General features: G+C 62.7%; 55 protein-coding genes, 1 tRNA gene and 1 pseudogene (2 of these 57 running past the window's edge). 23 read left to right on the forward strand and 34 right to left on the reverse strand.

Translation table 11 applies throughout. The features are described from left to right. From NKH95_RS14575 to NKH95_RS14600, 6 genes and pseudogenes are all read left to right on the forward strand, one after another. Positions 1–1,164, forward strand: the 3' portion of a protein-coding gene (locus NKH95_RS14575) for an LVIVD repeat-containing protein (RefSeq protein WP_206638041.1). It extends 93 nt beyond the left edge of the window; only the last 1,164 of its 1,257 coding nucleotides appear in the window; its start codon lies off the left edge, out of view; it ends in the stop codon at positions 1,162–1,164. A 93-nt stretch (positions 1,165–1,257) separates the two neighbouring features. Beyond that, a pseudogene (locus NKH95_RS14580) lies at positions 1,258–2,765 on the forward strand (sugar ABC transporter ATP-binding protein). Further along, on the forward strand, positions 2,762–3,778 hold the full coding sequence (locus tag NKH95_RS14585; RefSeq protein ID WP_023812147.1) for an ABC transporter permease: 1,017 nt from the start codon (positions 2,762–2,764) through the stop codon (positions 3,776–3,778). The pseudogene NKH95_RS14580 and the gene NKH95_RS14585 overlap by 4 nt, the downstream one beginning before the upstream one ends. Positions 3,779–4,224: 446 nt before the next feature. Beyond that, a complete protein-coding gene (locus NKH95_RS14590; protein ID WP_023812148.1) occupies positions 4,225–4,857 on the forward strand; it encodes a PAS domain-containing protein in 633 nt (210 codons plus the stop codon). 176 nt (positions 4,858–5,033) lie between these two features. After that, a complete protein-coding gene (locus NKH95_RS14595; RefSeq protein WP_023812149.1) occupies positions 5,034–5,651 on the forward strand; it encodes a PilZ domain-containing protein in 618 nt (205 codons plus the stop codon). Positions 5,652–5,920: 269 nt separating this feature from the next. Beyond that, positions 5,921–6,529, forward strand: coding sequence for a transglutaminase-like cysteine peptidase (locus NKH95_RS14600; protein WP_352609642.1), 609 nt, complete (start codon positions 5,921–5,923; stop codon positions 6,527–6,529). Positions 6,530–6,674: 145 nt separating this feature from the next. On the opposite strand, the gene NKH95_RS14605 is transcribed toward NKH95_RS14600, so the two are convergent. Together NKH95_RS14605 and NKH95_RS14610 are read right to left on the reverse strand one after the other, a co-directional pair. After that, positions 6,675–7,202 (reverse strand): gamma carbonic anhydrase family protein, encoded by a 528-nt coding sequence (locus tag NKH95_RS14605; protein WP_352891852.1) that lies wholly within the window; start codon positions 7,200–7,202, stop codon positions 6,675–6,677. Between the two features lie 19 nt (positions 7,203–7,221). Then, the gene (locus NKH95_RS14610) at positions 7,222–7,563 is read right to left on the reverse strand and encodes a DUF6949 family protein (protein WP_352677332.1); all 342 of its coding nucleotides are present in this window, start codon (positions 7,561–7,563) and stop codon (positions 7,222–7,224) included. Positions 7,564–7,688: 125 nt separating this feature from the next. Here NKH95_RS14610 and NKH95_RS14615 point away from each other — a divergent pair, with 125 nt between their 5' ends. Further along, positions 7,689–8,414: a hypothetical protein gene (locus NKH95_RS14615; RefSeq protein ID WP_352439924.1), complete on the forward strand. Its 726-nt coding sequence runs from the start codon at positions 7,689–7,691 to the stop codon at positions 8,412–8,414. A gap of 62 nt (positions 8,415–8,476) precedes the next feature. Here NKH95_RS14615 and NKH95_RS14620 read toward each other — a convergent pair whose 3' ends face one another. Together NKH95_RS14620 and cysE are read right to left on the reverse strand one after the other, a co-directional pair. After that, positions 8,477–8,680: a DUF3126 family protein gene (locus NKH95_RS14620; RefSeq protein WP_013531334.1), complete on the reverse strand. Its 204-nt coding sequence runs from the start codon at positions 8,678–8,680 to the stop codon at positions 8,477–8,479. A gap of 150 nt (positions 8,681–8,830) precedes the next feature. Further along, entirely contained in the window at positions 8,831–9,679 is an 849-nt protein-coding gene (gene cysE / locus NKH95_RS14625; RefSeq protein WP_013531333.1) for a serine O-acetyltransferase, read from the reverse strand. A 147-nt stretch (positions 9,680–9,826) separates the two neighbouring features. Here cysE and NKH95_RS14630 point away from each other — a divergent pair, with 147 nt between their 5' ends. Further along, positions 9,827–10,429 (forward strand): HD domain-containing protein, encoded by a 603-nt coding sequence (locus NKH95_RS14630; RefSeq protein WP_352677334.1) that lies wholly within the window; start codon positions 9,827–9,829, stop codon positions 10,427–10,429. Positions 10,430–10,462: 33 nt separating this feature from the next. On the opposite strand, the gene NKH95_RS14635 is transcribed toward NKH95_RS14630, so the two are convergent. The 3 genes from NKH95_RS14635 to NKH95_RS14645 are packed head-to-tail and all read right to left on the reverse strand — an operon-like array spanning position 10,463 to position 12,411. Further along, on the reverse strand, positions 10,463–11,230 hold the full coding sequence (locus NKH95_RS14635) for an alpha/beta fold hydrolase (protein ID WP_352794441.1): 768 nt from the start codon (positions 11,228–11,230) through the stop codon (positions 10,463–10,465). A gap of 20 nt (positions 11,231–11,250) precedes the next feature. Continuing rightward, entirely contained in the window at positions 11,251–11,811 is a 561-nt protein-coding gene (locus NKH95_RS14640; protein ID WP_027160409.1) for a DUF192 domain-containing protein, read from the reverse strand. Between the two features lie 24 nt (positions 11,812–11,835). Continuing rightward, positions 11,836–12,411 carry a cold-shock protein gene (locus NKH95_RS14645; RefSeq protein ID WP_348625598.1) on the reverse strand — a complete coding sequence of 192 codons (576 nt, stop codon included), beginning with the start codon at positions 12,409–12,411 and terminating at the stop codon, positions 11,836–11,838. Between the two features lie 238 nt (positions 12,412–12,649). On the opposite strand from NKH95_RS14645, the gene gloA reads away from it, so the two are divergent. Further along, complete coding sequence (gene gloA, locus NKH95_RS14650; protein WP_127332092.1) at positions 12,650–13,090, forward strand: lactoylglutathione lyase; 441 nt, start codon at positions 12,650–12,652, stop codon at positions 13,088–13,090. A gap of 147 nt (positions 13,091–13,237) precedes the next feature. Then, positions 13,238–13,531, forward strand: coding sequence for a DUF2218 domain-containing protein (locus NKH95_RS14655; protein ID WP_127415469.1), 294 nt, complete (start codon positions 13,238–13,240; stop codon positions 13,529–13,531). A gap of 8 nt (positions 13,532–13,539) precedes the next feature. Here NKH95_RS14655 and NKH95_RS14660 read toward each other — a convergent pair whose 3' ends face one another. Continuing rightward, the gene (locus NKH95_RS14660; RefSeq protein ID WP_352891860.1) at positions 13,540–14,106 is read right to left on the reverse strand and encodes a DUF1697 domain-containing protein; all 567 of its coding nucleotides are present in this window, start codon (positions 14,104–14,106) and stop codon (positions 13,540–13,542) included. Next, positions 14,103–15,359: a threonine ammonia-lyase IlvA gene (ilvA, locus tag NKH95_RS14665; RefSeq protein WP_352719995.1), complete on the reverse strand. Its 1,257-nt coding sequence runs from the start codon at positions 15,357–15,359 to the stop codon at positions 14,103–14,105. The genes NKH95_RS14660 and ilvA overlap by 4 nt, the downstream gene beginning before the upstream one ends. Before the next feature lie 464 nt (positions 15,360–15,823). Here ilvA and NKH95_RS14670 point away from each other — a divergent pair, with 464 nt between their 5' ends. Both NKH95_RS14670 and NKH95_RS14675 read left to right on the forward strand, forming a co-directional pair. Then, positions 15,824–16,897 (forward strand): alpha/beta hydrolase, encoded by a 1,074-nt coding sequence (locus tag NKH95_RS14670; RefSeq protein WP_013531324.1) that lies wholly within the window; start codon positions 15,824–15,826, stop codon positions 16,895–16,897. Between the two features lie 143 nt (positions 16,898–17,040). Continuing rightward, the gene (locus NKH95_RS14675) at positions 17,041–18,204 is read left to right on the forward strand and encodes an alpha/beta hydrolase (RefSeq protein WP_352891862.1); all 1,164 of its coding nucleotides are present in this window, start codon (positions 17,041–17,043) and stop codon (positions 18,202–18,204) included. A 25-nt stretch (positions 18,205–18,229) separates the two neighbouring features. Here the strand turns inward: NKH95_RS14675 and ade are convergent, their stop codons facing one another. Then, positions 18,230–20,038, reverse strand: coding sequence for an adenine deaminase (gene ade / locus NKH95_RS14680; protein ID WP_352439915.1), 1,809 nt, complete (start codon positions 20,036–20,038; stop codon positions 18,230–18,232). Positions 20,039–20,186: 148 nt separating this feature from the next. Here ade and NKH95_RS14685 point away from each other — a divergent pair, with 148 nt between their 5' ends. The 3 genes from NKH95_RS14685 to NKH95_RS14695 all read left to right on the forward strand — a co-directional run bounded on the left by NKH95_RS14685 (position 20,187) and on the right by NKH95_RS14695 (position 22,167). Beyond that, on the forward strand, positions 20,187–21,038 hold the full coding sequence (locus tag NKH95_RS14685; RefSeq protein ID WP_352891864.1) for an alpha/beta fold hydrolase: 852 nt from the start codon (positions 20,187–20,189) through the stop codon (positions 21,036–21,038). Positions 21,039–21,131: 93 nt separating this feature from the next. Further along, positions 21,132–21,797 carry an outer membrane protein gene (locus NKH95_RS14690; RefSeq protein ID WP_352891865.1) on the forward strand — a complete coding sequence of 222 codons (666 nt, stop codon included), beginning with the start codon at positions 21,132–21,134 and terminating at the stop codon, positions 21,795–21,797. A 284-nt stretch (positions 21,798–22,081) separates the two neighbouring features. Beyond that, a tRNA-Leu gene (locus NKH95_RS14695) sits at positions 22,082–22,167 on the forward strand. Between the two features lie 240 nt (positions 22,168–22,407). Here NKH95_RS14695 and NKH95_RS14700 read toward each other — a convergent pair. Genes NKH95_RS14700 through NKH95_RS14710 form a run of 3 tightly spaced genes read right to left on the reverse strand, consistent with a single transcriptional unit; the run spans position 22,408 to position 25,582 of the window. Next, positions 22,408–23,856 carry an aromatic amino acid lyase gene (locus tag NKH95_RS14700; RefSeq protein WP_352891866.1) on the reverse strand — a complete coding sequence of 483 codons (1,449 nt, stop codon included), beginning with the start codon at positions 23,854–23,856 and terminating at the stop codon, positions 22,408–22,410. Positions 23,857–23,882: 26 nt separating this feature from the next. Then, positions 23,883–24,467, reverse strand: a complete 585-nt coding sequence (locus NKH95_RS14705) for a GDYXXLXY domain-containing protein (RefSeq protein ID WP_128304022.1) — start codon at positions 24,465–24,467, stop codon at positions 23,883–23,885. After that, positions 24,464–25,582 carry a DUF2157 domain-containing protein gene (locus NKH95_RS14710; protein ID WP_352891868.1) on the reverse strand — a complete coding sequence of 373 codons (1,119 nt, stop codon included), beginning with the start codon at positions 25,580–25,582 and terminating at the stop codon, positions 24,464–24,466. The genes NKH95_RS14705 and NKH95_RS14710 overlap by 4 nt, the downstream gene beginning before the upstream one ends. A gap of 233 nt (positions 25,583–25,815) precedes the next feature. On the opposite strand from NKH95_RS14710, the gene NKH95_RS14715 reads away from it, so the two are divergent. From NKH95_RS14715 to NKH95_RS14735, 5 genes are all read left to right on the forward strand, one after another. Further along, the gene (locus tag NKH95_RS14715) at positions 25,816–25,956 is read left to right on the forward strand and encodes a DUF1127 domain-containing protein (protein WP_013531315.1); all 141 of its coding nucleotides are present in this window, start codon (positions 25,816–25,818) and stop codon (positions 25,954–25,956) included. A gap of 49 nt (positions 25,957–26,005) precedes the next feature. Further along, positions 26,006–26,146 (forward strand): DUF1127 domain-containing protein, encoded by a 141-nt coding sequence (locus NKH95_RS14720; protein WP_013531314.1) that lies wholly within the window; start codon positions 26,006–26,008, stop codon positions 26,144–26,146. 555 nt (positions 26,147–26,701) lie between these two features. Then, complete coding sequence (gene trmFO / locus NKH95_RS14725; protein ID WP_352439910.1) at positions 26,702–28,120, forward strand: methylenetetrahydrofolate--tRNA-(uracil(54)-C(5))-methyltransferase (FADH(2)-oxidizing) TrmFO; 1,419 nt, start codon at positions 26,702–26,704, stop codon at positions 28,118–28,120. Between the two features lie 73 nt (positions 28,121–28,193). After that, entirely contained in the window at positions 28,194–28,484 is a 291-nt protein-coding gene (locus NKH95_RS14730) for a type II toxin-antitoxin system ParD family antitoxin (RefSeq protein WP_128304019.1), read from the forward strand. Next, positions 28,468–28,800 (forward strand): type II toxin-antitoxin system RelE/ParE family toxin, encoded by a 333-nt coding sequence (locus NKH95_RS14735; protein WP_128304048.1) that lies wholly within the window; start codon positions 28,468–28,470, stop codon positions 28,798–28,800. The genes NKH95_RS14730 and NKH95_RS14735 overlap by 17 nt, the downstream gene beginning before the upstream one ends. 8 nt (positions 28,801–28,808) lie before the next feature. Here NKH95_RS14735 and NKH95_RS14740 read toward each other — a convergent pair whose 3' ends face one another. The 7 genes from NKH95_RS14740 to yajC all read right to left on the reverse strand — a co-directional run bounded on the left by NKH95_RS14740 (position 28,809) and on the right by yajC (position 35,702). Further along, a complete protein-coding gene (locus NKH95_RS14740; protein ID WP_206638039.1) occupies positions 28,809–29,759 on the reverse strand; it encodes a sterol desaturase family protein in 951 nt (316 codons plus the stop codon). After that, entirely contained in the window at positions 29,759–30,133 is a 375-nt protein-coding gene (locus NKH95_RS14745; RefSeq protein WP_348629836.1) for a hypothetical protein, read from the reverse strand. The genes NKH95_RS14740 and NKH95_RS14745 overlap by 1 nt, the downstream gene beginning before the upstream one ends. A 136-nt stretch (positions 30,134–30,269) precedes the next feature. Further along, entirely contained in the window at positions 30,270–31,112 is an 843-nt protein-coding gene (locus NKH95_RS14750) for a phytoene/squalene synthase family protein (RefSeq protein ID WP_164892931.1), read from the reverse strand. Position 31,113: 1 nt separating this feature from the next. Beyond that, positions 31,114–31,506, reverse strand: coding sequence for an Mth938-like domain-containing protein (locus NKH95_RS14755; RefSeq protein ID WP_023812175.1), 393 nt, complete (start codon positions 31,504–31,506; stop codon positions 31,114–31,116). 28 nt (positions 31,507–31,534) lie between these two features. Continuing rightward, positions 31,535–34,084 (reverse strand): protein translocase subunit SecDF, encoded by a 2,550-nt coding sequence (gene secDF / locus NKH95_RS14760; protein WP_352891872.1) that lies wholly within the window; start codon positions 34,082–34,084, stop codon positions 31,535–31,537. A gap of 125 nt (positions 34,085–34,209) precedes the next feature. Beyond that, positions 34,210–35,334 carry a SecDF P1 head subdomain-containing protein gene (locus tag NKH95_RS14765; RefSeq protein ID WP_155930585.1) on the reverse strand — a complete coding sequence of 375 codons (1,125 nt, stop codon included), beginning with the start codon at positions 35,332–35,334 and terminating at the stop codon, positions 34,210–34,212. A 29-nt stretch (positions 35,335–35,363) separates the two neighbouring features. Continuing rightward, positions 35,364–35,702, reverse strand: a complete 339-nt coding sequence (gene yajC, locus NKH95_RS14770; protein WP_352891874.1) for a preprotein translocase subunit YajC — start codon at positions 35,700–35,702, stop codon at positions 35,364–35,366. Between the two features lie 275 nt (positions 35,703–35,977). On the opposite strand from yajC, the gene NKH95_RS14775 reads away from it, so the two are divergent. After that, positions 35,978–36,853, forward strand: coding sequence for an ATP-binding protein (locus tag NKH95_RS14775; RefSeq protein WP_352891877.1), 876 nt, complete (start codon positions 35,978–35,980; stop codon positions 36,851–36,853). A 39-nt stretch (positions 36,854–36,892) separates the two neighbouring features. Here the strand turns inward: NKH95_RS14775 and NKH95_RS14780 are convergent, their stop codons facing one another. Then, the gene (locus NKH95_RS14780) at positions 36,893–37,711 is read right to left on the reverse strand and encodes an AraC family transcriptional regulator (RefSeq protein WP_023812180.1); all 819 of its coding nucleotides are present in this window, start codon (positions 37,709–37,711) and stop codon (positions 36,893–36,895) included. Between the two features lie 111 nt (positions 37,712–37,822). On the opposite strand from NKH95_RS14780, the gene NKH95_RS14785 reads away from it, so the two are divergent. Beyond that, entirely contained in the window at positions 37,823–38,713 is an 891-nt protein-coding gene (locus tag NKH95_RS14785; RefSeq protein ID WP_023812181.1) for an NAD-dependent epimerase/dehydratase family protein, read from the forward strand. 133 nt (positions 38,714–38,846) lie between these two features. Here the strand turns inward: NKH95_RS14785 and NKH95_RS14790 are convergent, their stop codons facing one another. The 13 genes from NKH95_RS14790 to NKH95_RS14850 form a co-directional block, all read right to left on the reverse strand. Continuing rightward, complete coding sequence (locus NKH95_RS14790; RefSeq protein WP_128304014.1) at positions 38,847–40,358, reverse strand: LysM peptidoglycan-binding domain-containing M23 family metallopeptidase; 1,512 nt, start codon at positions 40,356–40,358, stop codon at positions 38,847–38,849. A gap of 203 nt (positions 40,359–40,561) precedes the next feature. After that, on the reverse strand, positions 40,562–41,221 hold the full coding sequence (locus tag NKH95_RS14795) for a protein-L-isoaspartate(D-aspartate) O-methyltransferase (RefSeq protein ID WP_352891883.1): 660 nt from the start codon (positions 41,219–41,221) through the stop codon (positions 40,562–40,564). Beyond that, positions 41,218–41,976: a 5'/3'-nucleotidase SurE gene (gene surE / locus NKH95_RS14800; protein ID WP_023812184.1), complete on the reverse strand. Its 759-nt coding sequence runs from the start codon at positions 41,974–41,976 to the stop codon at positions 41,218–41,220. Before surE ends, NKH95_RS14795 begins: the two co-directional genes overlap by 4 nt. Further along, a complete protein-coding gene (serS, locus tag NKH95_RS14805) occupies positions 41,976–43,280 on the reverse strand; it encodes a serine--tRNA ligase (RefSeq protein WP_352552365.1) in 1,305 nt (434 codons plus the stop codon). Before serS ends, surE begins: the two co-directional genes overlap by 1 nt. 193 nt (positions 43,281–43,473) lie before the next feature. After that, entirely contained in the window at positions 43,474–44,349 is an 876-nt protein-coding gene (gene tatC / locus NKH95_RS14810) for a twin-arginine translocase subunit TatC (protein ID WP_023812186.1), read from the reverse strand. Continuing rightward, positions 44,346–45,131, reverse strand: a complete 786-nt coding sequence (gene tatB, locus NKH95_RS14815; protein WP_352891884.1) for a Sec-independent protein translocase protein TatB — start codon at positions 45,129–45,131, stop codon at positions 44,346–44,348. Before tatB ends, tatC begins: the two co-directional genes overlap by 4 nt. 29 nt (positions 45,132–45,160) lie before the next feature. Then, on the reverse strand, positions 45,161–45,382 hold the full coding sequence (locus NKH95_RS14820; RefSeq protein WP_023812188.1) for a twin-arginine translocase TatA/TatE family subunit: 222 nt from the start codon (positions 45,380–45,382) through the stop codon (positions 45,161–45,163). Between the two features lie 169 nt (positions 45,383–45,551). After that, the gene (scpB, locus tag NKH95_RS14825; RefSeq protein WP_352891885.1) at positions 45,552–46,319 is read right to left on the reverse strand and encodes an SMC-Scp complex subunit ScpB; all 768 of its coding nucleotides are present in this window, start codon (positions 46,317–46,319) and stop codon (positions 45,552–45,554) included. Beyond that, on the reverse strand, positions 46,316–47,116 hold the full coding sequence (locus tag NKH95_RS14830; protein ID WP_023812190.1) for a segregation and condensation protein A: 801 nt from the start codon (positions 47,114–47,116) through the stop codon (positions 46,316–46,318). The genes scpB and NKH95_RS14830 overlap by 4 nt, the downstream gene beginning before the upstream one ends. Before the next feature lie 62 nt (positions 47,117–47,178). Further along, entirely contained in the window at positions 47,179–48,198 is a 1,020-nt protein-coding gene (gene nagZ / locus NKH95_RS14835; protein WP_352891890.1) for a beta-N-acetylhexosaminidase, read from the reverse strand. 131 nt (positions 48,199–48,329) lie between these two features. Beyond that, the gene (locus tag NKH95_RS14840; protein ID WP_352795835.1) at positions 48,330–51,686 is read right to left on the reverse strand and encodes an SPOR domain-containing protein; all 3,357 of its coding nucleotides are present in this window, start codon (positions 51,684–51,686) and stop codon (positions 48,330–48,332) included. A gap of 103 nt (positions 51,687–51,789) precedes the next feature. Beyond that, positions 51,790–53,547, reverse strand: a complete 1,758-nt coding sequence (gene argS, locus NKH95_RS14845; RefSeq protein WP_352609614.1) for an arginine--tRNA ligase — start codon at positions 53,545–53,547, stop codon at positions 51,790–51,792. 75 nt (positions 53,548–53,622) lie between these two features. Continuing rightward, positions 53,623–54,837: a deoxyguanosinetriphosphate triphosphohydrolase gene (locus NKH95_RS14850; RefSeq protein ID WP_352609613.1), complete on the reverse strand. Its 1,215-nt coding sequence runs from the start codon at positions 54,835–54,837 to the stop codon at positions 53,623–53,625. Between the two features lie 90 nt (positions 54,838–54,927). Here NKH95_RS14850 and erpA point away from each other — a divergent pair, with 90 nt between their 5' ends. Continuing rightward, a protein-coding gene (erpA, locus tag NKH95_RS14855; RefSeq protein ID WP_013531288.1) for an iron-sulfur cluster insertion protein ErpA crosses the window boundary here: on the forward strand, positions 54,928–55,159 show its 5' portion. Its footprint extends 116 nt past the window's final position; 232 of the gene's 348 nt are visible here — the first part of the coding sequence; its start codon is at positions 54,928–54,930; its stop codon lies beyond the right edge, outside the window.

Below are 55,159 nucleotides of genomic sequence, written 5' to 3' on the forward strand. Positions count from 1 at the left end.
GTGCATCGCGGCTTCGCCTATGTCGCGCATCCCTGGTCACAAGGCTTTTCCATCATCGATGTACGGGATCCCAAGAATCCGGGCGGGACGGTGTTCGTGCCCGCGCCGCCGAATACCTGGACCATCCATCTGCAGACGCATGAGGATCTGCTGTTGGTCGTCCATGCACGCGATCTGTTCGCCGACGCCGCTTTCGCGTTCGACGAGAAGGTCTACTACACCCAGTCGATCGGCGAGACGATCGGCACCGCGTCTGGTTCGGGCGCGGCGCGGACCTGGTCGGCCGGCATGGCCGTCTATGACATCTCGAAGCCGACGCAGCCTCGCCAGATCGGCTTCTTCCCGGTCGACGGCATCGGCATCCACCGCATCTGGTACGTCGGCGGGCGCTACGCCTACGTATCGGCGCTTCTCGACGGCTACAGCGACTACATCCTGCTGACGGTCGACCTTCAGGACCCGGCACGGCCAGTCGAGGCCGGTCGCTGGTGGATTCCAGGAATGCATCTTGCCGGCGGCGAGACACCCGGCTGGCCCGACGGCCGCCGCTATGCGTTGCATCATGCGGTCGTCGAGGGTGATACCGCCTATGCCTGCTGGCGCGACGGCGGGTTGACCGTCCTCGATGTCGCCGACCCTGCCCTGCCGAGGCTGATCAGCCACAGGAACTGGTCGCCGCCCTATGGTGGCGGCACCCATTCGGCGCTGCCGCTGCTCAAACGCGGCTTGCTCGTTGTCGCCGACGAGGCCGTGCTCGACCATGAGGAGGATGGGCGCAAGCTCACCTGGATCTTCGACATACGCGATCCGGCGAACCCGATTTCGATCTCGACCCTGCCGACCCCGGACGAGACCGATTACACCGCCAAGGGCGGACATTTCGGTCCGCACAATCTGCACGAGAACCGGCCGGGCAGCTTTGTGTCAGACACCCTGATCTTTGCAACCTACCAGAATGCCGGCGTGCGCGTTTTCGACATCTCCGATCCCTATCGCCCAAAGGAGACCGGGGCGCTGGTGCCGCCGGCTCCCAGCCGCATGGTCGACAAACGTCCGAATCGGCCGCAAGTGATCCAGTCGACCGACGTATTCGTCGACGCCAACGGCATCGTCTATTCGCCGGATTACAATGCCGGACTGGCGATCATGGAATATGGCGGCTGACAATTACGACCGTGCCCCGTTGGCTTGCTTGCCTTTCCCAGTTCCCGCTCAACCTGTAACCGGCTGAACCAATTGTCCCTCACCGCCGCCCCCATTGCCGTCGCTGTCGCCGGGATCGAAAAATCCTTTGGCCCGACGCGCGCGCTCGCTGGAGCCGATCTTACCGTGGCAGCCGGGGAGGTCGTGGCGCTGATGGGCGCCAATGGCGCCGGCAAATCGACTCTGGTGAAAATCCTTTCAGGCTCGCATGTACCCGACGCCGGAACGATCACCCTGGGCGGCGGGTCGTCGCCCTCGCCTCGCCCAGCGCCGCCAAGGCCGCCGGCATCGCGACCGTCCATCAGGCGACGGATCAGGCGGGGGCTGCCGGACTGACGGTCGCGGAGAATCTTCTGCTCGATGAACTTTGCCAGCCGGGCGAGCGCTTCTTCGTCTCGGCCCGGTCGATCCGCAGGCGTGCGCGCGCCATCGCGGCGCTGATCGATCTCGACCTGCCGCTCGACCGCGACTTCATCGACCTGCGGCCGGCGGAGCGGCAATTGATCGCCATCGCCCGCGCCGTCGCGGCCAAGGCCTCCGTTCTAATCCTCGACGAGCCGACATCCAGCCTCTCGGCCACGGAAGCGGACCGGCTTTTCGCCATCATCCGGCGGCTGCGCGCGGGCGGCATGGCAATCCTCTACATCTCGCACAGGCTGGGCGACCTTGCCGCCATCGCCGACCGCGCCGTGGTCATGCGCGGCGGTCGCATCGTCGGCGCCTTTGCCAAACCGATCGATTTCCCGGCCGCCGTTGCGGCCATGATCGGGCGGACGCTGGAAGCCGCCACCCATGACGGCAAGATTTCGGCGGCCCCAATCATCGCCTCCATCAAGGGTGCGCAACTGATTCCCGGTGCGAGGCCTTTCGATCTCGATCTGCGCTCCGGCGAGGTCGTCGCGCTGACCGGCACGCTTGGCTCTGGCAAGAGCCGGCTGTTGCGCGCGCTTTTTGGTCTGGAAACGCTGGCGCAAGGCAGCTTCGTGCTCGATGGAAAACCATGGCTTTCCAACGGGCCGGCGCGATCGATCGAAAACGGCGTCTTCATGGTCGCCGAGGACCGCTGGGCATCGTCGCTGCTGCCGCCCGAGGTCCCCGGCGCCTCGATTGCCGGTACTATCGCCCTGCCGCATCTGCGGCGCTGGTTTCCGGACGGCCTGCTGCGGGTCGCGCGCGAGCGCAAGGTTGCCGCCGAGGCGATCGCCCGGCTCGGCATCAAGGCGCGCGGCCCCGATGACACGCTCGACGAGCTTTCCGGCGGCAACCAGCAGAAGGTCGTGCTCGCCCGCTGGCAGGCGGCACCTTGCCGGCTGCTGCTGCTCGACGAGCCCTTCCAGGGTGTCGACGTCGGGGCGCGTGCCGACCTGATCGCCGCAATCCGCAACAGCCAAAGCGGTTCCGCCACGCTGATCGCGACCAGCGACACCGAAGAGGCGCTGGAGGTTGCCGACCGCATCCTCGTCATGCGCGATCACTCCCTTCACGAGGCCGGTGACGGCCATGGCTCGCTGACCGACCAGATCGGCAAGGTCGAGAGCGAAAAGGCCGGAGAGCATCGATGACGAACCCGACGACGGTCCAGCAGGCCGCCCCGCGCACATCGCTTTTCCGCGAAACGCGCCGTTACGCGCTGTTCGTGCTGCTGGCACTGATGGTGATCGGCTTCTGGTACGCGCAGCCCGCCTTCATCCGCTCGGCCAACCTGTTCTCCATCCTGCAGGCGGTTTCGGTCGTGGCGATCCTCGGCGTCGGGGTCTCGATCACGATGTCGGCCGACGGCTTCGATCTCTCGGTGGGCAGCATCGCCGCCTCGTCGGTGATGGCGGCAAGCTATGCCATGGTCGTATGGCAGCTGGATGCGGCCCAGACCATGGGTCTGGTCTTGCTGATGGGCGCCTTCATAGGCCTCCTGAACGGACTGCTGATTGTCCGCATCGGCGTCCCCGATCTTCTCGCCACGCTGGCGACAATGTTCCTGCTCGCCGGCCTGCAGCTGATCCCGACCGGCGGCCGCTCCATCACCGCCGGCATGGTGCTGCCCGACGGCTCGTCCGTTCCCGGTGCTTACGATCCGGCTTTCCTGATCCTCGGCCGGTCACGGCTCTTCGACACCGTACCCCTGTCTGTCGTGGTCATGGCGGTGGTCGCCATCCTCGCCTGGTTCCTGATGGAGCGTACGCGCTGGGGACGCGTCTTCTATGCGATCGGCGGCAACGAAACGGCCGCGCATCTATCCGGCGCGCCGACCAAGGCATATCGACTCTGGGCCTATATCCTGTCCGGCACGCTTGCTTCGTTGGGAGGGCTGATCGTCGCTTCGCGTGTCGGCCGCGGCGACGTCTCGGCCGGCAACTCGCTCCTGCTCGATGCGGTGGCGGCCTCGCTGATCGGCTATGCCGTGCTCGACAAGCGTCGCCCGCATGTGATCGGCACGGTGGCCGGCGCAATTTTCGTCGGCGTCCTCCTGAACGGCCTCACCATGCTGAACGCGCCCTACTACACGCAGGACTTCGTCAAGGGTGTCGTGTTGGTTGGCGCTCTGGCGCTGACCTTCGGCCCGGGGAAGAAGCGATAGTTCACACCAGCCGACCACGGAACGCAGATTTTTCGTCGCATAGCGATCGGACGATGCCGCCTTAGCGACCGCCGGGATGGTTGCCAGCACTTGTCGGCAGGTAGAAATACACGCCCGCCGTTAACCCCGAATCGCCTGGCGCGAATCAAAAAAGAAGCCGTTCAAGGTTTCCCCTGAACGGCTGGTCGAGCCCCCTGCTCCCCTAAAACTCTGACTGAAGTGCTGCCGATCGTCGCGAAACGACCGCTTCTGGAGTGGTTTTTGTGTGCCACGGGGCTCGCTTCGACGCAACGTAAACCACTTGTTAACCTTAACGGCCCCGACCCGTGAACAAGTGTTAACGACGCTGGCACGCTTCCTGCTCCGCAACGCATGTAGGTCATCGGAGGGCGCCCTTCTGTTCACCGATGGGACATCAGACGACAGAATGCGCGGAGCAGCATAGCATGAACCAGAATGGATCGATCACGCTGTTCCAATATTGGAACCGTCTGCGTGACGGACGCCCTGCCCCGAAGCGTTCAGAGGTCGAGCCGGCCGACATCAAGTCGCTGCTGGCCGACACCTTTATCCTGGAACGTGACACGCGCGGACAGGCCGTGTTCCGGCTCGCCGGCACCAGGCTTTGCGCCTGCTACGGCCGAGAACTCAAGGGGTTTTCCTTTCCATCGCTGTGGCGTGAGAAGGATCAACGGCTCGTCTCGCGGCTGATCCACGGCGTCTTCGAGCAGAAGTCGGTCGTGCTCATCAGCTATGAGGGCTTCAGCCGCAACGGGCGCTCCAACAAGTTCGAACTGCTTGCCCTGCCGCTTGACGGCGGCGTCGAAAATCCACGCTGCCTGGGCGTCATCAGCGCCGTGGAGAAGCCCTTCTGGCTGGGTGCCGACCCGATCACCGACGCGTTGATCGATTCGATCCGCGTCATAGATCCGGAGAAGGAGCTCCTCAACAACCGTCCGGCGATCGATGTTCCCTCGCTCGTTCCCGATGAACTTGGAGCACCCGAGACGATCTCGGCGCTCGGCCGGGCGCGCCGCATCCGCCATCTCGTCGTCTTCGATGGCGGGCGCGAGGAATAGTCCGTTTGCGGCCTGATGCACGTCGCCCAAAACCGCGCCGCTGTTTTGGCACCACGGCCTGCAAAAAGGAAACCTTGGAGCGCCCGCTTTTTCCCTTTGTTAACCCGCTTTGTTGTACTTCTCTGATGAAGTTCCTCGCATCGGCGCGCGGGATGCCAAACGGGGTGTAGGCAGTCATGAGGTCAGCGGCGGTCGACTATGCGCCGTCCCAAGCTGAAAGGCGTAACTTTCAGCGCGTCCGGGTCAAAATCTACGGACGCTTCATGCTGGAAGACCGCACCGAACACCCCTGCCAGGTCGTCGACATGTCACCGGGCAACGTCGCGTTTCGCACCGACCGCATCGGCATGCCCGGCGAAAAAATCATTGCCTACATCGATCATATCGGCCGCATCGAAGGTGTCGTCACGCGCACCTTGCAGGACGGTTTCGCGATGACCGTCATCGCGTCGGATCGCAAGAAGGACAAGCTGGCCGCGCAATTGACCTGGCTCGCCAACAAGCATGAACTCGACCTGCCGGAAGATCGCCGCCACGAGCGCGTCGCGCCGCGCAATCCGACCAGCGTGCTGCAGCTCACCGACGGCCGCCAGTACCAGTGCCGTATCATCGACCTTTCGCTCTCCGGCGCCGCGGTCGAGATCGACGTCAAGCCGGCGATCGGCATCCAGGTTATGCTTGGCACCATGCGCGGGCAGGTCGTGCGTCATTTCGAGGACGGCGTCGCCATCGAATTCGCTGTGATCCAGCGCCCCGAAACGCTCGATTCCGAATTCAACACGCCACGCACCTGAGCAGGCCCGACAGCGACACTCCAGGAAACCGGCCCTTGTGGCCGGTTTTTTGTTTTCGACGCCATGACCGGCATGCTTAGGCCACTTTAGGCGGGGCTTGGAGCCCTCCGCGCGCCGAGATGGCGCCTCAAGATCCAAACGAATTAATACTCAAATGATTCAAATTTTACGTTTATTCTACTGGAGTTTTACTCAATATCTACTTCGCGCTTTTGCGTCAAATAAATCCACATGTGGCAATGTCTCCTTCGAACGGGGAGACTACAACAATGAAGAAAACGAGGGGCAAGCTGTTGCTGGTGGCAATGGCGATGCAGCTTTCCGCTTGGGGATCAGCATATGCCGCGGGACCGACCTATATGCACACCGGCGGACGCACCACCCAGCCTGTCGGTCATTATGAGTTCTGCCAGCGCAGTCCTGGCGAATGCAGCGAACGGACCCCGAAGGGTGCACCGGTCGAACTGACCCGCAAACTGTGGGCGACGATCGTCAACATCAACAATTCGGTCAACACCCGCATCAAGCCGCGCACCGACATGGAAAACTACGGTGTCGAGGAATATTGGGCCTATCCGGCCAATGGCTATGGCGATTGCGAGGATTACGCGCTGGAAAAGCGCCGCGAGTTGATGGATGCGGGCGTGCCGGCCGGCAATTTGCTGATGACGGTGGCGCGCCAGCCGAATGGCGACGGCCACGCGGTGCTGACCGTGCGCACCAGCCTCGGAGAATTCATCCTCGACAATCTCGAGACCAAGGTCCTGTCCTGGACGGACACCGACTACACCTATCTCAAGCGCCAGTCGGACCAGAATTCCGGCGTTTGGGTGACGATCAATGACGGCCGCTCCGGCGCGGTCGCCAGCGTCCGCTAGAACAGAGCTCAAGCGCGCCGCGTGAATGCGAGGCGCTTCAGGAGAAACCCGGTCGAGCCCCCACCCCCCCCGCCCCCAACGACCGGGTTAATGGAGCCGGCCCCGCCCCCGGGCCGGCTCCGCCATTTCTGGCGGAGGCTGCTCGTTAGACCTTCTTCAACCCAACCTTGAAGCGCTTGCCGTTGGCGACATAGTGCGCCGCCGAGCCGCGCAACCTGGCCACGGCCGCGTCGTCCAGCACCCTGATCGCCTTGGCAGGCGAGCCGACGATCAGCGAATTGTCCGGGAATTCCTTGCCTTCGGTGACCAGCGCGCCGGCGCCGACCAGAGAATTTCTGCCGATTTTCGCGCCGTTCAGCACGATGGCGCCCATGCCGATCAGGCTGTTGTCGCCGATCGTGCAGCCATGCAGCAAGGCGCGGTGGCCGATCGTGCAGCCTTCCCCGATCGTCAGCGGGAAGCCGGGATCGGTGTGCATGACAGTATGTTCCTGCACATTGGTGTCGGCGCCGATGACGACGGGCTCATTGTCGCCGCGGATGACGGCGCCGAACCAGAAGCCGGCATTGCGTCCGACCCTGACGTCGCCGATCAGCGTCGCATCGGGCGCGATCCAGTTCGAGTCAGCATCGGCGAAGCTGGGCTCTGTTCCATCGATCGCATAAAGCGGCATTTCTGGTCTCCGAATCGTCTCAGCCTGGCAGCTCGGACCCTAGGAGACGGACCGTCCATGAGGCAATGGCAAGCACGACGACGCCCAGCGCCAAGGTCCACGCAATTGCCGTGCAGCCGCAGGACATCAGCGCCAACGTTGAAATGCGGCGCTGACGCCGGGCATCGATGGCATCGTTGACCAGCATGAAGGGTCCGGCACAGGCCGTGGCGAGCAGCGAGCGCAAGACATGTGACGGCGACACATAGGGTTCGGTGAAGGCGACCTTGCGGCCCGACGCCAGTTCCATAGCCGATCCGGCCAGCCCACAGGCCGTCAACCCGACGGCAAAAGCAAAGAGTGTGAGTTCCAGCGGTCCCATCTTAACTTTCCATTTACCATGAAATTGCACAGTCGTTCCATGCAGGCTGCAAGAGCAGTGCCGTGCGATGTGTGCCGCCCAGGGACACTGGAGGCGGACGGGCCGCCCGAGATCCGAGGACTGAGATGAAGCAGGCAGCGCTCGCCAACGAACTCACCGTGGTCGATTCCAGGCTGATGAAGCGGGTGCTCTACGGATTCGCGGCGCTGGCCCTGCTTTCGGCAGCGATCAGCCTTGCCGGCAAATGGTTTGGCCATTCGATCGCCATGGCCGGATACACCGACGACGCAACGGTGCACCAAGTGGTGATCGGCAACAATGTCATCACGGTCCCGGCCAACGCCATCCGTTTCGCCCAAGCCCGGCGCGACGGCATCGCCTCGCGGCTCGACCTCTATCTGCGATATCCCCAGATGGACGGCTACAGCGAGCCGGCGCGCAACGATTTCAACCACACGGGCACAGTCAAGAGCGTCGTCTTTCTGTCCTTCGAACAGCAGATGATGTCGCGTGACATGAGTGGCCGCTTCACGCCGATCTACAGCGCGTTGATCACCCGACCCGGCATTGCCGGGCCTGGCGGCACGATGATTTATGGTTTCAACGAGAAATCAGGCTATCTGAACGAGGTGCTGGTTGTCGGCAATCGCCCCGGCAAGGAGCCGTTCGTGGCCCGTTGCCTGAGCGGGCCGAGTGCCGAGCAATCGCTGGCGCCTTGCGAGCGCGACATTCAGGTCGGCGACGAACTCAGCCTCACCTATCGCTTCCCAAGGGAGTTTTTGGGCGATTGGCAGGCGCTCGACGCGGCAATCGCCACTGAAGCCGGGCGCGTTCTGAAGGCGGGACGCTAAGAACGCTTCGAGGGAACCGGCTGGCCGGCCGCATGAGCCGACCGACCGCAAGATTTGCTGGCTCAGGCCAGATCGATGTCGAGAATTGCCATCGAAAAATTGTAATCGCCGTCGTCCTCGTCCTTGAAGACGATGCCGAGGAATTCGTCGCCGACATAGACCTCGGCCGAATCATCCTTGCGCGGCCGTGCCTTGACCTCAAGCTTGGGGTTTTGGAAGACGCGCTTGAAATAGGCGTCCAGCTTTCTGATTTCGTCCGGCTTCAACAGTCTTCTCCGATCATCGGGCTTGCTCGTTCAACGCGCTTCTGGCACGTCGACAATGGCGATGTAAAGGCAAGCGGCCTGATAAGGCGAGACAACCGCCCGCTCCTGCCCGCGGCCGGAATTCGACAGCAGACGGCGGCGCCGTGAAAATCAGATGTCGAAACTGACGACCTGATCCATCGTCTGCGACGGTAGAAGCTGGTCCATCTGGCGCGACGGCTGATCGCAGCCGGTCTCGCCGACGACGCGGGCCGGCACGCCGGCAACCGTCTTGTTGTGCGGCACCGGCGACAGCACCACCGAGCCGGCCGCGATCTTCGAGCAATGGCCGATTTCGATGTTACCGAGGATCTTGGCGCCGGCGCCGATCAGCACGCCATAGCGGATCTTGGGGTGGCGGTCGCCGCCGGCCTTGCCGGTGCCGCCCAGCGTCACGCCATGCAGGATCGACACGTCGTCCTCGATGACCGCGGTCTCGCCGACCACGAGGCCGGTGGCGTGGTCGATGAAGATGCCCTTGCCGATGCGGGCGGCCGGGTTGATGTCGGTCTGGAAGACCGAGGACGAGCGGCTCTGCAGGTAGAGCGCGAAATCCTTGCGCCCCTGGTTCCACAGCCAATGCGCCAGCCGATGGGTCTGGATGGCGTGGAAACCCTTGAAATAGAGCACAGGCATGATGAAGCGGTCGCAAGCCGGATCGCGATCGTAATAGGCCTGGATGTCGACACGCACCGTCGTCGGCCACTCCTTGTCGTCGGCCAGCATGGACTTGAAGGTCTGGCGGATGAGATCGGAGCCGATGTCCTGGTGCGCCAGCCGCTCGGCCAGCCGATGAATGACCGCCTCCTCCAGGCTGTCCTGGTTGAGGATGGTCGAATAAAGGAATGCAGCGAGCAGCGGGTCGCGGTTGACAGCCTCCATGGCCTCGTCGCGGATCGAACGCCAGATCGGATCGACCGGCTTCAATGCGCTGTGTCGGGAAATGCTGATGCTGTTCATCGCCGTCTGGTCCTGCGTCCTGCCTGGCTTGCCTGTAGTGCTTGCCTGTTGCCTGGCCGCACATATAAGCCAGATCGTAGCACGATTGAACTCAATTTTCCTTAGTGCTTTGTCAAATGGATTTGGTTCGCGGGAATTCAAGCAGCCATGGAAAACGAACCCTTGATCGACGACGCGCTGAAAAGCGAGCTTTCGGCTCTCTACCGGGCGCCAGGCCGCCACTATCACAACCTTTCCCATATCGAGGCAATGCTGGCGCTCGCTGGCGACTGTCGAAGGTTGCTCGGCGACCCCGAGGCGATCGAAGCGGCGATCTGGTTCCACGATGCCATCTACGACAGCAAGGCCAAGGACAATGAGGCGCAAAGTGCGGCCCTTGCCGAGAAAGAGCTGGCGGGCCGCGCGGATTCTTCACGTCTCGACCGCATCTCGGCAATGATCGTCGCCACCGCCACGCATCAGGTGCCGCCGTTCGACGACGCGGCGGCCATACGGGACGCAAGTCTGTTTCTGGATATGGACCTGTCGATCCTGGGAGCCGCGCCGGACGCCTTCGACGCCTATGAGCGCGCCGTGCGGCGCGAGTATCACTGGGTGGAGGAGCCGATGTGGCGAGCCGGACGCAGTGCGGTGCTGAAGAATTTCCTCGCCCGCCCACACATTTTCCACACCGAGGAATTCCGGCAACGCTTTGAACGGCAGGCCCGGGAAAACATGGCGCGGTCGCTGGCGGCTCTCACCACAGGCTGAGGGCAGTCACGTCCCGCGTCCCTCGCCGTCCGCTCAGAGCGGATTCTCGGCATAGAACTCCAGCACGCGCTGCTTGAAGGTCTTGTCCCCGACGGCCAGCATATGGTCCCTGCCCTCGATGTGAAAGGCCCTGGCGTTCGGCATCAACGCCGCGAGTTCATCGGGCGAGCCGCCAATGTCGTCGGTCGTGCCGACAGCGACCAGCGTCGGCTGGGCGATACGGGCAATATCCTCTTCACTCAGCAGTTCGCGCGATTTGGCGATGCAAGCGGCCAATGCACGGCGATCGCTGCGGGTCTGGTCGGCGAAGGCGCGAAACGACCGGCCGCGCGGATGGCTGGTCGCGGCCGGATCATCGGCAAGCAGGGCCGCGGCGATCGGATCCCAATCGCCGACACCATCGATCATGCCGATGCCGAGGCCACCAAAGACCAGCGTCGCCACCTTGTCCGGATCCGACAGCGCCATGAACGCCGCGATGCGGGCACCCATCGAATAGCCCATGACATGGGCGCGCTCGATGCCGAGATGGCCGAGCAACGCGGCGGCATCCGAGGCCATCTTGACCGGCGTATAGTCGGCCTCCTCATAACTCTTCGACGACGAACCATGGCCGCGGTTGTCGAAGGCGATGGCGCGGTAACCGGCATCGTTCAGCGTCTTGAACCAGCCGGGCGATACCCAGTTGACATAATGGCTCGAGGCGAAGCCATGGATCATCAGCACCGGATCGCCCTCGCCCGATGCCGGCTGGCGGTCGAGGAAGGCAAGCTCGAAGCCGTCATGGGTGAAAGACTGCATCTGCGATCCCGCCTGTGTGCTCAACCGCCACCGCCATTCGGCGCATCGCCATTGTCGGCTGGTGGCATGCCGGGGCCGGATACCGTGCCCACGGCCGGGTGGCGCAAAAGGTCGCCATACTCGATGCCGTTCCTGGCGGCAGTGCCGGCCTTGAGCTCGAGCACGAAGCGCACCGGCACGCCGGGCGAGATGACGGCGTCCGATTGCGGCTCGCCGTGCTTGACCGCCCGGATCTTGCCATCCTGGCCGACGAAAATCAGATCAAGCGGCATTGGCGTGTTGTGCATCCAGAAGCCAACCTGCTGCTGGACCTCGAAGACGAACAGCATGCCGTGGTTGTCCGCCATGTCCTGGCGGTACATCAAGCCGGCCTCGCGCTCCGCGGCGGTGTCGGCGACTTCGATGGAAAAAGAGCGATCACCGCCTTTCGTCACCACGACCAGTGGCGCCGGATCGGCCGGAAGGATCATCGCCCGGCTGTCCGCCGAGGTCGGCTTTTCGGAATAGAAATAACCACCGGCGGCGGCGATGAAGGCAATCGCGCACATCGCGCCCGCGGTCAGCCAGTTCCTGTAAGCCATTCGAAATCCTCGGCCGGAAACGCCCTAGTGCGAGACCGGCAAGGTCCCCATATCGGGGTGAATTTCGGCGGCCATAAGGCCTTTGTCGCCGCGCCCGAAACGAACCAGCACGACCTGTCCGGGCCGAAGCTCGGTGATACCGTAACGGCGCAAGGTCTCCATATGGACGAAGATGTCCTCGGTGCCCTCGCCGCGGGTGAGAAAACCAAACCCCTTGGTGCGGTTGAACCATTTCACCAAGGCGCGTTCGAGACCGCTCTCCGGCGTCACCGCGACATGGGTGCGCTGCTCCTGCATCTCGGCCGGGTGGACCGCGGTGGTGACGTCCATGGAGAGCACTCGGAAGGCCTGCAATCCGCGGTCGCCATGTTTGACAAGGCAGACCACGCGCGCGCCCTCCAGGGCCGTCTGAAAGCCGTCCTTTCGAAGACATGTCACATGGAGGAGGATGTCGCCCGAAATGCCGTCATCCGGGAGGATGAAACCATAGCCCTTGGCCACATCGAACCACTTGATGGCGCCGGCAATTTCTCGCAGGTCGGCGGCGTCGCCGCCTTCGTCACGCTGCGGGGCGTCGCCAAGGGGTCCGTCCCGCCCCATGAAAGAGGCCTTTTCCCCCATAAGAATGCCCCCTCTTTTCAAGAACACCGCAACTGATTCTTGCCAACAGATTAACACTGCGGCTTCCGGTCTGTGCAAGACCTGCCGTGCCTTTTTTCACGGTTCATTTGGGCAATACCGGATTTGTTCTTTGCCGGCATTGCGCACCGCCGCACGATTGCCCTTTGACAGGGCCGACCCTATGTTGCGCCGCAACGCAATTTATCGAGGAAATCACATGCGCTATCTGCACACCATGATCCGCGTCACCGACGTCGATGCCTCGCTCGACTTCTACTGCAACAAGCTCGGCCTCAAGGAAGTGCGCCGCTACGAAAACGAGCAGGGCCGCTTCACGCTGATCTTCCTCGCAGCCTCGGAAGACGAGCAAAGCGGCATCGCCGACAAGGCACCGCTGGTCGAACTGACCTACAATTGGGATCCCGAAGACTACAAGGGCGGGCGCAATTTCGGCCACCTCGCCTATGAGGTCGACGATATCTACGCCACCTGCCAGCACCTGATGGACAATGGCGTCATCATCAACCGGCCGCCGCGCGACGGCAACATGGCCTTCGTCAAGTCGCCGGACGGCATCTCGATCGAGCTTCTGCAGAAAGGCCCGGCCAAGGCCAAGGCGGAGCCCTGGGCTTCGATGGCGAACACCGGAAGCTGGTAGCCGATCACGCTGTCTTGAGCGGACAATACCAGGCTGATGAGCCCGGTACCGTTTGGTTTTTCAGGGGCGGCGCCTATCTGTCCGGCTGAGGCGCCAGGCTTGGGCCGGTGCCCCGGCCACACAACAGGCGCTTGCCCAGGAGAATCCATGCCGACCAGCCATGCCGACGTCGCCACCGAACATGCCAGCCGCTACCTGCAGCAGCTGTGCAAGCACTGGGCGCATAAATTCCCGGTCGAGTTCGATCCCACCCACGGCACCATCGATCTCTCAATGGGCCGTACCGTCATGGATGCCGATGCGGCGACACTGCATATCACGGTGTCGACCGACGAAGCAGGATCGATCGAGCGCCTGGAAAGCGTTGTCGCCGATCACATCAAGCGCTTTGCTTTCCGCGAAGAGCTGACCTTCGACTGGAAACCCGCTCCGGCAGCTTAGGCGGCGACTTACTTCCCACCGGCCTGAGCAGCCATCTCCAGCAGCGCCTGCACCGAGCGCCAGTTGCGCGCGGTACCCGGCACTTTCAGCGTGCGCGGGATCAGCCCGGCAAACACCGATTTGCCCAGCCCGTCCGGTGCGTGCAAGTAGAGCACATCGCCCTTGATCTCGAAGCGTTCGGGGCCGGTGCACTTTTCGGTCAGCCGCGCCACCTCGTCCGCTGTCGGCTCGCGCTCCAGCACATAGGCGTGCAGCTTGGTATGGTCCCCGGCAACTTCCGGGTAAGGGTTTTCGTTCACCAGCCGCTCGAACCAGGAGAGATCGCGCACCATGATGCGCGAATAAAAACCCCATTTCTTTTTGAAGGCTGCTTCGATCTGTTTCGCCAGTGTCGCCGCGTCGCCCTCCTTCGCCCGGAACACGGCATTGCCGCTCTGCACATAGGTGGCGAAATCAGAAAAGCCGAGATCCTCGAAGAACGACCGCAGCTCCGCCATCTTGACGATGCGGTTGCCGCCGACATTGATGCCGGAAAACAGCGCGACGAAGATTTTTCCTGCCTCCTTGCCGCTCATATGATGAACCCGGCCAGTGTCTCGTTGTCGGTGATGTCCTGATACTGGACGCCCTCGGCCTCGAACTTCGCCTTGAGCAGATCGAAATTGCGGCGGTCCCTGGTTTCGATGCCGATCAGCACCGAACCGAAATTGCGCGCCGATTTCTTCAGATATTCGAAACGGGCGATGTCGTCGTCGGGCCCGAGCAGTTCGAGGAAGTCGCGCAGCGCGCCGGGCCGTTGCGGAAAACGGATGATGAAGTATTTCTTCAGGCCCTCGAAGCGCAGCGCCCGTTCCTTGACGTCCGGCAGCCGCTCGAAATCGAAATTGCCGCCCGAAACCACGGCGACGATGGTCTTGCCCCTGATCTCCTTCTTGGAGAAATCCTTGAGCGCATCGATCGCCAGCGCGCCGGCCGGCTCCAGCACGACGCCTTCGACATTGAGCATCTCGATCATGGTGGCGCAGAGCCGGTTTTCCGGGATCAGTCGCACCGTGTCAGCTGGAAAATCCTTGAGATGACGCAACGGCTCGCGGCCGATCTCGGCCACCGCGGCGCCATCGACGAAATTGTCGACCTTGGCGAGTTTGAGCCGTTTTCCCGCCGCGAGGCTCTCGCGCAGGCTCGGCGCGCCGGCCGGTTCGCAGAAGACGAAGCGCGCTTCCCGGCCCTGATCGGCGAAATAATGGGTGACACCGGCGGCAAGCCCACCGCCGCCAACCGGCAGCATGATGATGTCAGGCATGCGGGCGCCCGGCATCTGGTCTGCGATCTCGTAGGCGACGGTTGCCTGGCCCTCGATGATGTCCTTGTGATCGAAGGGTGGCACCATATGGGCGCCGGAACTGCCAGTGAATTCCAAGGCAGCGCGATAGCAGTCGTCGAAGAAATCGCCGACCAGTCTGATCTCGATGAAATCGCCGCCGAACAGCCTGGTCTTGTCGATCTTCTGCTGCGGCGTCGTCACCGGCATGAACACAACGCCTCGCCTGCCGAAATGGCGGCAGACGAAAGCAAAACCCTGCGCGTGGTTGCCGGCCGACGCGCAGACGAACAGTTCAGCCTCGTTGCCGGCCGCCAGTGTCTTGCGGAAGAAATTGAAGGCGCCGCGGATCTTGTAGGAGCGGACCGGCGACAGATCCTCGCGCTTCAACAGCACCCGCGCACCGGTCTTTTTCGACAGATAATCGTTTTCCTGCAGCGGCGTTTCAGGGAAGATCTGGCGGATCGCGGCGGCAGCGGCAGCAACACGGGAAGAGAAACTGTTCATCGGAAACCACCCTTGGGAAAGCCGCCTTGCGTTGCACGCTGTCCGCGGACCTCTATCATTGATCGGGTCGCGCACGTCGGTTGTTGAGCGCCCGGACAAGGTGCGGCGCGAGCCCGCGTATTGCATATCCGGCTACGCGGCGCCATCGTCCATCATGTGCGTCCTTCCGGGCGGAAATTTTGCGGAATACTTTCAGCTACTTGCGGGTGCATTCTAATGCCCCTGGCACCGGGCGGCTTGAAATCGCTATCTCTGCGGGAATTGGAAGGCCGGCGGCGACGCCGCTCATTGCGCGGATCACGCAGGCGTTTTCCGCCATTTTGGCTTTCGCGCAACACTGCGATGCCCGCAGCGGGGCGCCGATCACATTTCGACTGTACATGACTTAGTTCTGCCGCACTCTGCCTGTCCGGGAGGTATCGTGAGGATAGACAGGCCTTTCGGCCGGAGTTGGAAATTAAGGCGTGCCTTTGAAGAAGATTTTTACCGTTGTCCTGGCCTTGTTCGTCGCCGGCTGCGCCGGCCAGCAAACACAGGAATTGCTGGGCAGCGCCATGGTGTCCGCGCCGGTGACGGAGATTGCCGGCAACCACTCGATCTTCATCGCCACGACGCGCAAGAAATCCGACGATCCCAACAAGGTTTTCGACGGCGAACGCTCGGCGACGCTGAACTATGCCCGCGTCAACGTCACCGTTCCGGGGCTTCACAAGACCGGCCAGATCGAGCGCCGCTCGCGCGGCAAGTCGGACGACCCGGCCAAATATTTCATGGCTTCCGAGGTCGTCGGCTACGACACGCAGCCGAAATTCTCCAGCGCGCTCAACGCCGACATCGCGGCGCGTGGCGGCCGCGTCATGGTCTTCGTGCATGGCTACAACACCGGCTTCGACGCCGCCGTCTATCGCCTCACCCAGATCGTCCATGATTCCGGTTATCCCGGCACGCCAGTGCTGTTTTCCTGGGCATCGGGCGCCAGGACCACCGACTATGTCTATGACAAGGAAAGCGCCAGTGCTGCCCGCGACCAGCTGGAAGTGACGCTCAGGATGCTGGAGCAGTCCGGCGCGCGGCGCATCGACATCGTCGCGCATTCGCTCGGAACCTGGGTCACCATGGAAACGCTGCGCCAGATGGCCATCACCGGCGACCGCGATCTCGGCGGCAAGCTCGGCGACGTGGTGCTGGCTTCGCCCGACATCGATGTCGACGTGTTCAAGAGCCAGATGCGGCGCTATGGCAAGCCCGACAAGCCGTTCATCCTGCTGTTGTCGGACGACGACCGCGCGCTGCGGCTCTCCGGCCTGATCGCCGGATCCCGGCCCCGCGTCGGCGACTACAAGGATGCCGCCGATCTCGCCTCCTATGGCGTGACGGTCGTCGACCTGTCCAAGGTCAAGGGATCGGACAGCTTCAACCATACGAAGTTCGCCGACAATCCGACGCTGGTGAAGATGATCGGCCAGCGGCTGCGCGAGGATGACGGCTTTGCCAGCGACCGTGACGTGACCGACCGCATCAGCCTACTTGGCCAATAGGTGCGGTCCCGCGGTTTTCGCCATGCCTGTTCACCATTGCGGATGTATCGATTCACTTTGAACTGGACCGCGCCGGTCTCCGGCCTTATCGGAATAGCCAGCGACGTCATGCGTTTGACGTCCCCCTTTGCGGGAGCCGGCGTATGACCATGCGTTCGAAGAGTTATCTCGTCGTTGCATTGACGCTCGCTGTCACCGGCTGCGCCGGCGGGAAAACGCACGACCTGCTCAACAAGACGACGGTCACGGTGCCCGCTTCCGACATCGCGGCCACGCATGAGATCTTCGTCGCCACGACACGCCAGAGGGCAACAAAAGACCCGCGACAGGTGTTCGATGGCGATCGCTCGCTGACCACCAGCTTTGCCCGTGTCGACGTCACCGTCCCGAAAAACCATCAGGTCGGCGCCATCGAGCGGGCCAAGGGATCCGCGAACAGCAATCCGGCCAAGGATTTCACCGCCAAGGACGTCACCTTCTATGAAGGCGCGCCGCAATTCGCCAAGGCGGTCGGCGCCGACATTTCCATGCGCGGCGACCGTGCGCTGGTTTTCGTGCACGGCTTCAACAACGGTTTTGACGACGGCATCTACCGGCTGACGCAGATCGCCCACGACACGAAATATCCCGGCACGCCGGTGCTGTTCTCGTGGGCATCGAGCGGCAAGACCACGGGTTACATCTACGACAAGGAAAGCGCCAACGCAGCGCGCGACGACCTCGAGGCGACGCTCAGGATGCTGGCCAAGACCAAGGTCAAGAGCATCGACATCATCGCCCACTCGATGGGGACCTGGGTGACCATGGAGGCTCTGCGCCAGCTTGCCATCACCGGCGATCGCGATCTCGACGACAAACTCGGCTACGTCATCCTGGCCTCGCCCGACATCGATGTCGACGTCTTCAAGAAGCAGATGATCCGCTACGGCAAACCCGACAAGCCATTCGCCATCCTGCTCTCGGCGGATGACCGGGCTCTCAAGCTGTCCTCCCTGATCTCGGGCGACAAGCCGCGCGTCGGCGATTATGGCGATGCGGCGGACCTCGCCAGCTATGGCGTGTCGGTGGTCGATCTTTCCCAGGCCAAGGGCGGTGACCGCCTCAACCACGCCAAATTCGCCGACAACCCGATGCTGGTGCAACTGCTGGGCGACCGGCTGCGGGCGCCTGCCGGCCTTGCCTCGGACGAGCCCGTCCCGACTCAGCTCAACAATCTCGGCCAGGGCCTCGGAAAGGCCGTCGGCTCGGTCGCCGAGATCGTCATCACCACGCCGTTCAAGGTGCTGACCATCGCCACCGGCGGGTGAACCGGCCGAGCGCAGACGGCTGATCTCAAACGAAAAGATCAACCTTCTGGAACGTCGTCACGTCGATCAGGCCGACATCGGAAATCCTGAGTTCGGGAATGACGACCAGCGCCAGCAGCGAGTGCTGCATGTAGGCGTTGTTCAGCGAACAGCCCATCTTGCGCATCGCCTCGGTGAGCTTCTCGGCCTTGGCCGCGACGATTTCCGCCCGCTCGTCCGACATCAGCCCGGCGATCGGCATTTCGACCAGCGCCAGTTCCTTGCCCTTGGAGAACAGCACGACGCCGCCGCCGATCGCACCCAGGCGATTGACGGCCAGCGCCATGTCCTGCTTGTTGGTGCCGACGCAGATGATGTGATGGGCGTCATGCGCGACGCTGGACGCCATGGCGCAGTCGCCCATATAGCCGAAGCCGGAAACGAAGGCGTTGGTGACGCCGCCCGTGCCCCGGTGGCGCTCGACCAGCGCGATCTGGCAGATGTCGTTGCGGCGGTCCATGGCGACCAGCCCGTCCTCGACCGGCAGATCGGCCTCCAGCGCGCGCGTCGGCGCCTGGTTCTCGATGACGCCGATGACGCGCACCCGCACCTCGTTGGCGCCTTTGGGAGCAACGATATCGAAGTCGCCGCCCTTCAGCTTCTTGCCAAGCTTGACGGTGTTCTTCGCCGTCTTCGGGTAATCATAGGCCGGAATATCGATTTCGAGCTTGCCGCCCTTGGCCAGCCTGACGCCGCGTGCATAGACCTCGTCGATGGTCATTGCGGCGAGATCCGAGACGATCAGCAGGTCGGCCAGCCGGCCCGGCGCGATCGAACCGATCTCGCGCTCCAGTCTGAAATGCTGGGCGGTGTTGAGCGTCGCCATCTGGATCGCCGTCACCGGCTTCAAGCCTTGGCTGATGGCGTGGCGCACCACGCGGTCCATATGGCCTTCCTGGACCAGCGTGCCGGAATGGCTGTCGTCGGTGCACAGGATGAAATTGCGCGGGTCGATGCCGCTCTCCGTCACCGCCTTGATCTGCGAGGCGACGTCGTACCAGGCCGAGCCCAGCCGCAGCATCGCCTTCATGCCTTGGCGCACCCGGGCAATGGCGTCCTCGGCGCGTGTGCCCTCATGGTCGTCCTCGGGGCCGCCGGCGACATAGCCATGGAACGGCAGGCCGAGATCGCGCGAGGCATAGTGGCCGCCGACCGTCTTGCCTGCATGAACCGTCGCCGCGATCTCGCCCGACATGACAGGATCATTGGCGGCGACACCGGGAAAATTCATCACTTCGCCCAGGCCGATAATGTTTTCCCAGGTCATCGCCTCCTCGACATCGGCGACCGTCAGCTCGGCGCCGGCATGTTCCAGCCCCGGCGCCGAAGGCACGCAGGACGGCATCTGCACATGCACGTTGATGGGCATGGCGACCGCTTCGTCATGCATCAGCCGCACGCCGGGCAGACCCAGAACATTGGCGATCTCGTGCGGGTCGATGAACATCGAGGTGGTGCCGTGCGGAATGACGGCACGGCAGAACTCGGTCACCGTCACCATGCCGCTTTCGACATGCATGTGCGCGTCGCAGAGACCGGGCACCAGATAGCGCCCGCCGGCGTCGACCACCGTGGTGCCCTGCCCGATGGCATGGCTGGCATTGGGCCCGCAATAAGCGAAGCGCCCGCCGGCAATGGCGATGTCGGTGCCGGCGATGATCTCGCCCGAATGGACGTTCACCCAGCGGCCGTTGCGCACGACCAGGTCAGCGGGCTTCCGCCCCATGGCGACATCGACCAGATGTGTCGCCATCTCGGTCCACGGTCTGGGTTTTGTGGGCGTTGCTTTCGTCATTGGCGATTCCTCGGTTACGGCCAGTCTCGCAAATGTCGGCGGGCGCCGCCAGAGCCGTCGGTCCGACACGCCGCGCAGGCCGGGCTTGTTGACTAATCCGGCTGGAAGGCGATGCTGACCGCGGACCGAACCATATGAGGGAAAAAACATGACCCGTTTTTGGAAAGTGTTCGCCATCGTCATCTTGTTCGCCGCCTCGAGCGCTTTTGCCGCCGCCGAGGAACGTTGGCAGACCTTGCCGGAGCCTGCGGCCATGCCCAAACCCGATCAGAGCGGATATGCGCCGGTGAACGGCATCCAGATGTACTACGCCGTTTTCGGCGCGGGCGACCCGGTGCTCCTCATTCACGGCGGCCTCGGCCACGCCGACATCTGGGCCAGCCAGGTGGCCACGCTTTCCAAGACGCACAAGGTGATCGTCGCCGACAGCCGTGGCCACGGCCGCTCCACCCGCACCGAGCAGCCCTATGGCTATGACTTGATGGCGTCGGACTATCTGGCGCTGCTCGATCACCTGAAGATCGACAAGATCGCGCTCGTCGGCTGGAGCGACGGCGGCATCATCGGTATCGACATCGCGCTGCATCATCCGGAGCGGCTGACAAGGCTGTTTGCGCAAGCCGCCAACGTAACCACCGACGGCGTCGATCCGGGCGTGATGACCAACAAGACCTTTGCCGCCTACATCGACCGCTCCGGCCGCGACTACAAGAAGATGTCGAAAACACCGGACCAGTATGACGCCTTCGTGGCGCAGATGAGCCATATGTGGGAGACCGAGCCGGCGTGGACCAAGGAGCAGCTCGCTGAGATAACCACGCCGACGGCGATCGTTGCCGGCGACCATGACGAAGCGATCAAGCGCGAACACACCGAATATATCGCCTCCGTCATCCCCGGCGCGAAGCTGATTATCCTGCCCAACGCCAGTCATTTCGCCATGCTGCAAGCGCCGGATGAATATAGCCAGGCTGTGCTGGACTTCATCGACGCCAAATAGAGGATTCTGTGCGGCGACAGGGGGATTGCGATTGCGGCGAATGCGGTTATCCTTCTGGCGAGGACCTTTCTGAATCGTCATTTGGGGAGTTCGATGCGTCGACTGATAGTCGCAAGTGCCGGTTTTCTTGCCGTTCTGGCCGTGCCGGCTTTTGCAGCCGACCCAGCGGTCGACGTGCCTATGACCGCGCCCGGCTTCGACTGGACGGGCTACTACGCTGGTCTGCAGGCCGGCTATGGCTGGGGCCAATCCGATATATCGGTGACAGAAGGCGCGCCGTTTTCCATCGCGCCCGACATTGACGGCGGTTTTGTCGGCGGCCATGTCGCAGGCCTGTGGCAGTTCAACCAGGCGGTGCTCGGCGCCGAGGCGGACCTCAACTATTCCTCGGTCGGCGGCACGACGGTATCGGCGCTGGGAAGCACATTCGGCACCGACATCAAGTGGTTCGGGTCGGTCAACGCCAAGGCCGGCTACGCCATGGATCGCCTGCTGGTCTACGGCATTGGCGGCGTCGCCTTTGCCGGCATCGAAATATCGCAAGTCGCGGGTCCGGCGTTCGCCAGCACGCGCACGAATGTCGGCTGGACCGTGGGTGCCGGCGTCGACTACGCGTTGACCGACAAGTTCGTCGTCGGCGCACAGTATCGCTACTATGATTTCGGCTCCGAGCACTACGACGTGGCGGAACCCTTCAACGATCGCGATCAGAACGTGAAGTTCAACACGGTAGGCATCAATTTGAGCTACAAGTTCTGAGCAGGGCCACAATCGCGACGCTGCCGGACCAGGCAACCACTCAAAGGGCTCTTTCATGGAAGGGTGGCCGACGCTCCCAGTGGGCGGGGGGAATGGGTTGGGCCTGAGAGGCGCCGGCCTTGGCAGATCAAATCCACCACACAGGCATCCTACCACTACCCGCCGCGCCGATAATTCCGTGATCGCGCCAGTATCATCAAGCCGCCCCGTCTGTTTGCACGTTCGGCGAACGCTCAACAACACGACTTGACGGCCTGTGTCAGGCGTCTGAAAAGGGCTGGCCTGCGGACGTGGCGGAATTGGTAGACGCAAGGGACTTAAAATCCCTCGATCTCTGATCGTACGGGTTCGATTCCCGTCGTCCGCACCAGCCTTCGCTCTTCGAGCTTGGGGTGGCGGGCCACCTGAAGCTCGTTAGTGCATGTCGCCCAAAGTGACCTCGGTTTTGGGAGAGCGACATGCACAAAGACAAAGACCTGAAGCGGGTCGCCTGAAGGCGCGACACCGCTTAGACAAAGGAGCGTCCTCCGAAGCCTTGGCCAAGGAGGACCGGTTCGAATTTCATCCGTTCAGGCGCACCAATTTCACCAGCCAGGGCTTGTTGGCATCTCTACGCCTCGAACACTTTCTGTGTGAACCATTCCGCCAGCCTGGCAAGCTCAGGCCCCAGCACACGATCGGCACCGACAGGCGGCACGATAGCTCTGATTTGATCGACGAAGGAGCGCAGTGCCGGCGGCGGCGTCCGTTCGGTGACGTGCAGCGCCTGCGAGGCGATCATCGCCAGCATCGCCATGGCGGCATCGACGCAGCGGCCGGCGGTAGCTTCCTTGGTCCATGCGAAGAATGCCGTCGTGGCGACGTCGTCCTGCCCCGCACCGGCCGATTCCGTGCCCGGAATGAAGGTACGTTGCGCCGCCAGCTTGGCCTGCTCGAGATAGCCGGTGATCGCCATCGGCACGTAGCCGACATTGCCGTGGCCATCGCTGTCGGCCGAGTGTCGTCCGGTCATCAGAAGATCGGGCAGCAGCGACACCTTGCCGTTGAGCAGCTTGGAGGCGTGGCGATCACAAAGCAGGCAGATGTCGGCCCATATCGCCGCCAGATCATCCAGCGCCGGCGTCGCCATGGCGTTGTGATAGCCGCCGGTCGAGATGCAGCGGTCGAGCGGATGTGCATCTTCGGGCGGGATATAGACCGGATTGTCCGATATAGAGGCCAGCGACACATTGGCTGCCCGCTCGGCCGACGACAGCGCACGATGCGCCTGGCCGAGGACGCGCGGCACGATGCGGTAGCTGACCGGCGCCTGATAATTGCGTCGCCCATCGCCGGCGCCAACCAGAAATTCCCGCAAACCCTGCAGGGCCGCGGCCTCATGCTCATCACCCCAGAGCGTATCGAGGGCGGCGTCATAGTGTTCGAGCGGGGCGCGAAACGCCTCGATCGACAGCGCGAACACTTTTTGCGCCATGCGGATCCGGCGGCGCGCCGCGAGCGCCGCGTCCGCTACGAGGGCTGCAGCGCAGGGCGAGCCGTTGATCAGCGAGCCGCGTTCCTTGACCTCGAGATCGAAGCGCGTCGAAAGCTCGGCAAACAGCGGATAGAGCGCCAGGATTTCGCCGGCGCCGCCCTGGCCCGAGGCCGGCACTGTTGGCATCGGCCCACCATTGAGCATTGCGGCCACGGCAAGCGCGATGCGTGGCGAGGTGGCGGCGTTGCCCTCGATGAAGTTCGTCAGGCGGGCAAGCACGATCGCCCTGACCACGCGATCCGGCAAGGGATCGCCGAACGAGGTGGCGGCGGCAAACGCCTTGATGCGCGCATGGCGATCCCGCTCGTCGAGTTCGAGCTTGCGGCTCGCCAGCTCTCCCATGGCGGTGGTGACGCCATAGATGACCGGTGGCGGATCGGATTCAATCAGCCTGAGAAACGAGGCGCGGCATTCGGCGATGCGCTGCAAGGCCTTCTCGTCGATGTCCACCGTGTCCTTCTTCCAGGCGACGCGGAAAACAGTGTCGAGGTTGATGTCCTCACGCGTCGACAGGCTAACTGGCATGTTTCACACCACTGCAAATAAGGGACTTAGTAGAGTGGTTCCTCGAACAGCGTCTTGTCGCCGTCCACCAGCGCCTTGATCTGCGCGGTGCCGTCGCCGGCGAGCGCAAGACGGATGCCGAATGGCCGCACCCGCATGTCGTTCTGGATCGCCATCCCCTCGCCTTCCGGCAGATAGAAGCGTTCGATGCCATAGTCCGGCGCGATGGTCATCCCTTCGCCGCGAAGATCCCAGCCCTCGGCGATGTGGCCTAAAATATCGGCCTCGTCCGCAGCGGCCGGCTTCGGCGCCTTGCCGAACCAGGCTGTCGTCGGCTGCCAATAGCCGTCGGAGCCCTTCTTCAGGCGCACGACAATCGAGGTGTCGTCGCTGGAAAACTTGTCGGGCGGAATGTTGGCGATCATTTTCACCGGTATGCGCGAAATATCGTAGCCCAGGATAATATAATCGCCGCGCAGGAGGTCGCGCGGATCGACAGGTTCGATCTTCAGCAAGACTTCCTTGCCGTTGCGCAGGATGGCCGCGCGACCGGCGATGATCCAGCTCAGGAAGCCGATTTGAACGAGCGCCAGCACCAGTGCCGAGATGACAAGCCTTTTCCCGGTGATCATGCCGTGGCTCCTTTGGTATCTGGACCTTTCATACGCTTTTCCACGCGGATGATGACGATCGCAAGGATGCCGAGCAGCACTGCGGCGGCCAGGAAGAAGCCGGCCGTATCGAGCATCGATTGCAAGGTCACCACATAGATGATGGCGAGTTCGAAGGCGAAGCCGGCATAGGCAAGCCAGCGCAGCCCACGGCTCTCCCGTCCCGCCAGCACGATTGCCCCGACGATGCCGGCCAGCGCGATCACCGAAGCGAGGGCAAAACCGCTGTTGTAGGTGCTCTCGTCGGCGAGTTCGAACTGGATCATCGCCAGGCCGGTGAGGAAGCCGAGCAGTGCGTGCAAGGGCAAGCGGCCGCCGAGCTGCACGACCCGGTCGACCGGATCCGGCGCGAAGACCGAGGCCGCGAACAGCAGCGCCGAGACGACGACCAGCGGGATAGCCACCTGCAGCGTGTCGTGGTTGGTGACGAGCAGCACAAGATAAAACAGAACCGACAGGATGATCAGGTGGCGCGCCGCCTGGCTGCGGGTCCAGAACGATACGGCAAACAGCACGATCGCCATGATCACGAAGGCATGCGGAAATTCGCTGCGGCTGTAGTAGTCGAAGCCTTTGAGGAACAGCCAGGCATCGGCGATGCCGACCGAAGCGACCGTCAGCGGATTCGAACGCAGCGCAACCGCCGCCAGCGCCGTGCCGGCGCCCCAGGTGACCAGAGCAGACGCCTCGTCGCCCGAGAGATGATACATCTGGCCGATCAGCGCGATCGAGCCGCCGAAAGCCGCGGCCGCCACGATCCACAGCGCTTCGCCGAGCGCCGGATGGTCGCGGGTCTTCAGCACCGCGCCGCCGACATAGCCGCCGAGGATGACGGCAAACAGTGCCGCCACGCGTGCCAGGCGCGGGATCGCGTCCCAGTTGGCGGCGACGAAAATCAGGATGGCGGCGCCGAACAGCAAGGCGGCCATCATTGCCAGGATAGAGCCGAAGCTAAGCGACTCGCGCGCGTTGGCCTCGACATTGCACGAAAGCGAATCGGCTGTGGCGGCGTCGATCAGCCCGGCCTGCAGCCAGCGCGCGATATCCGCCCTGACCCGCGACGAATAGCTCGCCATGCTGTGTCTCCCCCACGTTTGGTCTTTTTTCAGCCGATCCGGTCAAATCGTTGACGCGGCGGCATTTTCCGATTCGGGTTCTGTGTCAGGTCCGTGAACGCCCGTTAATGCTGCATTGCACAATTTGCATTGCTGCCATGCAGCCATAGCGCTTTTAAATCGATATGGGTCCGCCTATTTATAGTTCGTACACAAACGGAATGATCCGCAAGAAAGACGAAACGAGAACTACCATGAACCTGATCCGCAACTACCGCAACTGGCGCCGCTACAGGGACACCGTGTCCGAGCTGAGCCGCCTGAGCAACCGTGAACTGACCGACCTCGGCATCAGCCGCAGCGACATTCCTTACGTCGCTCGCAAGGCGGTCTAATTCTTCGGACCGCGAATGGTCCGAACCAGTTTTGAAAAAGAGAACGACAATGAACCTGATCCGCAACTATCGTAACTGGCGCGTTTATCGCGAGACGGTTACCGAGCTGGGTCGCCTTTCCAACCGCCAGCTGCATGATCTCGGTATCGTCCGCGACGAAATCAAGATCATCGCCCGCCAGGCGATCTAGACAGAATTTCGGCAGGGTCGACCTCCTCCCCGACCTTGACGAATACGGTCACCCCTTACCTCCTCCCAAGGGTTGACCACAAAAACGGCGCCCGCCGCACCTCCTCCCGCGGCGGGCGCTGTTTCCCCGGGGCAAATCAAATTTGCCCAGAAGGGTTTCGCCCCTTTCAAAATTAGCGAAAGAGATTTCGTCAAAGCCGACCTCCTCCCCGGCAATGACGAATAGGTCCGACCTTCACCTCCTCCCGAAGGTTGGCCACCAAAACGGCGCCCGCCGCACCTCCTCCCGCGGCGGGCGCTGTTTCCCGGCCCCAGAAGGGTTTCGCCCCTTTCAAAATTAGCGAAAGAGTTTTCGTCAAAGCCGACCTCCTCCCCGGCGATGACGAATATGGTCGGCCTTCACCTCCTCCCGAGGGTCGACCCCAAAAACGACACCCGCCGGACCTCCTCCCCCGGCGGGTGTTGTTGTTTTCAGGGGCGCTCCGATCAGCAGCTGTTTGCTCCGCACCGCGCACGGCAATTGCAATCGCCGCACCAAGCGATTATTCCGGCTTTCATGAGCAAAAACCCAATCCACATCATCGGCGGCGGCCTCGCCGGTTCCGAAGCCGCATGGCAGGCAGCCGAGGCCGGCGTGCCCGTCATCCTGCATGAAATGCGGCCCGTTCGCGGCACCGATGCGCACAAGACCGACAGCCTGGCCGAGCTGGTCTGTTCGAACTCCTTCCGCTCCGACGACGCGGACAACAATGCCGTCGGCCTGTTGCATGCCGAAATGCGGCTGGCCGGCTCGCTGATCATGAGCGCCGGCGACGCCAACCAGGTGCCTGCTGGCGGCGCGCTCGCCGTCGACCGCGACGGATTTGCCGACGCGGTGACGAAAAGGCTTGAAGCGCACCCGCTGATATCAATCCAGCGCGAGGAAGTGCCGGGCCTGCCGCCGGCGGATTGGGACCAGGCGATCATCGCCACGGGTCCATTGACCGCGCCCTCACTTGCCCAGTCGATCGCGGAAGCGACCGGCGCCGATGCGCTAGCCTTCTTCGACGCCATCGCGCCGATCGTCCACTTCGACACGATCGACATGGACATTTGCTGGTTCCAGTCGCGCTACGACAAGGTCGGGCCCGGCGGCACCGGTAAGGACTACATCAACTGCCCGATGGACAAGGACCAGTACCTTGCCTTCGTTCAGGCGCTGGTCGACGGCCAGAAAACCGAATTCAAGCAATGGGAAGGCACGCCCTATTTCGACGGCTGCCTGCCGATTGAGATCATGGCCGAACGCGGCGTCGAGACGCTCCGTTACGGCCCGATGAAGCCGATGGGGCTGACCAATGCACACAATCCGACGGTGAAGGCCTATGCCGTCGTCCAGCTGCGGCAGGACAATGCGCTGGGCACGCTCTATAACATGGTCGGCTTCCAGACCAAGCTGAAGCACGCCGAGCAGGTGCGCGTGTTCCGCACCATACCGGGTCTCGAAAACGCCGATTTCGCCCGCCTCGGCGGCCTGCACCGCAACACCTACATCAACTCGCCGACCTTGCTCGACGCTTCGCTGCAGCTGAAGTCGCGCCCCGGCCTGCGTTTTGCCGGCCAGATCACCGGCTGCGAGGGCTATGTCGAGAGTGCCGCGATCGGCCTGCTCGCCGGCCGTTTCGCCGCCGCGGAAAGGCTCGGCCATGCGCCGTCGCTGCCGCCGCTGACTACGGCCTTCGGCGCGCTGCTCAACCACATCACAGGCGGCCACATCGTTTCGGATGACGAGCCGGGAAAGCGCTCCTTCCAGCCGATGAATGTCAATTTCGGCCTGTTCCCGCCTGTGGAAGCGCCGAAGACCGAGGGCAAGCGCATGCGCGGCAAGGACAAGACCGTCGCCAAGCGGCATGCCATCACATCGCGCGCACGCGCCGATTGCCGGCAATGGCTGGGATTGGCGGCGCAAACGGAAACGGCCGAAGCTGCAGAGTAGCCAGCTTCCTCCCTGATTGGACCATAGGCGTCAAGTAGGATACTATCTCACTTCTTGCCTAAGAGAGACAGCCATGGAATCCGCCGAGAAACTATCGGTCACCGTCACGCCCGCAATGGCGCGCATGATCCGCGAAAAGGTCGAAGATGGCTCCTTCGGATCGGCCAGCGAAGTCATCCGTGCAGCCCTTCGCGCCTTCCAGCGCGAAGAGGAAGAGCATGCCGAGCGCATGGCGTCGATCAGAGCCCGGGTGAAGGCGTCGATCGAGGATACAAGGCCGGGCCATTCGGGAGAAGAGGTTCGCACTCACCTCCGGGGACTCTTCGCCCAGTATTCGAGCCGTGCCGATGATTCGGCGGCTTGAGGTCGAGTATCGTGAAGATGCCAGAAATGATCTGGCCAACATTTTCAGACATATAGTCGAAGCCAATGGAAGTCCTGACGTCGCGCTGAAGTTCGTTCTGCGCATCGAAGACCGGTGCCAGAGCATCGGCAACGCGCCTCGCGGCGGTCGTTCCCGCGACGACATCCTGCCAGGATTGCGAACAGTTCCGTTCGAGCACTCTGCAGTCATCGCTTACATCATCGACGATAACTTCGTCCGCATCGTCAACATCTTCCATGGCGGTCGCGACTATGAAACGCTGATGCGCGAGGGCGGGTCGAGCGAACCATCCTGAGGCGATGGTTATTCGGCTGGCTCGACACCAGCCGCCGGCAACCCCGGCTTGCCCGCCTCATCAGGATTTCGCCTGACATAGGCAGCTTTCAATGTCTCGGAAGTTTCGCGCGAGCCGTCATGGCTCCAGCCCGGCGGCTTGATCAGATAGTTCAGGCGGTCGCTCAACGTCAGACCGGGCGCAAAGGCATCCCTGAACATGCCGATCCATTCATGGAACGCCACTTTCAGCGGATTGAAGGTGCCGAGATTCCTGACGATGCCGTAGCGCGGCCGGTCTTCTTCCAGTTCTCCGACGAAGGTGCCGAACACGCGATCCCAGATGATCAGCGTGCCGGCATAGTTGGCGTCGAGGTAGCGCGGATTGGTGGCGTGATGGACGCGGTGGTGTGACGGCGTGTTGAAGACGAACTCGAACCAGCTCCACATCTTGCCGATCGTCTCGGTGTGGATCCAGAACTGCCAGACAAGGTTGAAGCCGAAGGTGAAGGCAATCACCGCCGGGTGGAAGCCGAGCAGCACCAGCGGCGCCTGCAAAACGAACATGAAGGTGAACAGACCGGTCCAGCTTTGCCTGAGCGCCGTCGACAGATTGTAGTGCTGGCTGGAATGGTGGTTTACGTGTTCGGCCCACACCCAGCGCACCCGGTGCGCGATGCGATGATAGACGTAGTAGCGCAGATCATCGAGCAGGAAGGCGGCCAGGAACACCCAGACCGACAGGCCGAGATTGAAGACGCGGAATTGCCACAGCCACAGCAGTGCCCAGTAGGACACGACGCCAAGCAGCAGCCCGGCAACGACATTGCCGGTGCCCATCATCAGGCTGGTCAAGGTGTCGCGCGTCTCGAACGAATCCCTGGCGCGGCCGGTGCGCACCAACCAAAGCTCGATCAGGATCGCGACCACGAAGAACGGGATGGCCAGTTGGGTGACTTGCGGGAAATTGTAGCTGTCCATCACGCGGCCTGCCCAGTGGAATTTGAACCTTGCGGCTCAAGCGCTTTCAGCACGCCCTGTGCATCCGTTGAGCTGGCAAAGCGGAAGCGGCCGCCCTTCCAGGTGAAATCGGCGAGCCGCAGCGAAACCGTGTTCGCATCTCCGGCGTTCAAAACCGCGACATTCTGAGGCGAGACGATGCGGGTCAAAAAGCGATCGCCGATGCTGTGAACGATGCCGATGCGCCCTCGCCCGATATCCAGAAACGCCGTCTTGGCATCCGCTGTCAGGCGGACCACCGTCGCGATCTCGTCGGGAAAATCCTCAGTGAATCGGCTCACTGCGCGATCGACACTGCTGAGCGTCGCCGTCTTGCTGCCGCCGGTGAAATGCACCGCCGCAACCGACAGCGCGATGCCGAAGGTAACGATCGCTACCAATATGGGTAAGCTCATTCATCTCCTCCGGGCCGGCCTGTTGTCTTCAGCAACAGTTTGGCGCGGGGACGTCTTAACATGATTGACGTTTACGTCAAAGCGCAGGCCAGCCCTTGCTCGCGCGACGCAGCAGCAGCCAATGCCGGCGCAAGGCCGACAGCCGCGCCACGCCTTCGAGCGGCGAACCATTCTCCATCTTGCCGAGATAGGCACGTGACAGGGCGAGCGGCAGGAATGCCGGACGCAGCGATACAGGCAGAGCCGGAGCGCCTCGCTCGAAGGCGGAAAGATGTTCCCGTGCCAGCGCCATCATCGCCGCCACCGCGCGTTTGGCGCCGGGTCCGCCATCACCGGCAACGAACTCCTGCGGCGAAGAGCCGGCCGCTGCAAGGATATCGGCCGGGACAAAACACTGTCCGCGCCGGCGATGCAGCGGCAACAGCAGCAGCAGGCCGGTCATCGCCTGCGCACAGCCTGCCCTGCCCGCCAGATCGGCAAAGCGCGGCGCCTCGACGGGATCGAGCACCATCGCCGCAAGCTGGATGAGTGCTGCGGCCGTCTCGCCGCAATAGCCTTCCAGATCGGTGCGCGACGGCATCGGGTCGTCGTAGAGGTCGAAGATGCGCGCATCGAGCATGTTCTCGAAGGCCGGCTCCGGAAGGCCGAACGTCGCTATCGTGGCGTTCAAGGCTTCGGCAACGGGATGGCCGGCGCCGGCCTCGCCGCCGGCGGCAATGACATCGCGCCACCACTGCAGCCGCACTTCGCCCGGCAGCGCTTCATGGATGCGATCGCGAATGCCTGCGATCTCGGCATTGAAGGCATAGAGCGAAAACAGCGCGTCGCGCTTGTCCGCCGTTGCATAGAGCGCGGTCAGATAGCGGTCATGGTCGGTGGCGCGCACCGCGTCCATGACGATTTCAGCGCTTCGAGACATGTCAATCGACGGCAATGAGCGCTGCGGCCACCGCGCGCTCTTCCGCCAGAAGGACATTGTAGGTCCGCACCGCGGCCCCCGTCGACATCGGGTCGGATGCAATGCCGGCGGCCTTCAGCGCGGCCCGCAATGCGGCGGGCAATGGCCTGAGATCCCTGCCCATGCCGACCAGCAGGATTTCGACCTTGTCGGCCTCAGCCAGCAGCCTGTCGAAATCCGCCACCGTCAGCGCCAGGGGATCAGCCGGTTCCCAACCATGGATGCCGGATGGCAGGCACATGAGCGAACCACGGTGCGACATGTCGGCAAAGCGGAACCCGCCATTGCCGTAGGCTTCGATCGGCGCGCGGCCCGGAAAATGCGCCTCGCGGATGACGATGCCTTTGCTGGTCATCGTTCTGTCATCCCTTCGGGGCGGCGCGTCAGGTCGCGACCGCCTTGCCGCCATTGACCGGCTTCTCCTCGTCGGCAGTTGCCTGCGGCCGCAACTTGAACAGGATCAGCAGCGGTGCGGCGATAAAGATCGAGGAATAGGTGCCGAAGACGACGCCGAACAGCATGGCCATGGTGAACGAGCGGATCACCTCGCCGCCGAACAGCACCAGCGCCAGCAGCGCCAGGATCGTCGTCACCGATGTCAGTGTCGTCCTCGACAGAGTCTCGTTGATGGCGTTGTTCAACAGTTGCGGCAGCGGCATCCGCTTGTATTTTCGCAGATCCTCGCGAACACGGTCATAGACCACGATCGTGTCATTCAGCGAATAGCCGATGATGGTCAGGATCGCCGCCAGTGACGACTGGTTGAACTCCAGCCCGGTGATGACGAAGAAGCCAAGTGTCATGACCACATCGTGCACCGTCGCCACGATGGCGCCGACCGCGAACTGCCATTCGAAGCGGAACCAGACATAGACCAGGATGCCGAGCAGCGCGATCAGCATGGCGATGGTGCCTTGCTTGGCGAGTTCTCCGGAGACTGTCGGTCCCACCACTTCCACGCGGCGGAAGTCATAATTGTCCTGCAGTTCGCCGCGCACCTTGTCGATGACGGTCTGCTCGGCATTCTCGCCGCCATCCTGCGTGCCGACGCGGATCAACACGTCGTTGGGCGTACCGAACTGCTGGACCTGGACTTCGCCGATGTTGAGCTCGGTCAGGCGCGAGCGGAGGTCGGCGAGGTCGGCATTGCCGCTCTTGGCCTGTACCTCGATCAGCGAACCGCCCTTGAAATCGATGCCGTAATTGATGCCGACGGTCATGAACATCACCACCGAGAGGATCGACAGTGCGCTTGACAGCGTGAACGTCCAGCGACGGATGCCCATGAACGGAATTTTCGTGCCGGGCGGAACGAAGGTCACCGGCGCGCGCGGCAGTTCCTTCGGGCGAGCCCGGCGCAGCCAGATCGAGACCAGCAGCCGGGTGAAGGTGAAAGCGGTGAACACGGTCGTCAGGATGCCGATGGCATAAGTGATGGCAAAGCCCTTCACCGGCCCGGTACCGAGATAGAACAGCACCACGGTGGCGATCAGCGAAGTGATGTTGGAATCGACGATGGTCGCCAGCGCCTTGGTGAAACCGGTATCGATCGCCTGGATCACGGAGCGGCCGGCGCGTCGCTCCTCGCGGATTCGTTCGTAGATCAGCACGTTGGAATCGACCGCCATGCCGATGGTCAGCACGATACCGGCGATACCAGGCAAGGTCAGCGTCGCGCCAAGCAACGAGAGCACGCCGACGATCATCGCCACGTGCACCGCCAGCGCGATGTTGGCCAGGAAGCCGAGGAAGCCGTAGGCGACGAACATGAAGGCGACGACGAGGATAGAACCGATGATGCCGGCGACCTTGCCGGCATGGATCGAATCCTGGCCAAGGCCCGGACCCACCGTGCGTTCTTCGATGACCGTAAGCGTTGCGGGCAACGCACCGGCGCGCAGCAGCACCGCAAGGTCGTTGGCGCTCTGGGCGGTGAAGTTGCCGGATATCTGGCCGGTGCCGCCGAGGATCGGCTCGCGGATCTGCGGCGCCGAAATCACCTGGTTGTCGAGGATGATGGCGAACAGCTTGCCGACATTCTGCGCAGTGGCCTGGCCGAAGCGCGCCGCCCCTTTCGAATCAAAGCGGAACGACACCACCGGCTCGTTGTTCTGCGAATTGTATGTCGCCTGTGCGTCAACGAGGTTTTCGCCCGAGACGATGACGCGATTTTCGATCAGATACGGAACCGGCGGATCGTCCTGCGAGTACAGCACCGACGAGCCGGCTGGCGGACGGCCGTTGAGGGCATCCTGCACCGGCATCGACTGGTCGACCATCTGGAAGGTCAGCTTGGCGGTCTGGCCGAGGATTTCCTTCAGCCTTTGCGGGTCCTGAAGACCCGGCACCTGGACAAGGATACGGTCGTCGCCCTGTCGCTGCACGATAGGTTCGGTCGTGCCGAGTTCGTTGACGCGGCGCTCGACCACCTCGATCGACTGCGTCAGCGCCGTCGATGTGCGATATTTGATGCCGGCGTTGGTGACGTTGAACTTGAGCAGGCCGGGCTCGGAATCATCGAGCGTCATTTCCTGGATGGAGCCGCCGGTGAACAGGCCGGCAGCGACCGGATCGGTCAGCGTCTTCAGCGCCGTCTTGGCGGCATCGATCTGGGCGGGATCGGTGATACGGACCTGCAAGACACGTCCGGTGCCGGCGAGGCCGGTGTAGCCGATCTTGGCGTCACGCAGCAGCGTGCGGATTTCGTCGCGCGTCGTCTCCAACCGGTCCTTGATCAGATCGTTCTGATTCATCTCCAGCAGGATGTGCGAGCCGCCCTGCAGATCGAGGCCGAGCGTCATCTGCCGCTTCGGCACCCAGTCGGGAAGCTTGGCCAAAGTGCTTGCGGGGATGAGATTGGGCGCGGCGAGGATCACCGTGATGGCCACGGCCACCCAGATCAGGATCATCTTGAAGCGCGAAAAATACAGCATATGGCGTCGTCCGTCAGAGCGTGTCCGCGGATCGCTCCGCCTAAAATTCGGTTATTTCTTGGCATTCTGGTTCGCCACCGGCTCACCATTCATCCGCGCATCTGTGGTTGTCGAGCACAAGGCGGTCACTTTGGTGCTGCCATCGGACTTTCTTCAACTATTGTCAATCGTGCGGGTAAGCGGCCATTGCGTAATAGCACGGCGAGATCGTTAGCGTCCTCGACAGTGAAATTGCCCGATATCTGGCCGATGCCGTCAAGGATGGGCTCGCGGATTACCGGTACTGAAACCACCCGACCGTCCAGCACGACTGCAAACGAACTGCCGACATTCTGCGAGGTCTCCCGGCTTAGCCGTGCGGTTCCTTTTGAATCGACCCGAAACAGGACAATCGGCTTGTTACTTTGCGGGCTGTAGGCCGGCTTCGCATTGATCAGGTTGTCATCCGAAACGATGACACGGTTCTCGATCAGGTAGGGGACCGGCGGATCGTCGTGTGAATAAAGCATGCTGGACGAATTGGGCAGCGGCCCATTAAGCGCGTCTTTCACCGGCATCGATCCATCAATCATCTGGACAGTCAGCTTGGCGGCACGAACAAGGATATTACTTAGCCTATGCGAATCCTTGAGGCCCGACACTTGGACCATAATCCGATCATCGCCTTGCTGCCGCACGATCGGCTCCGAAATGCCCGATTCAACCCTCCTGAAGTCATGGATGCGATGCTTGATGACCTCCACTGACTGCTTCAAAGCCGCGGACGTTAGGTATTTGATGCCGGCGCCCGTGATGACGAATTTGAGCAAGACTGGTCCGGACTCATCCAGCACCAGCTCCTGGACTGCGTCATCATCGGCAGACGGATCGGTCAGTGTCTTTAGCGTTACTTTGGCCAAAACAAGCTGAGCGGCATCCGAAATGTGTACCTGAACCGCGCGACCCGATACAGCCAGACCGGTATAGCCGATGTGAGCGGAACGCAGCAGTGAGCGGATTTCGTCTTGGGTCGTCTCCAGCCTGCCTTTGATCAATTCGTCCAGATCCAGGCCGAATACGAAGCGCGAAATGCCCTTTTGATCGAGGCCAATCGCCGTCTGGATTTTTGGTGCCCAATAAGGCTGCTTCGCGAGCGGACTTGCCGCGAAAAGGATGGACACATCAAGCACTGCTGTAATGACCGCAGCCACACAGATCAGAACTATCCTGAAGCGCGAAGAAGGCGGCAAATGGCGTCCTCCGTCAGGCATGCTGGCGGATCCCTCCGCCGACAATTCGGTTATCTCTTGGCGTTCTGGTTGGCGACCGGCTCGCCCTTGACGCGCACATCGGCGATCGTGGAACGCAGCGCCGTCACCTTCATGCCACCGCCGAGGTCGATCTCGAGCTCGTTGTCGTCGATCACCTTGGTCACCTTGCCGACGAAGCCGCCGCCGGTGACGACCGTGTCGCCGCGACGGACCGCGGCCAGCATCTCGCCGCGCTTCTTCAGCTGCGTGCGCTGCGGCCTGATGATCAGAAAATACATGATCACGAAAATCAGGACAAACGGCAAAATGCTGATGAACATGTCTGGAGAAGCGCCGACGCCTTGGGCGTATGCCGGTGTCACGAACATCGAGGTACTCCTGAATTTTGAAAACAGCCGCCAATCTGGCGGCCCCTTGAAATTTGGCCGGAATATAGTCGGTAAAGTTGTCAATGCAACTGCGCGGCCGCCCAAATCGGCTGCTTTTCCGGCCTGTTGAGCCGTGTTAGAGCAGGATCGCGAAAAGCGCGAGCCAGTTTTTGGAAAAGATCACGCTCGAACAAAAGGTTGCAGCCGGTTTTGTATCAGACGGAATCGGCCAGCTTCACGCCCCCACACGTCAAAACGCGAAACAAAAGACAGCCATGACCGACAGCAGCATTGAAGCCCTGAACCAGAAACTCGACCGGCTGATCGAAGCGGTGAGCCGTCTTGCCCCGCCGCCGGTACCCCAAACCGACATCGGCGCGGCCGATTGCTTCGTCTGGCAGGCCGATCCGGGCTATCTGGAACCGGTGCGCAGGGTTAACCGCGTCGACATCGGCCTGATCCGTGGCGTCGACCGCGTCCGCGACATCCTTGTCGACAACACCGAACGCTTCGCTGGCGGCTATCCGGCCAACAACGTATTGTTGTGGGGCGCGCGCGGCATGGGCAAATCGTCGCTGGTCAAGGCCGTGCATGCCCAGATCAACGCCAGGACCAAGTCCGACCTGACGTTGAAGCTGATCGAAATCCACCGCGAGGACATCGACACGCTGCCGAAGCTGATGGGATTGCTCAAGGCGGCGCCCTTCCGCTTCATCCTGTTTTGCGACGACCTCTCCTTCGACCATGACGACACCTCCTACAAATCGCTCAAGGCAGCGCTCGAAGGCGGCGTCGAGGGCCGCCCCGCCAATGTCATCTTCTATGCCACCTCGAACCGCCGGCATCTTTTGCCCCGCGACATGATCGACAACGAGCGCTCGACCGCCATCAACCCGTCCGAGGCGGTCGAGGAAAAAGTGTCGCTGTCCGACCGGTTCGGGCTGTGGCTCGGCTTCCACAAATGTTCGCAGGACGAGTATCTCGACATGATCGACGGCTATGTCAGGCACCATGGCCTTGTCGTGGATCCCGAGCAACTGCGCGCCGAAGCACTGGAATGGGCGACCACCCGCGGCAGCCGCTCAGGTCGCGTCGCCTGGCAGTTCACCCAGGACCTGGCTGGCCGGCTCGGCAAGCCACTGAGGGACTGATACGTTGGGTGGCGTCGCCAACGCCATCCAATGACAAGATCATTTGGGCTGCGACCGCCGCAAGTCACGCGGCGTTTGGCCGATCTCACGACGCATCCAATGCGCCAGGTGTGACTGGTGCGCAAAGCCCGTCAATTCCGCAACCTCGCTTGTGCTGAGATCCCCGCGCCGGAGCAGGACGCGTGCGCGTTCGACCCGGCGTCGCAACACGTACCGGTGCAGGGTGAAGCCTGTCGCCGCCTTGAACCAAGCCCGCAAGTGCGAGCTGCTCGCCCCGGCAACTCGGCTCAGTCGGAGGATCGAAAGGGGCTCGTGCAGGCCAGCCTCAATATGCTCCAACACACGCTTGAGCTGGGCATCTGACAACCGGTTTCTTCGGTCGACATCGAGATTGTCAAGACCGAGCAGCCTCACCGCAAGAGCTGCGCCAATGCTGTCGGCAAACAAAGGTCCACTCGGTGAGTTTGCGTTGACATCGCTCTCGAGTGCTCGGGCGAGATGTTGGATGCGCTGATCACGAAGCAGGTGACGTGTGTCGAGCGGCAATGCGCGCGCCTTGCCGCCAAGCTCAGCCGCCACCCTTTCCATCAGGGCTGGTTGTAACGCGATCTCGATCGTGTCGAACGGGGTTTCAGTCTCGAAACCGCCCTCTTGGCCAGCGGGCACCAGGTCAATATCGCCGGCGCGCCTCACGAAATATCGACCAACCTCATTGCAGTAGGAACGCGTCGCCGCGCTTGCATGCACCATGATGCGATGATGGGCCGCTTTGGAGAGACGATGGACGCCCGCTTCGATATGCCAGAAGGCCATTGTGACGTCGGGCGGAAATCGAGCCGGAACAGACTGCGAATGCATGCTTTCTCACTTCATGGCAAAACCTGTCCAAGAATTGGCAATTTCCGCGCGATTTTCAATGCCGGGGACATGTACCTACGCCTCTCCATAGAGTTTGGACGAGAGGTTGCCATGGGTTTTTATGTAGTTGTCGGAGCAGGCCCGGTCGGGCACGAGACCGCGCGCCTTCTGGGAGAAGAAGGACATGATGTCGTTCTCACGAGCCGGAGTGTCGGCTCAAACGGGTTGCGGAACGTCCGGGCGGTGCAGGCCGATGCCACCGATGGCGTTGAACTGGCGCGTATCTGCCGAAACGCCGACGCCGTTTTCATGTGTGCCATGGCCGCCTATCACCGGTGGCCGACCGACTTTTTCCCAATCATCGACGGCACCGTGCGGGCCGCGGAAGCGGTCGGCGCGAAGCTTGTGATACTCGGAAACCTCTATGGCTATGGCGAACATGCCGATAGTCCGCTTCACTCCGACCTGTCTCTGGATCCGACTTCGAAGAAAGGAACCGCCCGGACGATCATGTGGCAGCGCGCGGTCCGTGCGGACGTGCCGGCAGTCGAAGTGCGGTCCAGCGATTATCTTGGACATGGCGCGATCAGCTCTTTCTCACTGGTCGCGCTGCCCTCCATAATCGAGGGGAGGCCGACTGCTTTCATTGGAAACCTCGACGCGACTCATGCCTGGTCCTTCACGAAGGACGTGGCCAGGACACTGGTCGCCGCTTCCCGCTACACGGGCGAATGGGGACGAGCATTCCATGTTCCATCGCAACACGCCTCACCCCGGGAACTCATCCTAACGACGGCGGCAATGCTTCACCGTGAAATTCCAGAGACACGTTCCTATTCCATCCCCGAAATGGAGGCATCGGGCATGCATGAGCTCATCGAAATGAGCTACCTCTTCGACAATCCCTTGCTGGTCGATTCCTCCGACGCGGAGACGCTTCTCGGCATCAAGGCCAGCAGCCTTGGCGTCATGATCGCCGACACCCTGCGTGATCATCTTTGAAGCTTGAAGACTGGCGCGTCGCGTTGAAGCTGAAAAAGCCCGCTCCTTTCGGAACGGGCTGAGCCGGCGGGCCGGACTGGAGGTCAGACGGCCCGCAAAATTGCTTTTTTTCTTCTATTCGAGATAGCCTCGACTATTCGAGATAGCCGGACGGATCGACCGGGGCGGAGTTCTTGCGCACTTCGAAGTGCAGCTTCGGCGAGTCCGTCGTGCCGCTCATGCCCGACAGCGCGATTTCCTGGCCGCGCTTGACCTTCTGGCCGCGCTGGACCTCGATCGAGCTGGCGTGGCCGTAGACGGTGACCAGGCCATTCTCGTGGCGCACCAGCACCGTGTTACCGAATTCCTTGAGGCCGTCGCCGGCATAGATGACGACACCGTTTTCGGCTGCCTTGACCGGTGTGCCAGAGGGTACGGCGATGTCAACGCCGTCTTTGCCGGAGCCGAAACCGGAAATCACGCGGCCGCGCACCGGCCAGCGCATCTTGCCGATGCCGGTGGCGTCTGGCGCGACGGCGTCGTCGGCCTCGGCCTGCTGGATGACCTTCGAATCCTTCTTCGGCGGCGTGTAGGACGCCAGCGTTTCCGACGGCGTGGTCTTTGCCGCGGGCTGCGTCGTGGCCGTCGTCACCGGATCGACCTTGGCCGGCTTGGCGGCGGCGACGATCGCGGTTCCACCGGCAGGCACCTTCAGGGTCTGGCCGATCTTGAGCAAGCCATCCTGCATGCCGTTGGCCTGCTTGATGGCAACGACACCGACACCGGTCTTCCTGGCAATCGAGGAAAGCGTGTCGCCCGACTGAACCGTATAGGTGCCAGCTGCATTGGTCGCCTTGGCCGCAGCTACCTGCGGCTTGGGCTCCTTGGGCTGGCTCGCGGCGGCCGACGTGTCGACCGGAGCGGCGGACTTGCCCTCCCTAGGCTTCGGCTGCTGCGGCAGGACGGCCACCTTGTCGGGCGCGGTGGCCGGCAGGTTGTGCTTGGTGTCTTTCGCCGGCTTGGCATCCGCGAGCTTCGGCTCGCTCTTGCTCGAATAGGCGTAGGCCGGGATGACCAGCTTCTGGCCGGTCTTCAGCCCCTTGGTCGCGCTCAACCCGTTGACCTTCATGATCACGTCGGACGGCACCTTGTAGCGCTGCGCCAGGCCGCCGATCGTTTCGCCGTCCCTGACGACGATCTCGGTTGCATGCGGAGTGCCGGAAGCAGCCACGCGGGGTTCGTCAGGTTGCGAAACCTTGAAAGGCGACGCCACTGGGGCGACGGTGCCGGTCGTGGTCCTGTCGACATGCGGTGCCGGGGCTAATGCGGTGCGTACCGGCTTTGACACCGGCGCCACTTCGGAAGCCTGGGCAACCGGCGGCGGCAGCGGCCGCGTCGAGACCGGATCGAGGCTGGAGCGGCTGACCGACTGTGTATGGCTGCCATCGATCGGAGCGGCGGCGACATCGCCCGGATAGGGCTGCTGTACGGCATCCTGCTTGTTGATGATGGCGCGCTGATTGTTGGTCGAGGATGTAAAGACATCGTCGACGCCATTGAACCGCGAAACTTGGGAACTGCACCCCGCAGCAGCACCCGCGACCATCAGTATGGCGCAGCCTCGCGCCAGATTGCGACCGTTTGTCTTCAAAACACTGAGTTGCATCGCACTAACCCGCACATACCCGGTACAAACTAGGCATGATTAAAGCGCGTTAATGTTACTCGACGGTTAACCCCATGGAATCCGACGCAATTTTTCTTAAAATATTAGAGAGCGAGCCCAGGGGAGATTTTCAGGTCATGCCGGCCGGGGTCGAAGACGGCGCGCGCACCCGACGCGGCGCGGCCTGAACATCGACATACGCGCTAGATGACAGCGGCGACACCGCGCAGGATCGGCTGCAGGCGAACGAGGCCGATGTCTTCACGCTCGAAGCGGCTGCCGACCTTGGTCAGCTTGGCCAGCACCTGTTCGCCCTCTTCGGGGCCGATCGGAGCGATGACGATACCGCCGCTCGACAACTGGTCGAGCAGGAAGCGCGGCAGGCTGTCGAAGGCAGCCCAGGCGACGATACGGTCAAATGGCCCTTCATTCGGCAGCCCGCCGGAACCATCGGCGTGGCGCACGATCACATTGCCGATGCCGAGCGCCTCGAAGCGCTGCCGCGCCTGCTCGGCGAGCGTCTTGTAGCGATCGGTGGTGATGACCCGCGCCGCCAGCCGCGACATCACCGCCGAAGTGTAGCCCGAGCCGGTGCCGATCTCGAGCACGCGGTTGCCCTGCTCGATAGCGAGCGCCGCGATCACCGCCGCCTGCATGTCGGCACCTTCGATCGCCTCGCCGCATTCGATCGGCAGCATACGGTCCGACCAGGCGATCTGATGGAACTGGGCCGACAGGAAGCCGCGCCGCGGCGTCGCCTCGAAGGCCGCGATCAGCGCCTTCGGCACAGTCCCCCGGCCGCGCAGGCGCAGCAGAAAGGCAGCAAAACCTTCGCGGTCATCGATCGGGAGGCCTTGGTTCATGCAAGCGCCTTGCTCAATTGGTCACGGATTTCATGCGCGGTCAGGTCGAGCTGCAGCGGCGTCACCGACACCAGCCTGTTGCGCAACGCGTAGAGATCGGTGCCTTGCTTGCCCTCGACCGGCTCGCCGCCGAAGCGCAGCCAGTAGTAAGGCAGGCCGCGCCCGTCGCGGCGCTCGTCGACCCACAGGGAGTGCACGAGCTTGCCTTGCGTGGTGACCACCGTGCCCGCGACCTCTTCGGGCGTGCAGTTGGGAAAATTGACGTTGAGCAGCACGCCGTCCGGCAACGGCGTCGCGACAAGTTTCTTCAGCAGCGCCGGCGCCAGCACTTCTGTCGTCTCGTAGGGCACGACGCGATCTTCGCCGACATAGCTGTAGCCCTGGCTGAGCGCGATCGAGCGGATACCGAGCAGCGCGCCTTCCATGGCGCCGGCGACGGTGCCCGAATAGGTGACGTCATCGGCGATGTTGGCGCCCGAATTGATGCCGGACAGGATCAGGTCGGGTGCGCCAGGCAGAATTTTCTTGACGCCCATGATGACGCAATCCGTCGGCGTGCCGCGCACGGCAAAATGCTTCTCGCCGATCTTGCGCAGCCGCAGCGGCTCCGAGATCGACAGCGAATGCGCGTAGCCGGACTGGTCCTGCTCGGGCGCCACCACCCAGACATCGTCGGACAACGTACGTGCGACGCGTTCGAGCGACGCCAGGCCCTCGGCATGAATGCCGTCGTCGTTGGTCAGGAGGATACGCATTATTTCGCTTCGATCTTTTCCAGACCGCCCATGTAAGGCCGCAGCACTTCAGGAATGGTTACGCTGCCATCTTCATTCTGGTAGTTTTCGATGACAGCGATGAGCGCGCGGCCAACGGCTGTGCCCGAGCCGTTGAGCGTGTGGACGAAGCGGTTGCCCTTGCCGTCTTTGTCCTTGTAGCGCGCGTCCATGCGGCGCGCCTGGAAATCGCCGCACACCGAGCAGGACGAGATCTCGCGATAGGCGTTCTGGCCGGGCAGCCAGACCTCGATGTCGTAGGTCTTGCGCGCGCCAAACCCCATGTCACCGGTGCACAGCGTCATGGTGCGGAACGGCAGGCCGAGCCGCTTGAGCACTTCCTCGGCGCATTGCGTCATCCGCTCATGCTCGGCAAGCGACGATTCCTGATCGGTGATCGACACCAGCTCGACCTTGTAGAACTGATGCTGGCGCAGCATGCCGCGCGTGTCGCGCCCGGCCGAACCCGCTTCCGAACGGAAGCACGGCGTCAGCGCGGTATAGCGCAGCGGCAGTTTTTCATGCGCGGTGATTTCTTCCCGCACAAGGTTGGTGAGTGGGACCTCGGCGGTGGGAATCAAGCCAAGCCTGCCCTCCCCGTGCGGCGTGAAGAACAGATCTTCCTCGAACTTCGGCAATTGGTTGGTGCCGAACAGAACATCGTCCTTGACCATCAACGGCGGGATGACTTCCTCGTAGCCGTGTTCGGTCGTATGCAGGTCCAGCATGAACTGGCCGAGCGCACGTTCCATCCGGGCCAGTCCGCTTTTCAGCACCGTAAAGCGCGAGCCCGACAGCTTTGCCGCGCGCTCGAAATCCATCATGCCGAGCGCTTCGCCGATCTCAAAGTGCTCCTTCACCCAGTTCGGCCGCGTCGGCACCTTGCCGACGAGGTGCTTGACGACATTGTCGTGCTCGTCCTTGCCCACAGGCACGTCGTCGAACGGCACGTTGGGAAGCACTGCCAGCGCATCGGTCAGCGCCTTGTCGAGCTCGCGTTCGCGCGCCTCGCCGTTCTGGATGAAGACCTTGATCTCGCCGACTTCGGCTTTCAGCTTCTCGGCCAAGGCGGCATCGCCCGAACGCATGGCGTTGCCGATCTCCTTCGACGCGGCATTGCGGCGCTCCTGCTTGGTCTGCAGTTCGGTAACGTGCTCGCGCCGCGCCTCGTCCGAGGCGATCAGTCCGTCGACCATGGACTGCGCCTCACCGGCCGACCACGAGCGCTTCACCAGCGCCTCGACAAGGGCCTTCGGGTTGTCGCGAATCCATTTGATGTCAAGCATGGTTTGAACGCTCCTGGGTAGCATGTCGCCCAAAAGTGCACAGCGATTTTGGGCGACATGCTCAAAACAAAACTGAAACGCATCGCTTTGAGCGCGATGCGTTTCAGCCAGAGGGCGTAAACCGCATCCGAGATCGATGCAAGATGGGCGGGGCGACGACTATGTTTTTCCGCCGCTGCAGCCGCTCTGTTGCCTATGAGGAGGCAGGTGCCGGGGGCTCGTCCGGTGCTTTGTCCGCCACCTCGTCCGCCGCATCCTGCTTCTCGCGTGCCACGCGCTGCTTTTCCCGATCGCGCTCGATCAGCCGGGCAGCCCAGATGGACACCTCGTAGAGAAGGATGGTCGGGATGGCCAGGCCGATCTGACTCATCGGATCGGGCGGCGTCAGTATCGCCGCGACGACGAAGGCAATGACGATCGCCCATTTGCGCTTCTCGGCCAGTCCCTTGGACGACAGCATGCCGACCCGTGTCATCAGGCTGGTCACCACCGGCAGCTGGAACACCAGGCCGAAGGAAAAGATCAGCGTCATGATCAGGCTGAGATATTCCGACACTTTCGGCAGCAGCGAAATCTGCACCTGATCGTCGGTGCCGGCCTGCTGCATGGCGAGGAAGAACCACATCACCATCGGCGTGAAGAAGAAATAGACCAGCGACGCACCCATCAGGAACAAGATCGGCGACGCGATCAGGAACGGCAGGAAGGCATTCCGCTCGTTCTTGTACAGGCCGGGCGCGATGAACTTGTAGATCTGCGTGGCGATCAGCGGAAAGGCGATCACCATGCCGCCGAACATGGCGAGCTTGACCTGAGTGAAGAAGAATTCCTGCGGCGCGGTGTAGATCAGCTCGACCTTGTGCGGATCGAGCCCTGCCCATTGCGTCGCCCATTTGAACGGCACGACCAGGAGGTTGAACAGTTTCTTGGCGAAGAAGAAACAGACCAGGAAGGCAACGAAGAAGCCGCCCAGCGACCAGATCAGCCGCCGGCGCAACTCGATCAGATGCTCCATCAGCGGCGCCGACGATTTCTCGATCTCGTCCTTTTCGGTGTCCGAAACGCTCACTTGGCGGCTCCAGCCGTCTTCTTGGCCACCGGCTTCTTCACCGCTGCAAGCTTCGGTTCGGCTTTCGCCCCCGTCTTGGTCGCTACAGTCTTGGCCGCGACAGCGTTGGCCGCAGCGGGCGTCTTGGCCCTGAGCGTTTCAGGCTGTGCCGTCGTCACGGCCTTCGCCTGCGTCTTGGACGCAGACGCTGCCTTCGCGGCTACCTTTGCACCATTTGCCGAAGCTTTTGCAGCCGGCGTCGCTTTTGCCGATGCAGGCTTGGTTAGTTTCTTCGCCGCGGACGCCTTCGGTGCCGCAACGGGTTCCGCCGGCGCTGACGAGGTCACCACCGATTCGTCGGTCATTGCCGGAAAAATCGGCGCTGCTGGCGCTGCTTCCGGCCCGTTGACGCCAGGCATGGTCGTTGCACCGTTCTTCAACGGCTCGGCCGCCTGCGGGGTCGAAGCGACAGAGCTTGCCGGATCGGCTGCCGGCTTCGGCTTCATTGCCGCATCGACGCCGGAGCGAACGTCGGCCGCGGCCTGTTCGAACGGATTGAGCTGCTTCCTGATCTCGGCCATCGGGCTGAGGCCCCTGAGCTCGTCGACTGACTTCTTGACGTCGTCGAGCTCGGCTTCCTTCAGCGCCTCGTTGAACTGTTTCTGGAAATCGGACGCCATGGCGCGCAGCTTCGCCGTCGTGCGGCCGAAGGTGCGCAGCATATTGGGCAAATCCTTGGGTCCGACGACCACGATCATGACGATCGCGATGACCAGCATTTCGGTCCAGCCGACTTCAAACATGGCACTCTGTTCCGACTAGAACCTTGGGCTCAGCTCTTGCTGGCTTTTTCCTTCGCGGCCGCAACGGTCTCGTCGGCACGGTGTTCGACGGTGCGCTTGTCTTCGGCAACCTCGTCGTCGGCCATACCCTTCTTGAAGCTCTTGATGCCCTTGGCCATATCGCCCATCAGCTCGGGAATCTTGCCGCGGCCGAACACCAAAAGCACGATCACCAGCACGATCAGCCAATGCCAAATCGAAAATGAACCCATAGCAAATCTCTCTCGAATGTTTTCCCTGGCGATGATCTATGCGTTTTCGCGTTGGGATTCAAACACAACTGCGACAGAGTTTATGAAAGGGTGACGGATGTCACGCATTTTCGACGGGAACGCCCGCTACGAATCCGCGCATCCTCATCAAGTTCGCCGCCAATGCCAGTCAATCTTCCGTGACGCGCGGCGTCAGCAGGCCGAGTTCCTCGAGATCGATATCGGTCAGCGCATCCTCGTCGTCGGTCAATGCGTCGGGATCGGCCGGCGGCTGCGGAATGGAGAAATTCGACGGCATGCGGCCCGAAAGCAGTCCGGCCCCCTTCAGTTCCTCCATGCCAGGAAGATCGCGAATCTCTTCCAGCGCGAAATAGTCGAGGAAGGTCTCCGTCGTGCCGTAGGTCACAGGGCGTCCGGGCGTCTTTCGCCGGCCGCGCATGCGCACCCATTCCGTTTCCAGCAGCGTGTCGAGCGTACCTTTTGAGGTCTCCACGCCCCTGATGTCCTCGATCTCGGCACGCGTCACCGGCTGGTGATAGGCAATGATCGCCAGCACTTCGAGAGCCGCGCGGGAGAGCTTCCTTTGCTGGACGGTATCGCGGCTCATCAGGAAGGCCAGGTCGCCGGCGGTGCGGAACGCCCAGGCGTCGCCGACACGCACCAGATTGACGCCGCGCCGCACATAGATCTGCTGCAGCTCGGCCATGGCCAGGGCAATGTTGATGCCGTCAGGGAGGCGGGCCGCAAGCTGCTTTTCGCTGACGGGTTCAGCGCTGGCGAACACGATCGCCTCGGCCATGCGCACGGCCTCGGCCAGATGCAGCCGTTCGGCCGGGTTCTGTAGCTGCTGCTCGGCCGGATCCTGGGAAAGCGACTCCTCTTCGGGTTCATCGCCGACCTTGAACGGGACAACCGAAGCGTTGGCGCGTTCGCTCATGATGCCACCTCGACTGCCTTGATTGCCTGCGTGCGGCCGCGCAGGTAGATCGGCGCGAACACTTCGTCCTGCCGCACCTCCATCGTGCCGTCGCGCACCAGTTCCAGTGTTGCCGCGAAGGAACTGGCGATCGCCGTGCGCCGCTCCTCGGGGCTGGTCATGTACGCGATGAGAAAACTTTCCATCGTCGTCCAGTCGCTCACGGCCCCGACGAGGCGGGTCAGGATGTCGCGCGCGTCCTTGAGCGACCAGACACCGCGCCTGGCGATCGTCACATTGTTGATCGCCTGCTTCTGGCGCTGCTGGGCATAGGCGGTCAAGAGATCGTAGAGCGAGGCCGAATATGCGTTACGCTTTTCGACGATGACCATTTCCGGCATGCCGCGCGCGAACACATCGCGGCCGAGCCGGTTGCGGTTGACCAGGCGCGCCGAGGCGTCGCGCATGGCTTCCAGCCGCTTCAGACGGAACTGCAGCACCGCCGCCAGTTCCTCGCCGCTTTCGCCCTCGTCGCCGGGCTGCTTGGGGATCAGGAGCTTGGACTTGAGGAAGGCCAGCCACGCCGCCATCACCAGATAGTCGGCGGCAAGCTCCAGCCTGAGCGCCCTCGCCGTCTCGACAAAGGTCAGATATTGCTCGACCAGCGCCAGGATCGAAATGCGCGCCAGATCGACCTTCTGGGTGCGGGCAAGATGCAGCAGAAGATCGAGCGGACCTTCGAAGCCGGCCACGTCGACGACCAGCGACGGGTCGCCGGTAACGCGTGAATCGTCATTCTCGGCCCACAGACGGTCCATCGGTGCGGCCTTCGCGGCCTTGCTTTCCAATGTCTCCGCCACTGCCTGTCACTTTCCCTTTGCTATGCCACCGCATCGAAGTAGGTGGCGAATTCGGCACGTATTTCGGTTTCTTCAACCGTGTCACGGTTCTTTATATAGGTCAGCGCCCGCTTTGCGCGCTCCAGCGACGTGCCCTCAAGCCCCGTGGTCCGCGATGCGATGCCCGCCATCTCCTCAAAAACGCCGTTGCAGTGAAGAACCAGATCGCAGCCCGCCGCAAGGATCGAGGCCGCCTTTGTCGGGAAATCCCCAGAAAGTGCCTTCATCGAGGTGTCGTCGCTCATCAGCAGTCCGTCGAAGCCGATTTCGCGCCGGATGATCTCGTCGATGACCTTGCCGGAGGTGGTCGCCGAATTGTTGGGGTCGATCGCGCTGTAGACGACATGGGCTGTCATCGCCATCGGCAGATGGCTAAGCTCCTTGAACGGGGCGAAATCATGCCGCTGCAGATCGCTGAGCGAGGCATTGACCACCGGCAGTTCGAAATGCGTGTCGGCAAAGGCACGTCCATGACCCGGAATATGCTTCATGACCGGCAGCACGCCGCCCGACATCAGCCCTTCCGCGGCTGCGCGGCCGAGCTCGATCACCGGTCGCGGATCCTTGCCATAGGCCCGCGCGCCGATGACATCGCTGGCGCCTTCGATCGGCACATCGAGCACCGGCAGGCAATCGGCTGTGATGCCGTAGCGCAGCAGGTCGAAGGCATGCAGCCGCGCCATCAGCCAGGCCGCTCGGGCGCCGGCATCATGATCGTCGCGCCACAGCGCGCCGAGCGCGCCGCCGGCGGGATAGTTCGGTGCCAGCGGCGGTCGCAAGCGCTGCACACGGCCGCCTTCCTGATCGATGAACACCAGCGCGTCCGGACGCCCTAGGCAGTCCCGCATCTCGGCGACCAGATCGCGGATCTGTTCGGTCTCGCCAATGTTGCGCGCAAACAGGATGAAGGCCCACGGGCATTCATTGCGATAGAAATTGATTTCTTCGCGGGTAAGCGATTTCCCGGCACAGCCGAGGATCATGGATTTTGATTCGGTCATGTCGGCAGTTTAGGGCTTTGTGCGATCAAAGGGAATCGCCAGGGATTCATCCGGGACAATGCCGGATCTGCTTTCCCCATGAAAAAGCCGGCGCGGTGGACCGCGCCGGCTTTTGATGGTTGGCTCCGGCTTTAGCGCGAGACGAAGCAGTTGCCGCCGGCGGCCTTGTAACTGGTGCACAAATTGATCGCGTCATTGCGTGACTGGGCCGGAACGCGCACGCGGTAGAACGTGCCTTTGCCGGCGATCTCGGCCTTGACGATGTTGGCGGTACGCCCGGCAAGCACGCTGCCATAGCGGCGCTGCAGATCCTGATAGCTGGACTGGGCGCTTTCGACGGTCGGCTGCGAGGCGATCTGCATCGACCACGAGCCACCGCCGGCCGCGGTCGATGCCGGATCTATGGACGCAACCTGATCGGGCTTGACCTCGCCGACAACATCGACCGGCTGGTCGGACGGACGCTGCGGCGCGAGCGGAACCTTTGCCGGCGTGTTCGCCGATTGGGCCTCGGCTTTCGGCTTGGCGACCGGCTTGAGGGCCGGCTCGTCGTCCGCCTGGGCGGCGGCAGGCGCCACGGTGCCGGTCTGGTCCGCATCGGCTTGCGCCGCCGGGGCGACATGCTGCGGCGCCGGATCGACCGGCTCGGTAGCGGCCATTTGCGGAGCGGCGGGCGCTGCCGGATCTTCACGCGGCACCAGCGAACCGTCCGACTTGACCACCATGGTCCTCACCTTGCGCGGCGCAACGGCGACGACATCGGCATTGGTGCCCTTGTCGGCATCCTGCAGCACCTGCGCGATGCGATCCTCGGACTTGGGCGCCGGCGCAGTGCTATCGGCAGAAGCGTTGTCGGCCGAAGCGGCGCCGGACATCGGCGCGGCATTGCCGACATCGGTTCCAGCGGCGGCTGCATTCTGGTCCGGCGAAAGATCGATGGCGCGGGCCGGGTCCTTCGCCTGCACGTCAACCGGCTCTTCGACGTTGGTGACCAGCTTTTCCTGGACCGGCTCGGCTGGCTTTGCGCCCCTGACCGCGTCGTAGACCTTGTTGTCCTGGTTGGGCACCACGGCGCCGCCCGGATTCTCCGGCTTAACCTTGATCGGCGCGTTGTCGGCCTTGACGATGACAGGCGCTTCGCTGCCGCCCTTGCCGCCAAAGGACAGCGCAAAGGCACCGAGACCGCCCGCGACGGCGACCGCGCCGACAATCGCGGCGATGAACAGGCCGCGTCCGCGCGACGGCCTCGCGGCCTCACGCTCGCCGAGCCCCGGGACAGCCATAGCCTCGTCGAGTTCGGGATCGTAGTCGAGTTCATCGACGGTGAAATCATCGGCTTGGGAAACCGGCTGGCTCCCTGGCAGACTGTCAAGGTCGAAACCAGAGGCGTCGGCATAACCCGTGGGCGCCGCCGCGCGGGCGGACATGTCCATCGGCCGCGCGGCATAGGTCCGCGCTTCCGGCTCATAGCCCGGCTTGATCCCATCATAGCCCGGCTTGACCCCGTCATATGCCGGCTTGAGGCTGTCATAGCCCGGCTTGAAGCCCGCGGCATAGGAGTCATCATCGTAAGACGCGCCGGCCAAATTGCCTGTGGGAGCGGCAGCGACCTCCACCGCGTTCATCTCGGAGAGAAGGCTGGAGAACTCCGCATCGAGATCGTCGTAGCCAGGCGACGCTGGCTGGTCTTCCTCGAAGTGCAGTTCGGGAATATCGAGATCGTCCGCCAGCGCGACGACACGCTCGGGTACATCGACCGTTTCGACGTCGGGCATGTCTTCGTAATGCGCCGGCTGGCGCGATTGCGGCGCCGATACCGGGGCAGCGGGAGCCACGGCCTCGACCGGCTCGGACGAACGGTAGGATGTCATGGCGGCGACTGCCGGCCGGGCGGCCACGGATGCCACCGAAGCGGCCGGCTGAGCACCAAACGCAGGCTGAGCGCTGAATGACGGCTGCTGCGGAACCGGCGTCACGCGGCTCCACGAACGCGGCGGCTCTGCCGGTTGGGAACGCTCCGCAAGCCAATCGAGAGAATCCGCCGAATTGTCCCGGTCAGCGGCTTCGTCACGCGGATCAAGATCCTTGGGCAAAGCCGCGTCGAACGCATCATCGTCGAAATCGACATCGCCAACCGTGTTCCAGGTCGTATCCTGGAGTTCATCAAGCATAAGGTCGTCAATATCCGCATCGGCCGCTTGGGCCGTGCCAACATGCCGGTCCTGCTCAGGCGCGGGTTCGTCAAGATCCCAGTCGAGGTCGCCGACAAGGTCGGCCGGTTCCTCGGCGGGCTCGGCAACAGGCGGCAGGGCAGCGACAGCCGGCTGAGCCGTGACGGGCTCACTGGCCACCGGCACTGTGCGCGCAGTCATGGCACCCAGCAGCGCATTCAACTCGTCTTCCAGGCTCCGTTCGTCCGCGGTCGGGGCATGCACCGCGGCTGCGATGTAGGCTTCCGGCGCCGCCGGCTGGGCGGCAACGGCGGCAACCTCTGTGACCGGCTCTTCGACCGTTTCGGCAAACGCGTCGTCCAAATTCAGGTCAAAAGCATCGTCCGGCACGCTCTCAGGGCTGGGAAGCTCGCCCTTCGCGTCAGCGACATCGGCAAACGCATCATGCGTTGGCGGCTCGTCGAAGGCATTCGGCTCATCCGCGCGAACGTCGAAATCCATGTCGACATCAGCCATGGCGTCGTCGAAATGGCCGGCAAAGCTTTCATCGGAGATTGCATGGCCGTCACGCGCCGCCGCTTGCTCCGGCATGGGATACTCGACGGGCTCGGCGACCACGAATGACTGTTCGGCCGCCGAATGGTCGTCGAGCACCAGCTCGTCTTCAAGCGAGACTGCCACCGCATCGTCGAATTCGTCATCTGAGGCAACTGGCTCGACAGAAGCGTGCGTGTCGGCAACGGCGTATTGGGCCTCTTCGGCTTCCTCATCGATCCGGAGGTCCTGGTCGAGCGAAGTGGCAAGCTCGTCCGCCATCGACTGATCGTCCTCGAAGGGGGAGACGTCCTCAAGCGAACCGGCGACGGCATCGTCAAAATCAGACGCGAAAGCCGGCTCGACGGACGGCGCGGCTTCAGCTGCGACCGCATGGCTGGTGCCGGCGACGTGGCCGTCGATCTCAGCCATGTCCAGTTGGAAATCGTCGTCGAGCGACACCGAAAGCTCGTCGTCCATCGCGCTGGCGTCAGCCGCTTGGAATGCCGGCTCATGCTCGAAGGTCGGCTCATGAGCCTGGACAACCGGAGCGGCGTCGCTGTCGTCAGCGCCGAACTCGCCCATCATTTCTTTCTCGAGATCGATATCGAAATCGCCCTCTTCGAGCCCGCGATCGGCGGCTGGGGCCTGCGGCTGGGCGGGCGATTGCGGCCTGACCGGCTGGCGCGGGTCGAATCCCATGATCCTGGTCAGTTCCGCGAACGGATCATCGTCAGCGATGTCGTTGTTGTCGGCTACTCTCAGCTGGGTTCTGTCTGCCATTATTGTTCCCGAACTCGCACTCATTCGGACGCCATGGACGTCGCGTAGGGTTGGCCCTTACCAGCGCAATGTGGGCAAAAGGTGACAGGTTATTTAGTCAAACCTAACGCATTTCGGTGGGCGCGGCGGCCCCGATCAACGTCAGGCCGGACGTCAAAACGTCCGAAACAGCCTGCACCAGCCCTAGTCTGGCATGCGTCAATTGTCGGTCGTTAACCTTAACAAAACGTAAGTCCGGATTATCCGTGCCACGGTTCCAGTGTCCGTGGAAGCTGGAAGCCAGATCATAGAGGTAAAATGCCAGCCGATGCGGCTCGAGCGCAAGGGCGGCGGACTCGATCAGCCGCGGGTATTCGGCGAGCTTGCGGATCAGGCCGATCTCGCCCTCATCGGTCAGCAATGCCGCGGCCGACGCCAGGCTGTTGCGGTCGAAATTGGCTTCGCCCAGTTGCTCGCTCGCCTGCCGGAACACCGAATGACAGCGCGCCGAGGCGTACTGGACATAGAACACCGGATTGTCCTTGGACTGCTCGGTCACCTTGACGAAATCGAAATCCAGCGGCGCATCGTTCTTGCGGTAGAGCATCATGAAGCGGATCGCGTCGCGGCCGACCTCCTCCACCACTTCGCGCAGCGTCACGAAATCGCCCGACCGCTTCGACATACGCACCGGTTCGCCCTCGCGAAACAGCTTGACCAGATTGCACAGCAGGACAGTGAGCTTCACCTCGTCGCCGGCAATCGCCCGCGCCAAGGCCTCCAGCCGCTTTACGTAGCCGCCATGGTCGGCGCCGAGCACATAGATCAGGTCGACGAAGCCGCGATCGACCTTGTCCTTGAGATAGGCGACGTCGGCGGCGAAATAGGTGAACGAGCCATCGGACTTGACCAGCGCCCGGTCCATGTCGTCGCCGACCGCGGTCGAGCGGAACAGCGTCTGCTCGCGGTCCTCCCAATCGTCGGGTTTCTCGCCCTTGGGCGGCGGCAGCTTGCCCTTGTAGATATGGCCCTTCAGCGTCAAATCGTTGATCGCCGAGCGGATCTTCCTGGCATTGTCGGCGTGCAGCGTGCGCTCGGAGAAGAACACGTCGTGATGCACGTTGAGCATCGCCAGGTCCTCGCGGATCATCGCCATCATCGCATCGATGGTGCGATCCTTGACGATGGCGAGCGCCTCGTCATCGGGCATCTGCAGAAGCGAGCGGCCGAATTCCGCGACCAGCGCCTGGCCGACGGGCACCAGGTAATCGCCGGGATAGAGACCGGCGGGTATTTCGCCGATATCGTCGCCCAGCGCTTCGCGGTAGCGCAGGAATGCGGAACGGCCGAGCACGTCGATCTGCGAGCCGGCATCGTTGATGACATATTCCTTGGTCACATCGTAGCCGGCGAAGGCCATCAGATTGGCAAGCGCGTCGCCGACGACAGCACCCCGGCAATGGCCGACATGCATCGGCCCGGTCGGATTGGCCGAGACATATTCGACATTGGTCTTCCTGCCGCCGCCAACCGTCGAGCGGCCATAGTTGCGGCCCTCGCCGAGCAGTGCGGTCAGATGTGTCTGCCAGAAGCCGTCCTTGAGCCTGAGATTGACGAAACCGGGCCCTGCCACTTCCGTCGCCGCGACATCCTTGTCGTCACGCAGCGCCTGCGCCAGTCTTTCGGCCAGCGCGCGCGGGTTCTGGCCGGTCGGCTTGGCCAGCACCATCGCCGCATTGGTCGCCAGGTCGCCGTGGCTGGCGTCGCGCGGCGGCTCGACGGCAATGCGCGACAGGTCAGCCGAAACGCCGTCTTTGTCTTTCAGATCAAGCGCTTCGACGGCTTTTATGATTCGCGCGGTGAAATCGGCGAAGATGTTCATTTGTGTGACTCTGGGGTCTGGCTCTGGCGGCTTTGCAGCGAATCCGGCTCGTTGGCCGGCAAAATCGAGCCCGCCCTAGCCCAATTCAGGCGTATGGTCAAACAAACGCCGGTGTTCCTTGAGCGCGTAGGTGTCGGTCATACCCGCCAGGAAGTCGGCGACGCTGCGCGCCTTGATGCGGTCGTCGGCCCGATCCAGCCCCTCGCGCCAGCCATCCGGCATGGCGCGCGGATCGGCGAAATAGGCGTCGAACAGATTTTTGACGATCTGCTCGGCGTCCGCGCGCACCCGCATAACCTCCGCATGCCGGTAGAGGTGCTTGTACAGGAAGGCCTTCAGTTCTTTCTCCAAGGCAGCCATTTCGGCCGAGAAAACCACCATCGTCTCGCCAGCTGCCCTCACTGTATCGGCGCTCCGCGGCCTGATGCGATCGAGATTGGCGGTCGTCGACTTGATCACGTCCTCGACCATGGCGGTTATCTGCCGCCGCATCAGCTCGTGGCCGGTGCGCACATCATCGAGGGAGGGATAGCGTGAGCGAACGCCTTTCAGGATCGTTCCCGGCAGCGAAACCGTCTCCAGCATGTCCAGTGTCAGTAGCCCTGCCCTCAAACCGTCATCGATGTCATGCGTGTTGTAGGCTATATCGTCGGCGATCGCCGCGCATTGCGCCTCGATGCCGGCGAACCGGTCGAGTTCGAGATCGTGCAGTTCAGAGTAATCACGGATCGCCTGCGGCACCGGCCCTTTCAGACCCTTGCCGTTGGCGTCCGTCAGCGGCCCATTGTGCTTGACCAGGCCTTCCAGCGTTTCCCAGGTCAGGTTGAGCCCATCGAACTCGGCGTAGCGCGCCTCCAGCCTCGTCACGATGCGCAGCGATTGCGCGTTGTGGTCGAAGCCGCCCCAGGCGGCCATCTTCTCGTTCAGTGCGTCCTCGCCGGTGTGGCCGAAGGGCGTGTGGCCGAAATCATGCACCAGCGCCACCGCCTCAGCGAGATCCTCGTCGCCGCGCAGCGCCCGTGCCAGGGCGCGCGCGATCTGCGCCACTTCGATCGAATGGGTCAGCCGGGTGCGATAGTGGTCGCCTTCATGCGCGATGAAGACCTGCGTCTTGTGCTTGAGCCGCCGGAAGGCCGTCGAATGGATGATGCGGTCACGGTCACGCTGGAACGGCGTGCGGGTCGGGCTTTCCACCTCGTCGAACAGCCGTCCGCGCGACTTTGCCGGATCGCAGGCATAGGCGGCGCGTGGCCGATAGCCGAATCCGATGTCGCCCAACTCATTGGTCATGGCTGATGCTGCCGCGTTTGACTTAGCCAGGTTGACTTGGCCCGTCGCGCTTCATACCTATCATGTGAAACCGAAAGCAAGGTGACGCCCATGGGCGCTGATGCCAAGACTGCCATGAAAGTCGATATGACCGAGGCCGCCGCCAAGCGGATCGCCAGGATTGTCTCGAACGAGGCCGGCAAGACGGCGCTGCGCGTGTCGGTCGAAGGCGGCGGCTGCTCGGGCTTCTCCTACAAGTTCGATCTGGTCGATACGCGCAATGACGATGACGTCGCCATCGAGAAGGACGGCGCCACCGTGCTGATCGACGATCTGTCGCTGG

This window comes from Mesorhizobium sp. M0848 (assembly GCF_040319805.1).
Lineage (GTDB): Bacteria > Pseudomonadota > Alphaproteobacteria > Rhizobiales > Rhizobiaceae > Mesorhizobium.

Bases quoted from the DNA above. Each gene is read 5' to 3' on its own strand.
- gloA (WP_127332092.1), top strand. From the start codon at position 12,650: ATGCGCTATCTGCACACCATGATCCGCGTCACCGACGTCGATGCCTCG.
- NKH95_RS14790 (WP_128304014.1), bottom strand. From the start codon at position 40,358: ATGCAACTCAGTGTTTTGAAGACAAACGGTCGCAATCTGGCGCGAGGC.
- NKH95_RS14820 (WP_023812188.1), bottom strand. From the start codon at position 45,382: ATGGGTTCATTTTCGATTTGGCATTGGCTGATCGTGCTGGTGATCGTG.
- NKH95_RS14590 (WP_023812148.1), top strand. From the start codon at position 4,225: ATGAACCAGAATGGATCGATCACGCTGTTCCAATATTGGAACCGTCTG.
- NKH95_RS14720 (WP_013531314.1), top strand. From the start codon at position 26,006: ATGAACCTGATCCGCAACTATCGTAACTGGCGCGTTTATCGCGAGACG.
- NKH95_RS14710 (WP_352891868.1), bottom strand. From the start codon at position 25,582: ATGGCGAGCTATTCGTCGCGGGTCAGGGCGGATATCGCGCGCTGGCTG.
- NKH95_RS14630 (WP_352677334.1), top strand. From the start codon at position 9,827: ATGGAAAACGAACCCTTGATCGACGACGCGCTGAAAAGCGAGCTTTCG.
- ade (WP_352439915.1), bottom strand. From the start codon at position 20,038: ATGACGAAAGCAACGCCCACAAAACCCAGACCGTGGACCGAGATGGCG.
- tatB (WP_352891884.1), bottom strand. From the start codon at position 45,131: ATGTTTGAAGTCGGCTGGACCGAAATGCTGGTCATCGCGATCGTCATG.
- NKH95_RS14660 (WP_352891860.1), bottom strand. From the start codon at position 14,106: ATGAGCGGCAAGGAGGCAGGAAAAATCTTCGTCGCGCTGTTTTCCGGC.
- NKH95_RS14600 (WP_352609642.1), top strand. From the start codon at position 5,921: ATGAAGAAAACGAGGGGCAAGCTGTTGCTGGTGGCAATGGCGATGCAG.
- NKH95_RS14785 (WP_023812181.1), top strand. From the start codon at position 37,823: ATGGGTTTTTATGTAGTTGTCGGAGCAGGCCCGGTCGGGCACGAGACC.
- NKH95_RS14830 (WP_023812190.1), bottom strand. From the start codon at position 47,116: ATGGACCGTCTGTGGGCCGAGAATGACGATTCACGCGTTACCGGCGAC.
- NKH95_RS14675 (WP_352891862.1), top strand. From the start codon at position 17,041: ATGACCATGCGTTCGAAGAGTTATCTCGTCGTTGCATTGACGCTCGCT.
- NKH95_RS14700 (WP_352891866.1), bottom strand. From the start codon at position 23,856: ATGCCAGTTAGCCTGTCGACGCGTGAGGACATCAACCTCGACACTGTT.
- ilvA (WP_352719995.1), bottom strand. From the start codon at position 15,359: ATGAACAGTTTCTCTTCCCGTGTTGCTGCCGCTGCCGCCGCGATCCGC.
- NKH95_RS14645 (WP_348625598.1), bottom strand. From the start codon at position 12,411: ATGGGGCGGGACGGACCCCTTGGCGACGCCCCGCAGCGTGACGAAGGC.
- argS (WP_352609614.1), bottom strand. From the start codon at position 53,547: ATGAACATCTTCGCCGATTTCACCGCGCGAATCATAAAAGCCGTCGAA.
- NKH95_RS14610 (WP_352677332.1), bottom strand. From the start codon at position 7,563: ATGGGACCGCTGGAACTCACACTCTTTGCTTTTGCCGTCGGGTTGACG.
- NKH95_RS14750 (WP_164892931.1), bottom strand. From the start codon at position 31,112: ATGTCTCGAAGCGCTGAAATCGTCATGGACGCGGTGCGCGCCACCGAC.
- NKH95_RS14705 (WP_128304022.1), bottom strand. From the start codon at position 24,467: ATGATCACCGGGAAAAGGCTTGTCATCTCGGCACTGGTGCTGGCGCTC.
- NKH95_RS14765 (WP_155930585.1), bottom strand. From the start codon at position 35,334: ATGCCTGACGGAGGACGCCATTTGCCGCCTTCTTCGCGCTTCAGGATA.
- NKH95_RS14585 (WP_023812147.1), top strand. From the start codon at position 2,762: ATGACGAACCCGACGACGGTCCAGCAGGCCGCCCCGCGCACATCGCTT.
- NKH95_RS14605 (WP_352891852.1), bottom strand. From the start codon at position 7,202: ATGCCGCTTTATGCGATCGATGGAACAGAGCCCAGCTTCGCCGATGCT.
- NKH95_RS14640 (WP_027160409.1), bottom strand. From the start codon at position 11,811: ATGGCTTACAGGAACTGGCTGACCGCGGGCGCGATGTGCGCGATTGCC.
- NKH95_RS14595 (WP_023812149.1), top strand. From the start codon at position 5,034: ATGAGGTCAGCGGCGGTCGACTATGCGCCGTCCCAAGCTGAAAGGCGT.
- NKH95_RS14850 (WP_352609613.1), bottom strand. From the start codon at position 54,837: ATGACCAATGAGTTGGGCGACATCGGATTCGGCTATCGGCCACGCGCC.
- NKH95_RS14740 (WP_206638039.1), bottom strand. From the start codon at position 29,759: ATGGACAGCTACAATTTCCCGCAAGTCACCCAACTGGCCATCCCGTTC.
- NKH95_RS14655 (WP_127415469.1), top strand. From the start codon at position 13,238: ATGCCGACCAGCCATGCCGACGTCGCCACCGAACATGCCAGCCGCTAC.
- NKH95_RS14615 (WP_352439924.1), top strand. From the start codon at position 7,689: ATGAAGCAGGCAGCGCTCGCCAACGAACTCACCGTGGTCGATTCCAGG.
- NKH95_RS14840 (WP_352795835.1), bottom strand. From the start codon at position 51,686: ATGGCAGACAGAACCCAGCTGAGAGTAGCCGACAACAACGACATCGCT.
- NKH95_RS14735 (WP_128304048.1), top strand. From the start codon at position 28,468: ATGATTCGGCGGCTTGAGGTCGAGTATCGTGAAGATGCCAGAAATGAT.
- nagZ (WP_352891890.1), bottom strand. From the start codon at position 48,198: ATGACCGAATCAAAATCCATGATCCTCGGCTGTGCCGGGAAATCGCTT.
- NKH95_RS14780 (WP_023812180.1), bottom strand. From the start codon at position 37,711: ATGCATTCGCAGTCTGTTCCGGCTCGATTTCCGCCCGACGTCACAATG.
- serS (WP_352552365.1), bottom strand. From the start codon at position 43,280: ATGCTTGACATCAAATGGATTCGCGACAACCCGAAGGCCCTTGTCGAG.
- yajC (WP_352891874.1), bottom strand. From the start codon at position 35,702: ATGTTCGTGACACCGGCATACGCCCAAGGCGTCGGCGCTTCTCCAGAC.
- NKH95_RS14775 (WP_352891877.1), top strand. From the start codon at position 35,978: ATGACCGACAGCAGCATTGAAGCCCTGAACCAGAAACTCGACCGGCTG.
- cysE (WP_013531333.1), bottom strand. From the start codon at position 9,679: ATGAACAGCATCAGCATTTCCCGACACAGCGCATTGAAGCCGGTCGAT.
- NKH95_RS14730 (WP_128304019.1), top strand. From the start codon at position 28,194: ATGGAATCCGCCGAGAAACTATCGGTCACCGTCACGCCCGCAATGGCG.
- NKH95_RS14690 (WP_352891865.1), top strand. From the start codon at position 21,132: ATGCGTCGACTGATAGTCGCAAGTGCCGGTTTTCTTGCCGTTCTGGCC.
- NKH95_RS14795 (WP_352891883.1), bottom strand. From the start codon at position 41,221: ATGAACCAAGGCCTCCCGATCGATGACCGCGAAGGTTTTGCTGCCTTT.
- NKH95_RS14755 (WP_023812175.1), bottom strand. From the start codon at position 31,506: ATGACCAGCAAAGGCATCGTCATCCGCGAGGCGCATTTTCCGGGCCGC.
- NKH95_RS14635 (WP_352794441.1), bottom strand. From the start codon at position 11,230: ATGCAGTCTTTCACCCATGACGGCTTCGAGCTTGCCTTCCTCGACCGC.
- NKH95_RS14715 (WP_013531315.1), top strand. From the start codon at position 25,816: ATGAACCTGATCCGCAACTACCGCAACTGGCGCCGCTACAGGGACACC.
- NKH95_RS14685 (WP_352891864.1), top strand. From the start codon at position 20,187: ATGACCCGTTTTTGGAAAGTGTTCGCCATCGTCATCTTGTTCGCCGCC.
- trmFO (WP_352439910.1), top strand. From the start codon at position 26,702: ATGAGCAAAAACCCAATCCACATCATCGGCGGCGGCCTCGCCGGTTCC.
- scpB (WP_352891885.1), bottom strand. From the start codon at position 46,319: ATGAGCGAACGCGCCAACGCTTCGGTTGTCCCGTTCAAGGTCGGCGAT.
- surE (WP_023812184.1), bottom strand. From the start codon at position 41,976: ATGCGTATCCTCCTGACCAACGACGACGGCATTCATGCCGAGGGCCTG.
- secDF (WP_352891872.1), bottom strand. From the start codon at position 34,084: ATGCTGTATTTTTCGCGCTTCAAGATGATCCTGATCTGGGTGGCCGTG.